We start from the raw sequence: 57671 nt of genomic DNA on the forward strand, positions 1-57671 counted from the left end.
GCCGCTCCTACCATATCCTCGTTATTCGGGCCGCGGCCCAGGCCGGTCTCCCGGCTCTCGTGGGGGGGCGGGTTGCCCCCCCCCCGCCCCCCCCGACTGCGCGCATCGGCCCCCAGGACATCGCTGCCACAGACACGGCGTCAGATCCGGACTCCGTCCCCAGCGGTAAGTACCCTGCACGCATGATCAACGGCGCTCACATCATCATCTACAGCCAGGACGCGGAGGCGGACCGCGCCTTCTTCAGGGATGTTCTGGGGTATCCGCACGTCGATGCCGGCGACGGTTGGCTCATCTTCAAGCTGCCTCCGGCCGAGGTGGCGGTCCATCCCTCCGACGCACCGTCACATGAGCTGTACCTGATGTGCGATGACGTCAATGCGACGGTCGATGAGCTCTCGGCGAAAGGGGTCACGTGCGCCCCGGTCACGAACGCCGGCTGGGGCCTCAAGACCGGGATCCGGCTGCCGGGCGGCGGCGAGCTGGGCCTCTACCAACCGCGCCACGAAACCGCCCTCAACCTCTGACGACCTCTCCAGGGCCGGATGGCCAGGCTGGACGGCCAGGGCTGGATGGGCTGCCCGTCAGGCCCGCGGAATGGCGCGTCCCGTGGGTCGGTACTCCATCACCAGCACCCTGCCGTCCAGGTCATGATGGCTCACCAGCTCCAGGTCGGCCGACCCCACACCCGCGAACAGCGGCTCGCGGCCCGACTCCCCCACGAGCAGCGGGAAGGTCGTCAGCCTCAGCCGGTCCACGAGGCCCGCTTCGAGGAGTTGCCGGACCACGGACAGACTGCCCATGGTCCGCAGGGGCACATGGCCCTCACTCTTGAGCCGGGTCACCTCGGCGATCAGGTCGTCATGGCACACGCGTGTGTCCTGCCAGGAGACCGTGTCCAGCGTCGACGAGAAGACGACCTTGTCCACACCGGGCATCGGGTCCGTGCCGGCGCCACCCGTCTCCCCGGAGAGACCCGCGAGGGCCTCGTAGGTGCGCCGCCCCATGAGCACCAGCTGCGGCCCGGCCATCTCCTCGTGGATCCACTCCTCGAGCATGGGCCCGTCGTAGCCGAAGTAGGCGGGCGATGTCGCGCTGCCGGCATACCCGTCAACCGAGACGAACACATCGACGGTGAGTGTCTGCATGGCCATACCTCCGAACGGCTCGCACCTTCCGTGCCACGTCCGCTCCCATCGGCCATGGCCTCCAGTTGAGACGTCGGAGCGGCATCGCGTGATTCGACCTGTTCAGCCAACCATGTCGCTCGCTCCTCCGGGTCGCTACGAGCCGCTGTCCGTGGGGCGGTGTGCGATCCAGAGCTGGCGCGTGGAGCGCACCACCAGGTCGTCGCGATGGCGTACGTCCGCCGGGCCCCCGTTCACCAGGGTGTCCAGCGCTTCCAGGTCGGCCGGGTCCAGGCGGCCGTCGAGGGCGCCGCGAATGCGGCTGAGCGTGCCGTGCGCGTAGAGCCCGGCACTGCCGCCCGACTGCGGGCGCAGTTCGAGACTCTCCGTGCGTTCGTCCTCAAGGGTGAATCCGGCCGATGCCAGCAGTGCGCCCCAGTCGGCTCCCATGTGGGGTACCTCTTCGTCGTGCAGCGTCGTGAGTGCCTCGCGGCAGCGCCCTTCCAGTCCGGGGCGCTCCGGTACCGCGTCGTCGGCGAGGAAACGTGGCATCCCGTCCAGTTCGGCGATGGCCAGGAGTCCGCCCGGGCGCAGCGCCTTGAAGATGACGTCGAGGGTCGCCGCGGGGTCGTCCATGTGGTGCATGGAGGCGGAGGCCCATACGAGGTCCGTGTCGGTGACGCCCGGAAGGCTCGTACCGGCGTCCGCTTCCAGCGGGTGGACGCGCGAGTCCAGGTTCTTGGCGGCAGCGGTTCGGGTCAGCTGTTCCAGCATGTGGGCGGAGCTGTCCACGGCCGTCACCTGGGCGGAGGGGAACTGCTTCAGCAGCGCGAACGTTCCGGTGCCGCTACCGGCGCCGAGGTCCACGATCCGCTTGACGTCGTCCCCGGCCACTTCGGCAATGGAACGCATCGAGGCAGCGAGGTAGGGCGCGAACAGTTCGGCATCGAGGTCGAGCAGTTCCGCGAGGCCGTCCTGCTCATGCTCATGCGCATGCGTGCCGTGGCTTTCATGCGCATGTGTGCCGTGACCATGGGAGTCGTGGGCGCCGTGGCCGATCTCATGGGACCCGTGCCCGTGCGGCTGGGAGTGTGCGGGGGAACCGTGCGGTGCGGGCGTGGGGTGCGTCATGACATCGACCGTACGCGCCATTTCGTTCAGCGCATAAGCCCTTGCCTATGACGCAAGAAGATCCCTCGCTCGACGGCCTCATGCGCAAGAGCTCACGGCCTTGTGCGCCTCACGCGGCCGGTCCCCGACGACCAGGCCTCCCCCAGCCACCGGACACACCACACTCCCCCCCCCCCTGGCTCCGGCCCGCTACCGGCCCCCTGACTCAGACCTGGTATCGGTCCGTCGCGAACAGCGCGATGTTCTCGGCCACCCACTGCGACGTCCGCTTCAGCCCGTCCTCCAGGGACACCTCAGGCTGCCAACCCGCCCACTCGCGCGCCCTCGCGTTGTCGGAGAGCAGCCGCTCCACTTCGCTGCCGGACGGGCGCAGGCGTGCCGGGTCCACGACCACCTTCGCGTCACGACCCGACGCGGCGATCAGCGCGGTCGCCAGGTCCCCGATGGAGATCTCCCGCCCGGTGCCGAGGTTGACGGACTCGCCGAGCGCCCGGTCGCAGTCCGCGAGCGCCAGGAAGCCGGCCGCCGTGTCGGTGACGTAGGTGAAGTCGCGGGTCGGGGTGAGCGAGCCGAGCCTGATCTCCGTTGCGCCCGCGTGCAGTTGGGACAGGATCGTCGGTATCACGGCGCGCGCGGACTGCCGCGGACCGTAGGTGTTGAACGGCCGCACCACGGTCACCGGCAGTTCGAAGGCGTGCCAGTGCGACAGCGCCATCATGTCCGCGCCGATCTTGGAGGCGGAGTACGGGGACTGCGGCTGCAGCGGGTGCGTCTCGCCGATGGGGGCGGTCAGCGCGGTCCCGTACACCTCGCTGGTGGAGGTGTGCAGCAGGCGGCGGACCGAGTGGCGGCGGCACGCCTCGGCGATATTCTCGGTGCCGACGACGTTCGTCTGGACGTAGGCGCCGGGCGAGTCGTAGCTGTACGGGATGCCGATGAGCGCTGCCAGGTGGAACACGGTGTCGCAGCCGGCCACGGCGTCCATCACGCGGCCCGCGTCGCGCACGTCGCCCGCGATCATCTCGACGGGGCTGTGCGGGTCGCTCAGGTAGCGCGCCAGACAGCCCTTCTCCGCGTACGGCTTGTAATGCACCATCGCTCGGACCTTCGCCCCTCGTTCCACAAGCATGTCGACGAGTGTCGAGCCGATGAATCCCTCGGCGCCGGTGACGAGGACGGTGCGGTTGTTCCAGTCGGTGCGGTTGTTCCAGTGACTGTGGTCGGTCATGAGGTGAACTCCATTTCGTGGACAGGCGAGTTGGGGGTCTTGGCGAGGCTGATCACCTTCGCGGCGAGCAGGTCCGCCGCGTGGGCGTGGTTTCCGGGGTCCGCGGCGCGGCCCATCGCGGCGAGCCGGGACGGGTCGGCGAGCAGCGGCTCGACGAGGGCCGCGAGCCGCTCGGCGGTCGTTTCGCCGTCGGGTACGAGGTGGGCGGCGCCCGCGTCGGACAGAACGCGGGCGTTGTGCGTCTGGTGGTCGCCGGGGGCATGCGGGTACGGCACGAGGACGGCGGGCACTTTGGTGGTGGCGAGTTCGGCGACGGTCGCCGAGCCGGCCCGGCAGACGACCAGGTCGGCGACGGCGTACGCCAGGTCCATGCGGTCGAGGTAGGGCACGGCCTGCGCGACCGGCGAGTCCCCGAGCCGCCGCCGGGTCTCGTCGAGCGCGGCGGGCCCTGTCTTGATCAGCAGATGGACGTCGGAGCGGTGCCGCCAGCGCGCGGCGAGCCCGACGGCCGCCTCCGTGAGCCGCACCGCGCCGAGGCTGCCGCCGTTGAACAGCACGACCCGCGCCCCGTCGGGTATCCCGAAGGCATGCCGTGCCTCGGCGCGCAGGGCGGTCCGGTCGAGAGTGGCGAGCTGTGCGGCGATGGGCATGCCGACGGTGTAGGCGTCCTTGCCGCCGGACAGGTGGACGCGGCTGCGGTCGAAGGCGACGGTGATGTGCGGGGTGAGCCGCGCGGCGAACTGGTTGGCGCGGCCCGGCACCGCGTTGGACTCGTGGATCACGCTCGGCACCCCGGCCATGCGCGCGCCGACGATCACGGGGGCGCTCGGATAGCCGCCCATGCCGACGGCCACCTGGGCACCTTGGGCGCGCAGAATGCCGCGGCACTGGGCCCCGGACCGGATCAGGGCCGCGGGCAGCAGGTAGCGCTTGGCGCCGAGGGCCGGGTCGAAGGGGATCATGTCGACGGTGTGCAGGCGGAATCCGGCGCCCGGGATCAGCCTGGTCTCCAGGCCCCGCTCGGTGCCGACGAAGGAGATCACCGCGTCCGGGTCGGCCCGGCGCAGCGCTTCGGCGAGCGCGAGCCCGGGGTAGATGTGGCCGCCGGTGCCGCCCGCACCGATCACGACGGAGAGTGGTGTGCTCATGGCAGCCACACTCGTGGAGCGGTTTAAGAGGGTTCTAAGAGTCCCGTTTGGCACTCTTTACGGCATGACCAAGATCCTCGTAGTCGATGACGAGCCGGAAGTGCGGGCGGCCGTCGAGGACGGACTGGCCGTCGAGGGATACGAGGTGCGCGGCGCGCGCGACGGCCTCGAAGCGCTCTCGGCGGTCTCGTCCTGGCAGCCCGACGCGCTCGTCCTCGACGTGATGATGCCGGTCCTTGACGGGCTCGGGGTGTGCCGTCAACTGCGGGCGATGGGCGACCGTACGCCCGTACTCGTCCTCACGGCGCTCGACTCGGTGAGCGAGCGCGTCGACGGCCTGGACGCGGGCGCCGACGACTACCTGGTGAAGCCGTTCGCGCTCGACGAACTGGTGGCGCGGGTACGGGCACTGCTGCGGCGGGCCGCACCGACCCCTACGGAGAGCGGGCTGGAGTACGCGGACCTGGTCCTCGACCCAGATACCCGTACGGGTCGGCGAGCCGGCCGCCCGCTGGAATTCAGCCGCACCGAAGCGGCACTCCTCGAACTGCTGATGCGCCACCCCGGACAGGTCCTGCCGCGCGAGCTCATCCTGGAACTCGTATGGGGCAGCGACTTCGGCCCCGACTCCAACTCCCTTGCTGTATACGTCGGTTACCTTCGCCGGAAGCTGGAGGCCGGCGGCGAACCGCGCCTCGTCCACACGGTCCACGGCATCGGATACCGGCTGGACGTGGCATGAGCGGCGTCCGCAGACTCGGGCGCCGCTGGCGGCGGCAGCGGCCGCTGCGCACCCGCCTCGCCGTGGCGACCTCGGCGGCGGTGGCGCTGGTCGCGGTCGGCGTGTGCACGGCGGCGTTCTTCGTGATCCGGTACGAGATGTTCCACCAGCTCGACCTGAACCTGACACAGTCGGCGACGCGGGTGATCCAGGAGAACCGGGACGGCGGACCGCAGGTCGTGGCGGGAGAGTGCCGCTACCTGTCGGCGCCGGCCTGCGCGCAGATCGTGCCGGCCCTGCCGGCCGAGGACCCTGCCCACCCCTATCTCCTGCCCGTCTCGGCGCCGGTCCGCGAGGTGGCCACGGGCGATCGCGCCCCCTACTTCAGCAACATCACGCTCTCCGACAAGCCCCTGCGGATGCTGACGACCCACCTCGGCGACGACAAGGCCCTTCAGGTCGCGCTCCGTTCGGACAGCGTCGAGAAGGGGGTGCGCCAGGCTGCCGGGCTGCTGGCCGTGATCGGTACGGCGGGCGTTCTGCTGGCGGCCGGGCTCGGCTACTGGGTGAGCAGGACCGGACTCGCGCCGGTGGCCAGGCTGACCGCGACCGCCGAACACATCGCGTCGACCCGCGACCCGCGCCACCGCATCGAACTCCCGCCGGGCCCACCGGACCGTGAGGACGAAGTGACCCGCCTCGCCGCGAGCTTCAACACGATGCTGGGCGAACTGGAGCAGTCGGTGACGGCCCAGCGCCGCCTGGTCGCGGACGCCTCGCACGAGCTGCGCACACCACTCACCGCGCTGCGCACGAACGCGGAACTCCTCGCCCGCGCCGACCGGTTGACCGACGTGCAGCGCGACCGGGCGGCGGGCGCACTGGCACGGCAGCTGCGCGAAGTGACGGGCCTGGTGAACGACTTGATCGAACTGGCCAGGGACGAGGAGCCCACGCCACTCCTCGAAGAGGTACGGATCGCCGCGCTTGCCGAACACGCGGTGGCGGCGGCCCGCACACACTGGCCCAGCACCCCCTTCACCCTGCACATCGCCCCGGACGCCGCCGAGACCGTACGACCGGGGGTTCCCGCCCGACTGACGAGGCTGCTGACGAACTTGCTGGACAACGCGGCGAAGTTCAGCCCGGAAGAGCTCCCGGTGGAGGTGGAACTCACCGCGTCCCGGCACGCGCGGTCGGGGTCGGGGTCGGGGTCGGGGTCGGGGTCGGGGTCGGGGTCGGGGTCGGGGTCGGGGTCGGGGTCGGGGGCGGGGTCGGGCGAGCGTCTCGAACTGACGGTCCGCGACCACGGCCCCGGGATCACCACGCAGGACCTGCCGTATGTCTTCGACCGCTTCTACCGCGCGGAAACCGCCCGCGCCCTGCCCGGTTCGGGCCTCGGTCTGGCCATGGCCCGCCAGATCGCCCGGGCCCACGGAGCGGAACTGACGGCGGAGCAGGCGCAGGGAGGCGGGGCGTCGTTCCGACTGACGTTCGAGTGAGGCCGTATATCCGCTGCGGCCGGCGCGGCGCGGCGCGTGACGACCGGGGCAAAAGGGAAGACTGACTGCCGGACACCGAACGCAGGCAGGCAGGCTGGAACACGGGGGAACTTCATGGCCGCGACGGCATCGGCAGGGAGGCTGCGGGCAGGGCGTTGGCATCATCGTCGGGTGGCGGGCATCGCCTTCGCCGCGATGGCTGCCTTGGCGTTGGGTGGCTGCGGCGGCACAGACAACGCCGACGACAGGCCTTCACCCAGTCGTCAGACCTCGAACCCCGCACCGGCGCCGCCCTCCTCCGCGCAGCCGCCCGTGTCGGCGGCGGACGGGCGTGATGTCCGCGCCTGCGCGGACGGCAACTGCGAGATCGCGGTGACCGGCCCGGTGACGTTCCGTTTCAAAGGCCCGGCCGGTCCGGCAACCCTGTCCGTCACAGAAGTCGGCCCGAACAAGGTGGAGTACACGGTGAAGTCGGGCAACGGCCGGTCCAAGGGCGGCGCGACCGGCCCGGGCCAAGGTTGCATCACGGTCCTCCGCAGCAACGGCGGAGGCAACTCCTGCGGTGGCCTGGGCGCGGCCACCCGACCGAGCCCTCAGCCCGATGCGGTGGTGATCCAGGCGGCCACCGGCGAGGACGGCACGGCAATCCTCCACATCGTGTCCGACTGACGACACGAAGCCTTGAGGCCGTTCAGCACCGAGTCGACCGAGGCACCCCTGCCGGCACCGGTGACCGTGGCCGCACGTAGGATGTCCGCCGGCTTCTGCACCTGGGCCCGCAGGCTGAATTCGGTCAGCTGGCCGAGATCGCCGGGATGACGGGGCGCATCGGCGAAATCGTGCCGGGCGCCTTCGCCGATCTGCTGGTGGTCGACGGCCCCGCTGGAGGACATAGCCCTGCTCACCGAACCCGAGGGCAGGCTGCTGCTCATCATGCGGAACGGCGCCGTCGCGAAGAACACCCTGTAGCCACTGATCGTCGTAGCCACTGATTGTCGGACCGACACCGGTCGGCAAGGGCGCACGGAACAAGGAGACCGTATGAGCATGGGCTTCGAGCTCCTGGGCGACGTGGTCATCCGCTCCGGCACATCCGAAATCGTCCCCGGTTCCCCTCGGCAAAGATATGACCTCACTCTCTTGCTCATCGACGTCAACCGTCCCCTGTCCCTGGACACGCATGACGGCGAACCTGACCCCCGACCGTCCCGACCAAATGACCGCACGAGGGGCCAACACCTCACGAAGGCAGAGAAATTGACCATCCAGACCGAGCACGTCGACCACGAACTCATCGAGGCCGCGGACCACGTCGCGCGCACGCGCTGCCGGGGCGACAACCACACCATGGCGGCCGCGGCCCGCGCCCAGGACGGCCGCATCGTCACCGCGGTGAACGCCTACCACTTCACGGGAGGCCCCTGTGCCGAGCTGGTCGTCATCGGTGCGGCAGCCGGCCAGGGCGCCTACGAACTGGACACGATCGTCGCCGTGGGCGACCGCGACCGCGGAGTCGTCCCCCCGTGCGGCCGGTGCCGCCAGGTCCTCCTCGACTACTTCCCGGACCTCAAGGTCATCGTCGGTGCGGGCGACCGCCTCCGGACCGTCCCCGTCGCCGACCTGCTCCCCGAAACCTACGTGTGGGCCGACCACCAGCTCGACACGGAGACCTAGTAGAACTGGGACAGGCAGAACTCGTGCCCCTCGGGATCGGCCATCACGACGACCACGCCCTCGTCGTACTCGTGCCGCTCGCCGGTGAACCGGCCGCCAAGGCCTATGACTTGGGCGATGCCCTGATCGATGTCGTCGACCGAGACGTCGAGGTGCAGGCGCACCTTTCCGGCCCTCGGCTCGGCCACGGGCTGGAAGACCAGGCGCGGTTGCGGATCGTCGCGATGGCCGAGATAGACCCAGCCGGGCTCGGACGGTCCCCGTGGGCGGTCCAGCAGCACGCTCCAGAACGCTGACACCCGTTCGACGTCAATGCAGTCGACCGTCACTCCCACCCACCGGTTTGCCATGGGTCGAGTATTCCCCGGGCTGCGGCGCGCGCTCAATGTCATCAGCGTCTTGAGAGCGACTCGCCTCGTAGTCGGGGGCAGCGGCGACCGAGGATGCCAGGGGCGCCGCCCGCAGGGTGAGGATCAGTACCGCCAGCCCCGCGAAGATGACCGCGGCGACGACGCCGGTGACGTGCACGCTGACGGTGAACGCCTCCCGCGCGGAGTGCAGCAGCTCCACTCCCTGGCCGTCGGGAAGGTGCCGGCTCGCGGCGACCGCACCGGCCAGCGAGTCCGACCTCCCGTCCATCCCGCTGCGGTAGACAACCGCGGCCACCACACCGAGCAGCGCGAAACCGAGTGAACCGCCGAAGTAGTTGCCGGTCTCCGACATCGACGCCGCCGACCCGGCCCGCTCCGGCGGCACCGACCCGACGACCAGGCCGGTGCCCAACGCGAACAGGGGGCCGGTGCCCAGTGCCAGTACGGCGATACCGGTCATCACCAGCGGCAGGGCACCGGCCCCGTCGACACCGGCGCCGACCAGCAGCAGGCTGCCGAGCGCCGACGTCACGAGCCCGCCGGCGATCGCGGTCGTCGGCTTCATCCGCCGGGCCAGCGCCGGTGCGGTCATGGTGCCTACGGCGACGCCCAGGCCCATGGGGGCGAACAGCACCGCCGACGCGACGGGCGAGTAGCCCAGCACGCTCTGCAGGTACTGGGTCACCAGCAGACCCGTACCGGCCATGGCGATGCCGGCGAAGACGAGACAGACGAGTACGGCCGTGAGCGGGCGGTTGCGGAGCAGCCTCAGGTCGAGCAGCGGCGTTTCCAGGCGCAGTTGCCGGCGGACGAAGAGGACTCCGCCGACCGCGCCGACGACGAGGCCTACGGCCGGCACGATCGGCGCGCTCCCGACGGCCAGTTGCTTGACGCCGTAGACCATCAGAAGCACCGACACGAGCGAGAGTCCGACGCTGGCCGGGTCCAGCCGGCCGGCCCTGTCGCTGCGGAACTCCGGCAGCAGGGCAGGCCCGGTGAGCAGCAGCAACGCCATCGCCGGCACAGCTACGAGGAACACCGATCCCCACCAGAAGTACTGGAGCAGGAACCCGGCGAGTACGGGGCCGAGCGCGCCGCCGGTGAACTGGCAGGTCGCCCAGATCGCGATGGCCTGCCCGCGCTGGCGTTCGTCACGGAACATGTTGGTGGTCAAGGCGAGAGTGGACGGCGCCAGGGTCGCTCCGGCGACGCCGAGCAATGCACGCGCGACGATCAGCATCAGCGGGCCGGTGGCGAAGGCGGCCACGACCGACAGCACCGCGAACGCCGCCGCGCCGGCCATGAGCAGCCGTCGGCGACCGATCCGGTCACCGAGCGTCCCCATCGTGATCACCAGGCCGGCCACCATGAGTCCGTAGCTGTCGCTGATCCACAGTTGCTGGACATTGGTGGCGCCCAGGTCGGCGCTGAGGCGCGGGAGCGCGAGCAGCAGGGCCGTCATGTCCATCGCGACGAGCAGGGTCGGCAGCATGAGGACGACCAGTCCCAGCCATGCCCGGTTGACTCGCATATCCGTAACTCCCTGTTCTCTGATCTCTGACTTCTCGACGTTTCGCCCGGTGGTCGGAGCGGCTGCGGGCTTCTTGACATCCGTACGGACGAAAATCTGCGAGATTTTCCCGGCTAGGGATGTCAAGACGACGGCGGCGGATCCGACCAACCGGTCGAAGGGGCCCAGCCGGGCTCCATGAACGACGAGGAGTACGAGATGAAGTTCCTGATCAGCCTGCACATCAACCCGGCTGCGCTTGAAGCGCTGACCGACGAGGAGAAGGCGGCGATCGGCAACGGTCACGCCAGGTTCATCGAGGCGCTCAAGAACTCCGGCGAGATGATCACGACGCAGGCGCTGGTCGATCCGTCGCAGGCCGCCGTGGTGACCGTGCGCAACGGCCAGCCGGTGGTGACCGACGGCCCCTTCCTGGAGGCCAAGGAGTTCCTGGGTGGCTTCTACCTGATCGACTGCGAGAACAAGGAGCGGGCCATCGAACTCGCGTCGCAGATCCCCGACGCCGCGATCGAGGGACTGGGGGTCGAGGTGCGGCAGGTGATGTTCGCCGACGGACAATTGGAGGCATGACAACCCCAGCCCTGGAGGACCTGCTGCGTGAACTCACGCCGCAGGTCCTCGGCACGTTGGTACGTCGGCACGGCCAGTTCGAGGGATGCGAGGACGCCGTGCAGGAGGCCGTCCTCGCCGCGAGCGTGCAGTGGCCGGCCGAGGGGGTCCCGGACAACCCGCGTGGCTGGCTGCTGACGGTCGCGTCCCGGCGGCTCATCGACCAGATGCGCAGCGATCACGCGCGCCGCGAGCGCGAGTCGGCGACGGCCACGGAAGTCGTGCCCGAGGACGTGCCGGACACCGACGACACGCTCGTCCTGCTGTTCCTGTGCTGCCATCCGACGCTGACCGCGGCCTCCCAGACCGCTCTGACGCTGCGCGCGGTCGGCGGCCTGACCACCGCGGAGATCGCCCGCGCGTTCCTGGTGCCGGAGGCCACGATGGCGGCCAGGATCAGCCGCGCCAAGCAGCGCATCAAGGCCTCCGGCAGCTCGTTCGTCCTGCCGGAGGGCGCGGAGCGCGAGGACCGGCTGCGGGTCGTCCTGCACGTCCTCTACCTGATCTTCAACGAGGGCTACACCGCCTCGTCGGGCAGTGAACTGCACCGTGCCGACCTCGCGCACGAGGCGATCCGGCTGACCCGGACGGTGCACGCGCAGCTCCCCGACGACGGCGAGGTGGCCGGTCTGCTGGCGCTGATGCTGCTGACGCACGCGCGCAGGGACGCCCGTACGACGGCGGCCGGGGACCTCGTACCGCTGGACGAGCAGGACCGGAAGCAGTGGGACCGCGAACTGATCGACGAGGGCCTGGAACTGGTCAAGGCGTCGCTGGCGGAGGCGGCGCTGGGGCCGTACCAGCTCCAGGCCGCCATCGCCGCCACCCACGCCGACGCCGATTCGTCCAAGGAGACCAACTGGCCGCAGGTACATGCCCTTTATCTGATCCTGGAACGGATCGCACCCAACCCGATGGTCACGCTCAACCGGGCGATCGCGCTCGCCGAGACCGAGGGCCCGTCGGCCGGACTCGCCCTGCTGTCCACCTTGGACAGCGACGAGCGTCTGGCCGGCCACCACCGACTTCTGTCGGTACGCGCCCACCTCCTGGAGAAGACCGGCGACACGGCCGGGGCGTATGAGCACTACCGCCGCGCCGCGAAGTCCACCGCCAGCGTCGCGGAGCAGCGCCACCTGGAGTCCCGGGCCGCCCGGATCCGACCGTAGATACAGCCGCGACCGGACGCCGCCCCACGGCCAACCCCCTTACCGAAACGAGGGGTTGCCCCCATGTGGCGCATCGGGCGGGAGCCGCAGAGTGCAGGCACGGCCTTCACCGGTTACACGAAAGATTCGTTGCGTGCGGCGCACTCGCCCTGGTGTGTGCTGCGACCGTATTGGCAGCGACAGGGCACGCCGACAGTCAGCACACCCCTCACCCGCCGACGCCGCCCAACAGCGTGCGGCACGCGGCTCGTTGCTCTCCACAACCCTCGTCGCGGACCTGGACGCCAAACAGGTCGAGGCCCGACTGGAGAAGGTCGGTGGCCAGAACCCCCGGAAAGGGCCCGCGAGTGGCGCTGCATGATGGGCTGCACGGCACCAAGGTGTACGCGAGCCCGAGTCTCTCTCCCCTGATGAACGTGCCGGGGAACGCGACTGAAGCGCGACAAGTCCCCCTCGTGACGACCGCGCGGCGCGCGTCATGTGCATGCTAGATCATCTTCATGCCCGCTCGCCGTGAACTCCATCTCCGGGAGCAACGTCTCGACGAGCGCCCGCAGCCCGCCCCAGCAGCCCGTACGGCTGACCCACCAGCCGTAGAGCCGTCCGCCGCTTGACCTTGTCGCAACGACAACGTTTCTACTGGTGCCATGCGAATCGGAGAGCTCGCCGACATGGCCGGCATCACCACCCGCGCCGTGCGGCACTACCACCGCATCGGGCTGCTGCCCGAGCCTCCACGACAGCCCAACGGGTACCGCGAGTACTCCCTGCGGCACGCCGTCGAGCTGGCGCGGATCCGTCGGCTGACCGAGCTCGGCCTGAGCCTCGACGAGGTCAAGGACGTGCTGGCCGACGACGTGGGCAAGGACCTCGTCGAGATCCTCACCGAGCTGGACGCCGACCTGGCTCGCCAGGAGGAGGCCATCCGCCTGCGCCGTGACCGCCTGCGACTGCTGCTCGAACAGGCCGCACACACCGGACAGTTGCCCGCCGAGGCCCCCGTCTCCCCCGAACTCGCCGCCCTCTTCGAGGACATGGCCCGCGCCTCGGCGCGCCTGCCCGGGCCGGAGCCCGCGATGGCAGCCAAGGAACGGCAACCGCTCGCCCTGCTGGAAACCGGTTCGCCAGGCGGAGACCGCAGCTGGCTCAACGCCATGGTGCACACCCTCAACGCCGACCCGGACGCCATGCGACGCGCCTACGAGGTCTACGCCCAGCTGGACGAGCTGGCCGAGGCCTCCGAGGACGACGCGCGGGTGGAGGAGGCGGCCCGGGCCATCGTCGACAGCATCCCCGAGGCGGCGGCACAAGCAATGAACATCCCTGCCGAGGGCGACGTGGGTGAGGGCGGCGGTTTCGCGGACGCCCTCTTCTCGGACTTCGCCCCCGCCCAGGCCGCCGCTGTACGCCGCGCCATCCAGCTGCTTCAGGAGCGTGCCCGATGAAGGCGCTGAGAAGGGCCGTGCGCTGGTCCTTCGCCACACTCGTACCGGGCGAGCTCGCACTCGTCCTGTGCCTGGCAGGCGGGGTGCGCCCGCCCCCGGCCGCCCGAACGGCCGTGGAACTGGCGGCGCTCGCGCTCATGGCAACAGCGACCGTCCTGCTCTGCCTCGACTACCTCCGGCACCACCGCACCAGTCTCGACCGCCGCGGCGCCTTCCTCTCCGCGGTCGCCGACTCCATACCGGCACCCGTGCGCAAGCTGACCGCCCACGAGATCTCCCTCTCCACCAGCATCGTGCGCTGGGTCGCCCGCCGCGGCCCGCACGGCGTGGGCGACGGCGACGTGCCCGTCCCCTACGCCCCCGGCCAGACATCCTTCATGTACGGCTTCCTCTTCGTCAGCATCGTCGAGACCATCGCCCTCGCGTTCCTCATCCCCTGGCCGTTGGTGCACGCCATCACGCTCGTACTCGACGTCTGGGGCTGCTACTTCGTCATCGCCCTGCACGCCTCGTGCGTGGTGCGCCCGCACGTTGTCGCGTCCGACGGCTCGCTGCACCTGAGTTACGGCGCACTGCTGGACATCCGCATCCCGGCCGACCGCATAGCCTCTGTCCGCCAAGACCGTAAGTTCCCTACGAGCAGGCTGGCCGCCGTGGATGAGAAGGGCGTCGCCGACCTGGCCGTCGGCGGCCAGACGACCGTCACCGTCGAGCTCACCGTGACCACCCGCATGACCGGTGAGGACCTGTGGCGGCAGACGGCCGGGACCGGACCGACCGGACAGGACCTCGTCCACGCCTGCGAGCGGCTTCTCGCCGCTCACGGACCCGTCACCTTGCCCACGGAGGACCTGGTCCACGGCGGCTTCCGCCCCGGCAACATCCTGTTCGACGCGGACCGCGTCAGTGGCGTCATCGACATCGAGGCCCTGGGCAGCGGCACCAGAGTCTTCGACTACGCGACGCTTCTGAGCGCCCACGACTTCACCGGATTGCTCCGAGGACGCCCCAGCCTTGAGGCCGGGGAGGAATCGGACTCCTGCGGAGCAGGGCAGGGGAAGCTGATTCGCCGGCAGGGCGGATCGCCGTCCACCCGCCGTGGTGGTGAGGCAGCCCCCGTTGGATCGGAGCTCTCAACTGTCAGTCCTCCCGGATAGGTTGTTGTTCATGACGACCGCGGCGCAGGAGACGGCAGGTGCCGGGCATGCCCGTTACACCTTCCGCCTTCGCGTGTCGTCCACTGCAACTGGCGCCCTCGAAGCGGAATGGGCGCGGTGCCGGTGGCTGTGGAATGAGTGCTGCGCCCGCTCGAAGAAGGCGCACGCCGAGAGTGAGAAGTGCGGTCCGGCCCGGCTGGACAAGATGCTGACCGAGGCGCGTGCCTGCATGGGCTGGCTGCGCGAAGGCTCGAGTGTTCCTCAGCAGCAGGTGATACGCGATTTCGCGAAGTCGCGGGCGAAGGCGCTGAAGGACATCAAGGCCGCTGTGCCGATGCGGCAGCGGGCCGGGATGCCCAAGTTCAAGAAGAAGCACCAGGACGACTTGTCGCTGAATTACACCCAGCGGGGTTTTCGGCTCAAGGACGGCCGCCTGCACCTGGCAGGCGGCATCGCCGTGACGGTCGTGTGGTCGCGTGCCCTTTCCAAGCCACCCTCCAGCGTCCGCGTCTACCGCGACAGCACCGGAGCTTGGTACGCGTCTTTCGTCGTGGCGAGCATGACCGAGACACTGCCGAAAACCGGCCGGGTGATCGGGATCGACTGGGGTGTGAAGGAGACCGCGACCACCACCAGCGACGACCACGACCTTGCTCACCCGCAGCACGGGAAGCGTGCCGCCCAGCGCTTGGCGCACTATCAGCGGATGATGTCCCGGCGTAAGCCGAAGCGTGGATGCGCCGGATCGAAGGGCTACCGCGAGGCGAAGCGGCAGACGGCGAAGCTGCACAAGAAGGTGGCCCGGCAGCGTCAGGACAGCGCCCGCAAGTGGGCCAAGAAGGTCGTCCGCGACCATGACGCCCTGGCCGTGGAGAACTTCCGGCCGAAGTTCCTCGCGAAGTCCACCATGGCGAAGAAGGCCGCTGACGCGGCGATCGGCGCGACGAAGACGGCCCTGGTGGAGATGGGCCGTAAGCACGGCCGGTCCGTGCACCTGGTGCACCCGGCGCACACCACGATGGACTGCGCAGACTGCGGAGCGAGAACCAAGCACGCGCTGCCTCTCTCAGAACGAACGTATACGTGCACCACGTGCGGGGTGTCCCGACCTCGGGACAAAAACTCAGCCCGTGTGATGCTCGTCCGGGCTGGTCTCTGTCCCGGCTAGTGCTGATCGTGTAAGACCTGCATCCCCGCCGGGGATCAGGCCACGTGAACTAGGAATCCCCCTTAGCCGGGGGAGGTTTCAATCCCGAGGCTCTTGAGATGCCGTGCGACGCCGGCGAGCAAGTGGCTGGACCCGGCGTTCTGGCCTACTGCTTCGCCCAGGTCGCGCTCGACCTCACGGTCTTCGTCCACCAGCGGAACCTTCAGCTGGGCATTCAGAACGTGGGCAAGCTCCTCCAGCGCACGCTGATGCTCCTCGATCGCGCGCAGGGACAGGGCTGAAGCCCCACCGCAGCAGACACCCCTCCCCTGGGGAAAACCACCAGCTCAAGACGAAGGTCAGCCGCGTTCCGGGGGGACGCGGGCGCGCCTTGCGTCGGGGGCATGAAGGTATCCACCTGGGAGCAGCCATGATCGAGGTCCGCAGTCTCACCAAACAGTACGGCCCCACCGTCGCCGTGGACGGCCTCGGCTTCGAGGTCCGCCCGGGCGCGGTGACCGGTTTCCTCGGGCCGAACGGGTCCGGGAAGTCCACCACCATGCGCATGATCACGGGTCTGGACCGCCCCGACGCGGGCAGCGCCCGTATCCACGGCACCCCGTACTGCGAGCTGCGCTGGCCGCTGCGCGGGGTCGGCGCGCTGCTCGAAGCCCGTACGTACCACCCGGGCCGCAGCGCGGCGAACCACCTGGCCGCGCTGGCCGCCGCCAATGGCATCCCCCGCTCCCGGGTCGGCTCCGTACTGGACACCGTCGGCCTCACCGACGTGGGACACAAGCGTGCGGGCGGATTCTCCCTGGGCATGTCGCAGCGGCTCGGCATCGCCGCCGCCCTGCTCGGCGATCCGGGAGTGCTGCTCTTCGACGAGCCCGTCAACGGGCTCGACCCGGAGGGCGTGCGCTGGATCCGCAACCTGATGAAGTCCCTTGCCGCCGAGGGGCGCACCGTGCTGCTGTCCAGCCACCTGATCAGCGAAATGGCGCTCACCGCCGACCACTTGATCGTGATCGGCCGGGCCGGCTGCTCGCCGACACCACCGTCGCGGAGCTGACCGCCGACGGCCGGTCGCTGGAGGAGGCGTTCTTCACCCTCACCGGGGACAGCGCCGAATACCGGGGCACCGCCCCCGCACAGCCCAGGAGGCAGTCGTGACCGCGCTGCAGTCGACACCGCCACTGCCCGCGGGGCGCTACGGGTTCGCCCGCGCCGCGCGGATGGAGTGGATCAAACTGCGCAGCCTGCGCTCCACTCTGTGGGCGCTGGTGGCCACCGTCGCCGGGATGCTCGTCATCGGCGTCGTGACCATGGCCAACACCCACGCCCCAAGCCCGGACAGGGCCGACACTTTTGACCCGGTGAACAACGTGCTGGCCGGGATCGCGCTCGGCCAGCTGATCGTCGGTGTACTCGGCGTGCTCGTCGTCACCGGCGAGTACTCCTCCGGCGCGATCCGCTCCACACTCACCGCGATCCCCGACCGGCCCCTGCTCCTCGCCGCCAAGGCGGGCGTCTTCGGCGCGGTGGCGTTGATCCTCGGCGAAGTGGTCGCGTTCGCCACCTTCTTCGCCGGGCGGGCAGCGCTCTCCGACGGCGTTCCGGCGCCCGGCCTCGGCGACCCGGGTGTGCTGCGCGCGGTGGTTCTCTCGGGCGCCTATGTCGCCATGGTCGGGCTGCTCGGGATCGCGCTGGGCGCCGTCGTCCGGCACACGGCCGCGGCCGTCGGGGCACTGGTCGGGCTGCTGTACGTGCTGCCCGCGGCGCTGTCGGGGCTCACCGGGGTCACGGTGGCGAAGTACTTCCCGACCATGATCGCCGGAAACTCGCTCGCCGTCTCCAAGCCGGTAGCCGACGTGCTCTCGCCATGGGTGGGATTCGGGGTGCGGTGCGCATACGTACTTGCAGCGCTCGGCGCAGGGGGCTGGCTGCTGACGCGCCGGGACGCCTGACCGCCCCGCGGCAGATGCCTACGCCGGTACCTGCACCAGGTGCGTGCACCAAAGACATACGGCAGGGACGTACAGCAGCGACGTACGACAGCGGCGTGCAGCAAAGACATACGCGCATAGGTACTTACGTACAGGAGACTTGAGCCATGTACGAGTCAGCCGGGGAGCGGCCGCCGGAGGGCGCGCGGGTCGAGCCTTCACGTCGGGTCTCCCTGGGCGCCGTCCTGCGCGCGCCGTTCACGGCTCATGCCTGGGCCGAGGCCGCGTACTGCCTGATCGGCTTTCCCCTGGCCGTCGTCGGCACCGTCCTCGTCCTTGTCCTGCTCGCCCTCGGCACCGGTCTCACCGCCTCCCTCGTCGGCGCCGTCCTCGGGCTTGCGCTCGTCGTCGCGGCGGTCGGCCTCGCGCGCGGCTGCGCCGCCGTGCATCGCCGGCTGGCCCAGGGGTTGCTGGGCGAGCGGGTGGAGGTGCCGCCCCGGCTGCGACCGACGGGTAAGGCGTTCGCACGGCTGGACGCCCGGCTGCGCGATGCGGCGGGGTGGCGTTCGGTGGCGTACGTCCTGGTGAAGCTGCCCGTCGCCGCCTTCGGCCTGTACGCCGTCGGCTGGTGGCTGATCGCCCTGCTCAATCTCTCCGCACCACTGCGCTGGGCGGCCTTCCACCAGCGCCCGGCTGCCGGCGAGGCGGGGATGCAGACGATCACGCCGATCCCCTTCGGCGGTGGCGCCCCGCACAGCACGGGTTTCGCCGGGACCTTCGTGGCGGCGGCGATCGGCGCGGTGACGCTGCTGGCGGCGCCCTGGTTCACGCGCGGTGTCGTCGCCGTGGACCGCTGGCTCATCCGGGCACTGCTCGGGCCGGGCCAACTCGCCGAACGTGTAAGGAGTTTGGAGGAGAGCCGCGCCCTCGCCGTCGACGACTCGGCCGCTCTGCTGCGCCGCCTGGAGCGTGATCTGCACGACGGGGCACAGGTCCGGCTGGTCGCGTTGGCGATGAGCCTCGACATGGCGAAGGAGCGGTTGGGCAGGGACGGAGAGCCGGTCGCGGACCCGGCTCGGGTCCGGCAACTCGTGGACACCGCGCACCGCAACGCCACCGAGGCCCTCGCCGAGCTGCGTGACCTGGCGCGCGGTATCCACCCTCCGGCCCTCGACGACGGCCTGTCCGACGCGCTGTCGACGCTGGCCGCGCGGAGCACCGTGCCGGTGGAGCTCTCGGTGGACGTGCCGCAGCGGCCGACGCCGGCGATCGAGACGATCGCGTATTTCTGTGCGGCGGAGCTGCTCACCAACGTCATCAAGCACAGCGGCGCGCGCCGGGTGGTGTTGCGGGTGGCGCAGGAGGACGGGTTGCTGCGGCTGCGGGTTACGGACGACGGCAGTGGCGGGGCAGCGCTCGGCGCCGGAAGCGGGTTGACGGGCCTTCGGCAGCGGGTGCGGACGGTGGACGGGCGCCTTGACGTGTCGAGCCCGAGCGGCGGGCCGACCGCGGTGACGGTGGAACTGCCGCTCCACGCATGAGTGACACCGTGACGGAAGCCATGGATGACGCGGTGAGTGACATCGCGGACGGGGCGCGCGCAGCGCGTCGGCGCCTGCCGTCCCCCGGTCGGACCCGTGAGAACATGCCTCCATGCGCATCGTGATCGCCGAAGATGCCGCCGTGTTGCGGGAGTTGCTTGTCCAGATGCTCACCGAGCGTGGTCACGAGGTGTGCGCGGCCGTGCCCGACGGCGACGCGCTCCTCGCCGCCGTCGCCGCGCACCGGCCCGATGTCACCGTCGTCGACATCCGGATGCCGCCGACACACACCGACGAGGGCCTGCGAGCCGCGATCGGCATCCGGCGCGAGCACCCGGGCACGGGTGTGCTGCTGTTCTCCCAGTACATCGAGACGAAGTACGCGACCAGGTTGCTCGCCGCGGGCTCCGCCGGGGTCGGCTACTTGCTCAAGGACCGGGTGGCGAACGTCGCCGAGTTCACCGACGCCCTGTCCCGTGTCGCCGCCGGTGGCACCGCTCTCGACCCGGAAGTGGTCACGCAGTTGGCCGGTGCGAGCCGTCGTGGAGACGATCTGGAGTCGCTGACGGCACGCGAGCGCGAGGTGCTGGCGTTGATGGCCGAGGGCAGGACGAACGCCGCGATCGCGCAGACGCTGGTGGTGTCGGCGGGCACGGTCGAGAAGCACGTCGCGGCCATCTTCGGCAAGCTGGGCCTGCCCGCGTCGGAGGACGCGAACCGCCGCGTGCTGGCCGTACTGCGCTGCCTGGAGTGGTAAGCGACGCCAGTCCGTTGGGGTTCAGGGCGGACCCGTAGGCCGTGGTCGACACCGGTCCGTTGGGGTTCAGGGCGGACCTTTGGGTCGTAACTGACGGTGTCTGGCCGGGAGTTCAGCGGTCCTTCGGGTCGAGCAGCCACAGCCCCAGGACCACCAGGAACGACAGGCACAGGAAGCCCGCGCCCCACCAGGCCGTGCCGGTCTCGCCCATCATCCACTCGTTGACGATCACGCTGAGGCCCCAGAGCTGGCCGATGACCACGGTCATCGCCAGGACGAGGCGGGCGGTGAGTTTCGAGGAGCGTTCCGGCTCCTGGTCTGTGCCTGCGCCGGGTCCCGGACCCGTGTGCCGGATCCGGGGGTCGCCGTAGCCGCTGGTTGGGCGGATCTGCGGGTAGCGCTCCTGGACGGGGCGGTTGAGGCGCGGCTGGGCGCTGCCGGGGGTGTAGTCGGGCATCGGGGGGAGGCCTTCGGGCTGTTCGGTGCTCATGTCCGCTGGCTCCTCTCCCCGTTGGCGCCGTTCGCGACGGGGCAGCCCATCTGTGCCCTCTCCTCAGGCCCCACGCCGGGGAACTCGCGGCACACCGCGTCCTGGGGGCTCTCTCCGGAGCGGGCTGTGGCGACCGCCCAGACGCTGCCGTCGGGCTGTTCCACGAGCAGCACCTTGGGCAGGGCGCGCGGTGGCGGGCCCGCGGTGACCTCGCCGGTGCGGGCGTCGAAGACGCCTTCGTGGCAGGGGCAGTACAACTCGCCCTCGCTGCCGCGGTCCTTGCGCCAGAGCACGCCGCAGGCCAGGTGCGTGCAGACGGCGGAGTAGCCGACGAGGCTGCCGTCCGTGAGGCGGACGGCGACGGCTCGGTCGTCCTCACCGGGGTAGCGGAAGGCGATGGACTCGCCGGGGGCGAGGCGGTCCGTGATCCGCTTGGCGTCCGGTGCGCCGTCGATGTCGCCGTGCCGGTGCAGCACTCCCCCGGCGACGGCGATGCCTCCGACGGCGAGGCCGCCGGAGACGGTGGTGACGATACGGAGGTAGTCGCGGCGTGTGGTGAGGGAGTCGGCGGAGATGCGGTCCTCGAGCGCTGCCTGGGCCGAGTTGTCGTCGGTGCCGTGCCCGGGGACCGGGGGCTGCTGGGTGACGCTCATCGGGTCACGTCCTTCCCGTTGACCTGGACGATCGGCAGCCCTCCGGGCACCGGCCACTGGACCTTGTCGGCGGGGACGACCATTGCCACGCCGGTGTTGACGACGACGTCGCCGAACGTGAAGGAGTCCGCGACCTGGACGCCCGGCCGCTCGGCCTGGAGATCCTCGAGCGTGCCGTAGAAGAGCGCGCCGGTGGGGCAGACCGTGGCACACATGGGGGCGAGACCGTAGGCGGTGCGGTCGTAGCAGAGGTTGCACTTCATCTGCAGTTTGGCCTGGAGGTCGATCTTCGGTACGCCGAAGGGGCAGGCGTTGACGCAGTTGGCGCAGCCGATGCAGCGGGTGGTGTCGGCCTGCTGCACCACACCGTCGGCGGTCACCAGAATCGCGTCGGCGGGACACACCTCGGCGCACGGGGCGACCGGGTCCTCACAGTGCATGCACACCGTGGGAAGGGACGCCACGGAGTGGCCTTCGTCGGGGTAGTCGAGGTGAATCATGGACTTGCCCCGGTGCGAGTCGCACTCCCGGCAGGCGGACACACACGCCTGGCAGCCGATGCACCGGCCCGGGTCGATGAAGATCGTTCTGCCCATCATGGCGTGACCTCAGCCTCTCTCGGCGGTGCCACGGCCCTGCGGGGCCGTGGGCGGCAGGGGGTCGGTGCGGGACACCTGGGCTTCCGGGTACGCGGCCTGGCCCGGCGCGGTCGGGGGCGCAGGCACCTCGTCGATCTGTTCGGCGGCCTCGATGCGGCAGGCGCAGACCTTGTACTCGGGGATCTTGGAACGGGGGTCGAGGGCGTCGATGGTGAGCGCGTTGGCGGCGGTGGGGTACGGCCAGTGGTAGGGAACGAAGACGGTGTCGGGGCGGATCGCCTCGGTGACCAGGGCGGGGAAGACCTCACTGCCCCGGCGCGTCACGACGCGTACCGGTTCACCGTTCTTGAAGCCGTGCGAGGGGTGTACTTCCGCCCATGGGCGCGGGGTCTGTTCGACGAGGCCGGCGAGCCGGCGCGTCTGGTTGCCGGACAGGAAGTGGGCGACGGTGCGGCCGGTGGTGAGCGACATGGGGTGGTCGTCGTCGTACGGGTCCATCGGCGGGTGCCACTCCACGGCCTGGAGGTGGATCTTGCCGTCGGGGTGGTACGACTTGCCGTCCTCGAAGAGGCGGGGGGTGCCGGGGTGGTCGGTGGAGGGGCACGGCCAGGCGATGCCGCCGGTCTCCTCGAGGCGGTCGTAGGTGATTCCGTAGTAGTCGATGACCGTACCGGCCGAGGCGATGCGCAGTTCCTCGAAGACCTCGCGGGAGCCGGGATAGTCGAACTTGTCGCCCACGCCCAGGCGTTGGGCGAGCTGGCACATCACCCAGGTGTCGGTGCGTACGCCCTCCGGCGGTTCCTGGGCCTTGTTGTGCTTGACGACCCGGGCCTCGGCGTTGGCCATCACGCCTTCGTCCTCGGCCCAGGTGGTGACGGGGAAGACGACGTGGGCGTTGTCCGCCGTCTCGGAGAGGAAGAAGTCGAACTGGGCGTGGAATTCGAGGGTGTCGTAACCGTCCTTGACCGTCTTGTAGTTGGGCAGGGAGACGAACGGGTTGTTGCAGATGCCGATCAGGCCGCGGATCTCCTGGCGCTGCATCTGCCAGACCATTTCCATCATCGATGTGCCGGCGGCGGGGAGTTCGGACTCCTCGATGCCCCAGATCTCGCAGATCTGCCGTCGGTGGTCGGGGTTCAGGATGGAGCGCCCGCCGGGCAGCAGGTCGGCCTTCTGGCCGTGTTCGCGGCCGCCCTGGCCGTTGCCCTGGCCGGTGATGGTGCCGTAGCCGGCGCCGGGCTTGCCGATGTTGCCGGTGGCCACGCAGAGGTTGATGACGGTGAGGCAGTTCTCGACGCCCTGCGAGTGGTGCTCGATGCCCCGGGCGTGCCAGGCCATGGCGTTGTTGGCGCCCGCGAAGGCCCTGGCGACCTGGACGACCTGGGCGGCGGGGATCCCGCAGATCTCGGCGGCCCGTTCCGGGGTGTACGTCGCGACGGTGGCCTTGACCTCGTCCCAGCCGGTGGTGTGGGCGGCCACGTACTCCTCGTCGACGAGGTTCTCGCGGATGACGACGTTCAGTACGGCGTTGAAGAATACGGAGTCGGTGCCCGGCTTGAGGGCGACGTGGATGTCGGCCGTGCGGGCGATGGACGTCTCGCGAGGGTCGATGACGATGAGGAGGGCGCCCCGGTCGCGGGCGCCCCACACGTACTGGGTCATCACCGGGAAGCACTCCCCCACGTTCGACCCGGCGATGAGCAGGCAGTCGGAGTGGAGGATGTCGGAGAAGGGGTTGCCGGCCCGGTCGATGCCGAAGGACAGCTTGTTGGCGCCGGCGGCGGAGACCATGCAGAGGCGGCCGTTGTAGTCGACGTGCTTCGTCTTGAGGGCGACGCGCCCGAACTTGCCGACCAGGTATGTCTTCTCGGAGAACAGGCTCGCCCCGCCGAGCAGCCCGAACGCGTCGTTGCCGTGGGCGGACTGGATGCGGCGGATCTCGGAAACGGTGAAGTCGAGGGCCTCCTCCCAGCTCGCCTCGCGGAAGGGTTCGTCGCGGGAGCGGCGCATGAGGGGGGTGGTCAGCCGGTCCGGGTGGTTGATCTGCTGGTAGGCGTTGATGCCCTTGGGGCAGAGCCGCATCCGGTTGATGTCGTGGTTGCGGGGCTCGACGCCGAACACCTTGCCGGCCTTGTCGACGCGTAGATACATCCCGCACTGCACACCGCAGAAGCAGCAGTGTGTGGGGACGAGGGTCTCGCCGGCCTGGTCGGCGTGCCACTGGTCGGCCGGAATGCCGCCCGCGTCACGGAAGTTGCGGGTGCCCGGCGGTGCGATGGAGGGGTCAAGCGGGATGTACTGCTTCGTCACTTGAAGCCCTTCTTCACGTCGCTGAGGTATGCGGTGCCGCGCAGCACCCGCTTACAGCGCGGGCAGTACTCGGTCCAGGTGTCGAAGTCGAGCTTGAGGTCGCGCATGGTGCCCTGGAGGTTCTCGACGTACGGGGCGGTGTCGATAGGCGTTCCGCAGCGCTTGCAGTGGAAGATCTGGTCGTCCTGGCGGGCCGTGTACTTGAACAGCTGCATGCCGACGGCGGCCGGCCGCTGCACGATGTGGAAGAACTTCCCGAACGGGATGTAGATGAGGGTGAAGACCACCGACACCATGTGCAGGATTGCCAGGAACTCGTAGCCGCCGCCGTGCAGGAAGATCGACGAGAAGGTGAGGAGCAGGCCCGTCACCGAGATGACGATCAGGGCGATCAGCGGGACCAGGTCGTAGGCGAATCGCTGGCCGGTCATGGCGCCGCGGTCCTTCATGCGCCGCCACAGGAAGTACGAGGCGCCGGGGATCACCAGGACGGCGGCGATGTCCAGGCCGTGGAACATCAGCCAGCCGAGGATGTTCAGCGAGTCGAAGCCGATGACCTTGATGCCCCAGATCCGCATCGCGTAGCCGGGGCCCGCGCCGGAAGGGGAGGTGAACGTGAACCACCCCCAGGTCAGCGGGAAGGTGATCAGGGCGGCCAGGATGCAGCCCCAGAAGATCAGCTGGTGGGCGGCCCAGCGGGCGTGCGAGCGGGCGCCGAGAAACTTCTGGAAGCCGAGGTAGGTGGCGATCATCCCCGGCAGTGCGGTGGGCGCCTTGCGGAAGTTGTCGGCCGAGAACAGGCTGCGCCAGCCCTGCTTGAACAGACGGCGCGCGCCCGGGGCGGAGATCCACATGGTGTAGCGGTAGGCGACACCGAAGGCCAGGAACACGGTCGCGACGGCGTACGGCAATAGCGCCGAGTCGAAGTCCTCGAGCATCCGGCTGCCGAACACGATGGCCAGGATCAGCAGTACGGACACGATGGTGCCGGCGAGCGTGGCCCGCCCTGCGACGGAACGCGGTCCGCGCCCGCCGGCCACGCCGGTGGGCGGTGGCGCGTCCAGGGCGGGGGCCGCGTTCGAGGCGGCGGCGGGGGGTGCGGGTGGCTCAGTCACCCGGCCCACGATAGGGAGTTTTATACGCGTTTTGCCCGTTATGGGAGGCGCACGAGTGACGTGTCGGTGGGTCGCGTGCCCCTACGGCCGTTCCACCCCGATGTTGCGCATGCGGCCGTACGCGTAGACGCAGCCGGCGAGAGCGAGGTCGGACAGCAGCATGAAGCCGATGGAGTACGAGTTCTCGGCGCTGTAGACAGCGCCCATGACCAGCGGTGGCACGAAGCCGCCGAGGCCACCCATCGCGCCGACGATGCCGGTGACGGAGCCGACCTGCGGTTGCGGAGTGACCTGGGAGACGAGCGCGAACACGCTGCCGCTGGCCGTACCGAGCCCGGCGGCCATCACCAGGAAGCAGATCGTGCCCACGGGGTTCAGCTTCGGGTCGAAGGCCTGGACGATCGCGAAGAGCGCGACGACGGCGAGGGCGCAGGCGGTGACGGTGGCCGGGTGGATACGGTCGGACAGCCAGCCGCCGATCGGCCGGAAGATGACAGTGACCAGGGCGAACCCGGCCGCCTTGGTGCCCGCGTCGGTGGGGTCGAGCTCGTACCAGGTCTTCAGATACGTGGGCAGGTAGACGCCGAACGCGACGATGCCGCCGAAGCCGATCGCGTAGAGGAACGACAGCTCCCACGTCACCCTCAGACGTCCCGCCTGCCCGAGCCTCGCGGCGAGCGAGCTGGTGGGGACCGGCCGGTCGGGTCGGTCGGTGATGAGGAACAGAGCGAGCAGCGCGAACGCGGCCAGCGCGACGGCCACGACGAGGAACGGCAGGTTCTCACCGTGCTTGGAGATGCGCGGCGTGAAGTAGCCGGACAGGGCCACACCGCCCATACCCATGCCGAAGATACCGAGCGCGACCCCCCGGTGGGCGGGCGGGAACCACGAGTTCACGAGCGGGATGCCGATGGCGAACGTGGTGCCGCCGATACCGAGCAGGAAACCGACACCGAGCATCGCGACGAAGGAGTCCCTGGCGGGGATGATCAGAAGCACCGGGATGATCGTCAGGGCGGCGACCAGCGGGAACATCAGCTTGGCGCCGTAGCGGTCGGTCAGCGCGCCGACCGGTACGCGACCGAGGGAGCCCACGATGACGGGCACCGCGACGAGGAGCGACTGGCTGAACGAACTCAGGTCCAGACGCTCCTTGAAGTCGCTGCCGAGCGGCGCGATGAGGGCCCAGGCCCAAAAGGTGAGAGTGAAGCCAACGGTGGCCACGGCCAGGTTGCGGTAGGCCGCGGCAGGCGGCCGGGTGGTCGTCTGCTCCGGTGCTAGGTGTTCCACATGCCGATGCTAGGAAGGCCTGGGCGTCCCGGCCTGATCTGGTGCTCCGATCGATGCGCACGCCAGGCTCGCGTCAGCATATGTTGACACCGGTCGAGCGTCAGCATATGCTGACGGCCATGGAGAGCGCACTCGAAATCGCCGAGGGCGCCGCCAGCAGCGACCCGGACACCGGGCTCCGCGCGGTGGCCGCCCTACGAGAACTCACCGAACGACTGGAGATCCTCCAGGTGGAGAACGCCCGCAAGCTGGGATGGTCCTGGCAGGACATCGCGGAGCGGCTCGGCGTCACCAAACAGACCGTGCACCGCAAGTACGGCCGCCTGATGGGGAGTCGATGATGTTCGAACGCTTCAGCCCGGACGCCCGCACCGTGGTGGTCCACACCCAGGAACACGCCCGCCGGCTCGGCCACAGCTACATCGGCCCGGAGCATCTCCTGCTCGCCCTCGTCTCCATGGACCAGCCCGCGAGCGCCGTACTGCGTGAGCACGGCGTCACGCCGGAGGGCGTGGAGGGGGAGATCGTGCGTCTGGCCGGACTCGGGGCCGGATCCCGCCTGTTCGGCACACTCAACCGGGATGCGCTGGCCTCCGTGGGGATCGACATCGACGCCGTACGCGCCAAGATCGAGGAGTCCTTCGGACCGGAAGCCTTCGCGCGCGCCGACAGCACGGTCCACAGCGGGCGCCGCCCTTCGAGGCGCGGACCGCGTCGCGCAGTGCCCACAGCCCTCGCCCGCCGCTGGCGCCGGCGGCGCGCCGCCCGACGCCCCGTCCTCACGGCGGCCGCCGCCCCCACTGGCCTGTACCAAGCCGCCGGCGCTCGCCCCGGCGGGCACATCCGGTTCTCTCCTCGCGCCAAGGAGAGCCTTGCGAACACCGTCCGCGAGGCACAGGCCCGGCACGACAGTTGCATCGGCGTCGAGCACCTCGGCCTCAGCCTCGTCGCCATGACCAGCGGCCTCGTTCCTTCGGTGCTGTCGGCGCTCGGCGCCTCGGCCCCCGCGTTGCGTACCGCGATCACCGACCGGTACCGGCGGGCGAGCTGATCCCCTTCCCCCCGGCCAAGGGGCTACGGCGCCGTCGCCGTGGTCCGGTCGGGGGCGGGCGGGGAGGCCGGGTCGACGGTGAGGGCGAGGAACGTCGCGACGAGCGCGCTGGCCCCCGCGAGGCCCGCCGCAAGACGCCGGCGGGCCGTGAGGGTGGGGAGGGGCGTGGGGCCTGCGGGCTTGCGGTGGCGTCCCATGGCGGGTCTCTCCGTTTCGGTCCGGGCCGGGCCGGGCCGGGTCAGAACGTGAAGCACTCTGCGTGGATGTGGTCCTCGGGCACCCCGGCCCGTACCAGCGCCGTCGTGGCCGCGGCTGTCATGCCGGGCGGCCCGCACACGTACACGTCGTGCTCCGCGAGTTCGGGTACGAGATTGCGCAGGGCCTGCGGTGCGAGCGGGTCGAACGAGGCGTCCGACGAGCCGAGCAGATAGTGCAGGGCCGCCTTCCTGCTGCGGGCGATGGCCTCCAACTCCCCACTCAGGACAAGCTGTTCGACCGTGCTCGCGCGGTAGAGGAGAGTGAGGTCGCCCGGCACTCCCGGCAGCGTCTCGAACAGGGCCCGCAGGGGTGTGATGCCGACGCCGCCCGCGAGGAGCAGCACCTTGCTGCGGGTGCGGCGGTGTGCGGTGAGCGCGCCGAAGGGACCGGTGGCCAGGACGCGCGTACCCGGCGCGATCCTGCGGACGCGGCGCGTGTGCCGGCCGAGCGCCTTGACGGTGATACGCAGTTCGTCGCCGCGCACCGGCGCCGAGAGGGAGAACGGGAGCGACGTGTGCCAGAGCCCGCCCCTGAGGAATCGCCAGCGGAAGAACTGGCCGGGCTCGGCACGCAGTCCGTCGAGCCCGATGCCCTGCATGACGACGGAGAAGACACCGGGCCCTTCGCCGTGGACGGCGACCACGCGCAGGCTGTGCCGTAGCGCCTGGTGGATGGGCACAACCAGCCGGTACCAGACGAGCAGTACGGCGACGGTCGCGTGCAGGAGGGCCCACAGCCACCGCGTGACGAAGTCGCTTGCCACGTCCGGGCCCGCGAGTTGATGCACGAAGCCCAGTGCGGCGCCCAGGTAGGTGAGCAGATGCAGTGTCCGCCACGTCTCGTGGGTGACGCGGCGGCGCACCGCACGAGCGCTGCTCACGCCGACGGCGACGAGCAGGCCCGTACCGGCGGACGCGGCCGCGATGGCCGGGTAGCCGAGGAGGTCCACGACGGTGGAGACGAGGTCCGTGCCGGTGTGGGTGGCGTATCCGCAGACCGCGAGGACCAGATGGGCCGCGCACAGCTCCAGGACGTGGCGGCCCCCGGTGGCGTGACGTCGGGCGAGGCGGTCCGCGCCGACTCCGTGCTCGACCGCGGGGATGCGCGCCATGAGGAAGAGCATGACGAGGATGCCGTAGCCGGCGAGCAGTCCGGTGAGGTGTGCGCCGGTCGCGAAGAGCACGTCGAGGCGCGCCGACGGTTCGGCCTGCGCGGCCCAGAGGGCGCTGACGCCGATGCCGCCCGTGACGATGCCGGCGCGCAGCGCGCGGGGCAAGATGCGAAGGGGCGCGGCGGGGCGGCCGATGCGGGGCCGGCGGGTGGGCCGCGGGGGTATGGGCGGGAGTTCCGCGCCTGGGCCCTCGACGTGGCGCAGGTACGCGTTCAGTGCGGGGTGCCTGGAGAGTTCGGATGCGCGGGCGGCCTCGGTCGTCACGCAGCCACAGTAGGGGTGGGGAGGGGAGAAAAGAGCCAGGTCAGAGCCCCCGCGCTGATCCTTAAGGCGGGCTTGAGGATCGCCTCACGAGTGGTTAAGCCAGGCCGCCCCCAACCGGGACGGAGGGCGGCCGCACGACCGCGCCGGAAACGCTGCTCCACGTTGCCGGCTTCTTCGCCAGGAGGTCACCGTCCGGGACAACAGTGACTCCCGTATCGCACAAAGGACTTCGACTTCTTGTACACAATGTCGGACAGGCCGGGGAACCGACGCCCCTGTGGAGCGGGATACGAACCACTGGCCCCCTGGTACAAAGAACAGGTCTTCGGCTCCTCCCGACCGTGCCTCACTCATCGGACACGGCTCACGAGACAGATGTGCCGGCCAGACCGGCCCGCGCCGAAGCCCCCGCACCGAGCCTCGACCAGGCATGCCGGGCGCACTGATCAACAGGCGGCTCAGAGCAGCCCCACCCGTGCAGAAAGGCCGACGGTTTGAACCCGCAGACATTTCAGGACGAGGCACCTCCCCACATACCCGCGCCGGGTCAGCGCATCGTGATCATCGAGGACGACGAGGCGCTGGGGCGCTCCGCCGCCGCCCACATCGGCCGCTGGTACGGCACAGTGCACCGCCTGCCGCGGCCCGACGACGACACGCTGCGCGAGCACCTCGAGCAGTCCGTCGACGCCGTCGCCGTCGTTTCCCGTGATGACATCGTCGCCCTGCGCTATGCCTTGCTGGCCGAACATCTCAAGCCGGGCATCCGGTTGGTCGTGACCCTCTTCGACCGCACGGTCGCCGACGAGGTCTCCCGTACGGTCCCCAACTGCACCGTCCTGAGCATGACCGATGCCATCGTGCCGAGCCTCCTGGCGGAGTGCCTCGCTCCGAGCTACGCCATGCTCCGGCCCGACGGCGGAGGCGTCATCGCGGTCCGGCGGGAGGACGGGACCACTTCCGTCGAGCACCTGCACGGACGTGCTCTCGCGGCCCACGCACCCGTTCACCCCCGGGCGTCCTTCCGTGCGTGGCTGCGCTCCCTCGGGACCTCGGCCAAGGCGCTCATCGCGAGTCTGGCCGCTCTGTCGGTGGCCTTCTCGGTGGACATCGCGCTCGGCGTCCTCGTCCTGCACGAGCACTGGACCGACTCCGTGTGGAACGCCGCCCGCGCCCTCACCACGATCGGCTCCTCGCCGGCGGCCGAGCACGGGCCCGGCTGGTACAAGGTCCTGTCCGCCGTCTCCATGCTCGCCGTCCTGGTGCTGGCGGCCATCTTCACCGCGAGCGTCGTCGACCGGTTCACCGGGCACCGCATGACGAGCATCCTGGGCGCCCGCTCCATACCGCGCACCGGCCACGTCATCGTCGTCGGTCTCGGGCAGGTTGGCCTGCGGCTGTCCGCGCGGCTGAAGGACCTCGGCATCAAGGTCGTCGCCGTGGAACGCAACCCCCAGGCGGCGTGCCTCCCCCTGGCCCGCTCCCTGAACATCCCCGTCGTCCTCGGCCGGGGCGGTGACCGCTTCCTGCTCGAACGCCTCTCCGTCCTGCGGGCCCGCGGTCTTGCCGCGGTCGGCTCGGACAGTCTGGCGAACATGGCTGTCGCGGTCGCGGCCCGGGCCGTCGCCCCCGACCAGCGGATCATCCTGCGCGCCGGAAGCGACGAGGTCACGACGGACTCGCAGTCCCTGTTCCGGATCGGCGCGGTCTGCGACTTCCCGCGCATCGTCGGCGCGTTCGTCGCCGCGTCGGTACTGGGCGCCGAACCGTCCAGCGTCTTCGTCGCAGAGGACCGCACCTGCGCCCTGTTCCCGGACGGCCAGGTGGTCGACCTCGCCACGTGGGACACACGCCCCACCGATCCCCGGCAGGGCGCGGACGGGAGCGAGGCCGACCGCACTGCGTCGGACGTCGAGGCATCAGCGGCCACGAACTGAGGGGGCCTCCATCGGCCACACTCTGAACTCGAGGACCTGGAGTTCAGAGTGTGAGCACGGCGTTGACGGGTCCTCAGGCGCGCGGCGGACGCCGCCACAGCACGTCTTGTCGTAAAGAACGTTGATGCTCCGCAGCTCTCATTGCCCGCCGAGCCGGACCGCAACAATCACGTACAGGCTCGCGGACGTCGTCAGAAGCAGAAAGGCGAGAACCGTGTGGACGACGAGCCCTCGTCGCGGGGCAAGGCCGAGGTATGCCCGAGCCGCTCGGCTCACCCGGGGGCGGGGCACTCCTCGCGCAGCGTTCGCGTCGGCCTTCTCGATCGCTCGGCGCAGCTTCCCGCGGGATCTCTTCGTCGTGATGCCCAGGCGCACACCATGGGCGTCGCACACCACCAGGGTGCGGTGCGGGCCGCCGTACGAAAAGGTCGTGAGCAGGCGAACGGTGGCGATCCCGTTCAGGTCGAGGGAGCGTTCGCCGGTCAGGGTGCGCGCGGTCAGGTGGGACGACGAGTGCCGGAACGGGGCTCGTTCCTCGCACAGTTCGGTGAGGAGGACGGGGCCGATGATCCCGCACAGCAGGGCGAGCACGATCGGTGTGCCTTCGGGGACTGCCCCGGTACGGGCGAGTCCGTAGCCGGCGAGGGGCAGCAGAAGGACAGCCACCGCCAGTCCCGTTCCCACGCGCGCACGCGCCACGCTGCGGGTTGTGCTTGCTTCCACTGACTCCCCCGTCTCTGCCGAAGGGCAACAGCATGCCTTCACGGTGAGTCCTGCCGCACTGCCTGTGTCCGGCAATCTTCGGCGCGGGAACCGTCGGCGGCAGGGGCCGTACGTGAACCTGGCACCTACGCCTGATCGTCCATCAGGTCGAAGTCGTTCCACGCCTGCTGGACCTGCCCGGAGGCGCGACCCGTTTCGGTGTCGGTGAGTTCGCCGATGATCGCCTGGGTGGCGGCGACCACGCCCATCGAGGGAGACAGTGCCCCCGACTCCCTCGATGGGCGTGACGATCACATGGTCGGCGTCCTCGGCCCGGAGGTTCTCCGCCGTCCATCTCCGTCCTGACGAAGCCTCGGGAACATCTGCGCCACGTCATCAAGGCGGGCACGCCCATGTGACGTACGCGCACACCCGCAGCAAGCTTCGACCGATGCCGCGGGAGCGTTGCTTGGCGCGTCTCCACCGCTTGAAGGAGTGCTCGTCCGTGGAGAGCGAGAAAGGCCCGTAGAGAACAAGAAAGGCAAGGAGGTCTTCCCACTCCTTGCCACTCTTAACTTATAGCGCACTGGGGGGCTTGCGGCAAGGCCCCCACCATCCCGCACAATCGCTGACCGAGGCCCGAATCTGCGGAAATGGGAGATCAACGAAGTGCATGTGTTGTTGTCGGTTGATGGGTCGTGCGGTGGCGTCGAGCCGGTGGTGAGACTCGCGTCGCCGGTGTGGACGCCCGGTGCCGAGGTGCGCGTGTGCGCACCGTCGGACTTCGCAGGCGTGACCTCGGATCGGAGCTGATGACATTGACCTCCACGACCACCAGTGCATTCGAACTCCCCGAGCGTCTCTCCTCCAAGGCTGACGCGACCCTGATCGCCGGCGACGAGGCGCACTTCGCGGCCATCGCGAGCAGCCTCGACCAGACGATCACCGAACTCTCCGACCGTCTCGACGCCCTGCGCAGGGCCCCCGGCGGCATCGGCCGCGAGGCGATGGACCGGGACTCGGAGATCCACCGGCTGACCGGCCGCCTGCGCGCCCTGCGCCGCTTCGGCCTGGATCTGTGCCTGGGCCGTGTCGTCGGCACGGACGACGCCGAGCCCCTGTACATCGGCCGGCTCGGCCTCACCGACAGCGAGGGGCGCCGGCTGCTTGTCGACTGGCGCTCCCCCGCCGCCGGGCCGTTCTTCGGGGCGACCCACGCCAACCCGATGGGCCTGGCGAGCCGCCGCCGGTACCGCTGGACCGGCGGCCGGATCAGCGACTACTGGGACGAGGTGTTCACCGCCGACGGCCTGGAGCAACGCGCCGCGCTCGACGACCAGTCCGCGTTCATCGCCAGCCTGGGCAGCAACCGGTCGGCCCGTATGCGCGACGTCCTCGGCACCATCCAGGCCGACCAGGACGCCATCATCCGCGCCGGTTCGCGCGGCGCCCTCGTCGTCGACGGCGGCCCCGGCACTGGCAAGACCGTCGTCGCCCTGCACCGCTCCGCGTACCTCCTCTACTCCGACCCGCGCCTCAGCCACCGCCGGGGCGGTGTGCTGTTCGTCGGTCCGCACCGGCCCTACCTGGACTACGTGGCCGATGTCCTGCCCAGCCTCGGAGAGGACGGCGTACAGACCTGCATCCTGCAGGACCTCGTCACCGAGGGCGCCGCGGCGACCGTGGAGACCGACCCGCTCGTGGCCCGTCTGAAGTCGTCCGCGGACATGGTGCGAGCGATCGAGAAGGCCGTCAGGTTCTACGAGGAGCCGCCGGCCAAGGGCATGACCGCCACGACGGCCTGGTCCGACATCTGGGTGAGCGCCGATGACTGGGCCGAGGCCTTCAAGGCGCCGGGGCCGGGCGCTCCGCACAACGAGGCGCGCGAGCAGGTCTGGGAGGAACTGGCCTCGATCCTCATGGACAAGCAGGGCATGGACGAGGACGAGTACGGCGTCTCGCCCGAGTTGTTCCTGCGGTCGCTGCGGCAGGACCGGGATCTGGTCGCGGCCCTCAACAGCGCGTGGCCGCTGCTCGAGGCCGCCGACCTGGTCTCCGACCTGTGGACGGTCCCCGCCTACCTGCGCATGTGTGCCCCCTGGCTCGACCGCGACGACGTGGCGAAGTTGCAGCGCAAGGATGCCCCCCAGGCCTGGACGGTGTCCGATCTGCCGCTCCTGGACGCGGCTCGCCAGCGGCTCGGTGACCCGGAGGCTGCGCGGTGCAAGCGACAGCACGACGCCGCGGTCGCCGCCGAGCGCGAGCGCATGGCCCTCGTCATCGACGACATCATCTCGGCGGCCGACTTCAACTCGGCCGGCGACGACAGCGAGGGCGCGGTGCGGATGCTGCGCGGGAAGGACCTCCAGGACAGCCTGATCGACGAGAGCGCACTGCCCACTGCCGCCCCGGACCGGCTCGCGGGACCGTTCGCGCACATCGTCGTGGACGAGGCGCAGGAACTGACCGACGCGGAGTGGCAGATGCTGCTCCTTCGCTGTCCGTCCCGGAGCTTCACCATCGTCGGTGATCGCGCCCAGGCGAGGCACGGGTTCACGGAGTCGTGGGAGGAACGCCTGGAGCGGGCCGGGCTCGACCGGATCAAGCCGGCGTCTCTGAGCATCAACTACCGCACTCCGGAAGAGGTCATGACGGAAGCCGAGCCCGTCATCCGGGCCGAGCTCCCCGACGCCAACGTGCCGACGTCCATCCGCAGCAGCGGCATCCCTGTCGTCCACGGACCGGTTGCGGACCTGGACTCGATCCTCGACACGTGGCTCGCCGCACACGACGACGGGATCGCCTGCGTCATCGGCGACCCCGCGTTCCGGGCGACGTCACGCGTCCGGTGCCTGACCCCGGAGCTGTCGAAGGGCCTCGAGTTCGACCTGGTCGTCCTCGTCGACCCGGAGGAGTTCGGCGACGGTATCGAGGGGGCGGTCGACCGCTATGTGGCGATGACCCGGGCGACGCAGCAGCTCGTCATTCTGACGAGTTCCTGAGCTGGGAGTGGCCGGTGTGATCTCCGGCGAAGGGCGCGTGCCCGAGCCTGCCGCGTACGTGGCGGGCTCGGGCACGCCGTCGTACCGGTCGGCGTGCCTCAGGTGCGGTCGGCGACGAGGTGGACCGGCTCCTCCTGGCCCGCCAGGGCGCGCGGCATCGGCAGTCCGCCGTCGGACTGCAGAGTCATCAGGTGCGCGGCGACGGCCGCCCGGCCTACGAGGAGACTGTAGGCCGTGCGATCAAGGCCGGCGGCATCCCGCGCGGGGACCTGTTCGTCACCACCAAGCTGTGGATCTCCAGCGCCGGCGAGGAGAACGCCAGGCGCGCCTTCCACACCTCGCTGCGAAAGCTGGGCCTCGACCACGTCGACCTGTACCTGATCCCCCAGCCCTGCGGCGACGGGAGGAAACTCTCCGCCTCGGCAGCACAATGCCTCAGTGCTCACACTCACCGACATCGCCGGGGACCCACTGGTCCTGACCAGCCGCCTGCGCCTGCGCGACGGTTCGAAGGCCGTACTGCGCCCTCTCGTCCACGCCGACGCGGAGAGCCTGGCCGGCTTCCTCGAGGGGCTCTCGCCGGAGTCGAGACGGCTGAGCACCTTCGACGGTTACGACCTCGCGGCGGCCCGGGAGCTGTGTGACGCGATCGCGCGCTTCGACAAATTGCGGCTGGTGCTGGAGGGCGAGTCCTCGCCACGCATCGTCGGGCTGTTCGAGCTCAGCCTCGCGCTCACCGCCGGCGACATCGCGCGCTACCGGGCCGCCGGGATCCACCTCTCCGAGCAGACCGACTGCCGCTTCGGCCCCACGCTGGCCGACGACTACCAGGGCAGTGGGGTGGGCTCGCTCGTCCTGCCGCTCGTCATGGAGGCCGTACGACGGCTCGGCAGGACGCGGGTCATCCTCTGGGGCGGCGTCCTCGCCGACAATGCACGGGCGCTGCGCTTCTACGAGAGGAACGGGTTCCAGCTCGTTGGTCCCTTCACCGGGCCGGACGGCACACCGTCGCTGGACATGATCCTTCCACTCGCCTAATCCTGGCGCCACAGCCCGCCTGACCTGCGCAGACACTGAGGTCGTTCACGGGCCCGGCGCCGGATGCGGACTCGTCCTCAGGTCCCTGCCTCCACCCCCCTCCTGCACCCATCGCTCTACAAAAGGGGTCCGCCGGTCATACCGGGGGATGACCGGCGGCCACGTCCGACTACCGCAGGCGTGGGCCGGAGTCCGTCCCGGAGTCTGACATCCGGGCTCCGGAATGCGGCGACGATAGAGGGAGAAATCCTGCTGACTTCCCTGACGTGCCACGGGCACCGCCGGGCGGTCGCGCCTGCCTCCGCCTCCACCCGACGGGAGTCTCTTTCGCCGTGGCTACCTTCCTTTACAAACTAGGGCGCCTCTCCTTCACGCGGCGCCGCTATGTGGCACTGCTGTGGGTGCTGCTCCTGGGCGGCATCGGATACGCGTCCTCGGCCGCGCCCGCGCCGCCCGCCGACTCGTTCTCCATGCCGGGCACGGACTCCCAGAAGGCCTTCGACCTGCTCGACGAGCGCTTCCCCGCCGCCAGCGCGGAGGGCGCGACGGCCCGCGTCGTCATCCGCGCGCCGGAGGGCGAGAAGATAACCGACCCCGCCGCGAAGGCGGAAGTCAACCAGCTCGTCGCAGCGCTCGGCAAGGGTGCGCAGGTCGCGGGCGTGGCCGACCCGTACAAGGCGAACGCCGTCAGCAAGGACGGCACCACCGCGTACGCGTCCGTCACCTACAAGGTGATCTCGACGGAGCTCACGGACAAGACGCGTGACGCGCTGACGGACGCCACCGACGAGACCCGCGCCGAGGGCTTCACGGTCGAGACGGGCGGTGACGCCGTCCAGGCCGAGCAGGAGATGGGCGGCTCCGCCGAACTCATCGGCATCGCCGTCTCCGCGGTCGTCCTCGTCATCACCTTCGGCTCGCTGATCGCCGCCGGACTTCCGCTGCTGACCGCCATCATCGGCGTCGGCATCGGTGTCTCAGGCATCGCCGCCCTGGGCAGCGTCCTCAACCTCTCTGGCACGACCTCGACGCTGGCCATGATGATCGGGCTCGCGGTCGGAATCGACTACGCCCTCTTCATCGTCTCCCGCTACCGCGCCGAGATCGCCGAGGGCCGAGAACCGGAGGAAGCGGCGGGCCGGGCCACCGGAACCGCGGGCTCCGCCGTGGTCTTCGCCGGACTGACCGTGATCGTGGCTCTCGCGGGTCTGTCGGTCGTCAACATCCCCATGCTCACCAAGATGGGCCTCGCGGCCGCGGCCACCGTGGCCATCGCCGTACTCATCGCGCTCACCATGATCCCCGCGCTGCTCGGCTTCGCGGGCAAGCGCGCCCTGCGCCGCAAGGACCGCAAGAACCTCACGAGCCGCACGGACAGCAAGGACAGGGGCCTCACGAAGCCGGGCGCCACGCACAGCGCCACGGTCGCCCAGAACACCAAGCCCAACCTCGGCACCCGATGGGCGCGCCTCGTGCTGCGCCGCCCCGTCACCGTGCTGCTGATCGGTGTACTCGGCCTGGGCGCCGTCGCCATCCCGGCGACGAGCCTGGAACTCGGGCTTCCCGACGAGGGGACGTCGGCGCCGGACACCACGCAGCGCAAGGCGTACGACCTGCTGTCCGAGTCGTTCGGGGCGGGCTTCAACGGCCCGCTGATGGTCACCGTCGACACGGGCGGAACGAAGGGCGCCGCTGCCGCCGCCAAGACGGTGGGCACGTCCCTCGCCAAGGTCGACGGCGTCGCGGCTGTCACGCCCGCCTCGGTGAACCCGGCCGGTGACACGGCGATCATCACCGTCGTCCCGACCACAGGCCCGAGCGACCACAAGACCGAGGAACTCGTCAAGACGATCCGCTCGAAGGCGAGCGGCCTGGAGGCGGACACCAAGTCCGATGTCCTGGTCACCGGGCAGACGGCGATGACCATCGACTTCTCGCAGACCCTCGACGACGCCCTCCTGCCCTACCTGGGTCTCGTCGTCGGGCTCGCCTTCCTGCTGCTGATGCTGGTGTTCCGCTCGGTTCTCGTCCCGCTGAAGGCGGCCCTGGGCTTCCTGTTGTCGGTCGCCGCGGCACTCGGCGCCGTCGTCGCCGTGTTCCAGTGGGGCTGGCTCGCGGACATCGTCGGCGTCGACCAGCCGGGCCCCATCATGTCGATGATGCCGATCTTCATGATCGGCGTGGTGTTCGGCCTGGCGATGGACTACGAGGTGTTCCTCGTGACCCGGATGCGTGAGGCGTACGTCCATGGGGCCCGCCCAGCCGAGGCGGTCGTCACCGGCTTCAAGCACGGCGGACGGGTCGTCGGCGCGGCCGCGGTGATCATGATCAGTGTCTTCTCCGGCTTCATCATGGAGAACGACGACATGATCAAGATGATGGGCTTCGGGCTCGCCATCGCGGTGTTCTTCGACGCCTTCGTCGTCCGCATGGCCATCGTCCCGGCGGTCCTCGCCCTGCTCGGCAAGTCGGCCTGGTGGCTGCCGCGTTGGCTCGACAAGCTCCTGCCCAACATGGACGTCGAGGGCGAGAAACTGCGCAAGACGCTCACGCCGTCGTCGTCACCGGCAGCCGAGGGCGAGGACAGGGACAACGACGAGGAGGAGCGGGAACTGGAGCCCGCACGCGGCTGATCCCACGCGGTCCGGCCCCGTCCGGGGCCCCTCCCCGCCACAAGCCCGCCGCCCCGTTGATCACGGTCACCGGGGCGGCGGGCTTGTCTCAGCTGCGGATCATCGACATCAACTGCCCATGGGTCTCGGCATCGGCGGCCACCACAAGTCCCCGCCCCCCAGCCCCGGTCGGGACGCCGTCGATCCCGGTGACGACGCAGCCGGCGGCCCGGCACAGTGCGATGCCGGCGGCGAAGTGCACACTCCCGATGAGGTCGGCGCCGTCGGTGACGTACGCGGCGCGCTTGCCGGCCGCGACCCAGGCCAGCGCCAACGTCGTCGACACGACCCGCGGCCGGAACCGCTCGACGAACGCGGAGTGGGCGAGCAGGTCAACAGCCCGGAAGCCGGGCCGGTTGATGAACGGCGGGTCCAGGTTGACGTCCACGAGCGAGGTGGCGGATGTCGGGGCCAGCGGCTCGTCCACCCCGTCGCGCCGCACCCACGCGCTCGTCCCGTCCGTGAAGAACACCTCGCCGCTGAACGGGTCGGCCACCGCCGCCGCCCCGTCGCGCAGCGCCACGTTGACGGCAACGAGCATGCTGCCGACGGCGTAGTTCAGAGTGCCGCACAACGGGTCCACCAGCCATTGGCGCGCGGCATCGGCCGTGCCCTGCTGCCCGCCTTCCTCACCGACCACCGCGTCGTCGGGGCGGGCGGCGCGGATGACGTCGACAATGGCCTTCTCGGCCTCCACGTCGGCGGCGGTGGCAAAGTCCCCCGCGCCCTTGTCGATACGGGTGAGGCGTCGCCCGTACAGGCTGCGCACCACGTCGGCACCGGCACTCGCCGCGGCTATCGCGACCGCGGAATCGTCAGAACTCGCAGATGAGTTGATCACGCGGTGCAGAGTATCGGGCGGCGCCGGAGACGGCGGCGGCAAGCCCACCACCGGCTCCGGCACCTGCGCGTCGCGTGGTGGACGGGTCGTTACGACGCCACTCGCCCGGCCCCGGCTTCCACAGCGCTCGGCTCCTTCAGGCCCAGGTGGTCGCGCAGGGTGCTGCCCTCGTACTCCGTGCGGAACACCCCGCGCTCCTGGAGCAACGGGACGACCGTGTCGGCGAAGACGTCGAGGCCGCCGGGGGTGATGTGCGGGACGAGGATGAAGCCGTCGGCCGCGTCCGCCTGGACGAAGTCGTCGATGGTCTCGGCCACCGTGGCCGGGGAGCCGACGAAGGACTGGCGGTTGCCGGTCTCGATGACGAGATCGCGGATCGACCACTTGTTGGCGGCCGCGCGCTCCCGCCACTCACGGGCCGTGGCCAGCGGGTCGCGGTACATGCGGACCTGGGCGCGGCCGCGTGCGATGGTGTGCTCGCCGAGGTCGGGGTCGATGTCGGGGAGCGGGCCGTCCGGGTCGTAGCCGGACAGGTCACGGTTCCAGACGAACTCCAGGTGCTTGATCGCGGTGGCACCGCTGACCTGCTGGCGGCGTACCTCGCGGGCCAGTTCCGCCGCCTCGGCGTCGCTCTCGCCGAGTACGAACGTCGCGGCGGGCAGGATCAGGAGCTGGTCGTGCGTACGGCCGTGGCGGGCCAGTCTGTCCTTGACGTCCGTGTAGAACGCCTGCCCTTCCTTCAGGGTGCTGTACCGGCTGAAGATCGCGTCGGCGCTCGAAGCGGCGAACTCGCGCCCTTCGTCGGAGTCACCGGCCTGGAAGATCACCGGGCGGCCCTGCGGGCTGCGGGGGACGTTGAACTGCCCTCTGATGTCGAAGTGCTGTCCCTGGTGGACGAAGGCTCCGGCCTGGGCGTCGCGCAGGAAGGTGCCGCTCGCCCGGTCGGCGACGATCTCGTCCCCGTGCCAGGAGTCGAACAGCTCGCTCGCGGTGGTCAGGAACTCCTTGGCGCGCGAGTACCGCTCGTCCTGCGGCAGGAACCCGCCGCGCCGGAAGTTCTCGCCGGTGAACGCGTCCCAGGAGGTGACGACGTTCCACGCGGCACGCCCGTCCGAGAGGTGGTCGAGGCTGGCGAACTGGCGGGCGACCTCGTAGGGCTCGTTGAAGGTGGAGTTGATGGTGCCGGTCAGCCCGAGGCGCTCGGTGACCGCGGCGAGCGCGGTGAGGATCGTGAACGTGTCGGGCCGTCCCACGACGTCCAAGTCGTAGATCTCACCGCCCTGTTCGCGCAGGCGCAGACCCTCGGCCAGGAACAGGAAGTCGAACTTGGCCCGCTCGGCGGTCTGCGCGAAGTGCGCGAAGGAACTGAACTCGACGTGGCTGCCGGCCTTCGGGTCGCTCCATACGGTGGTGTTGTTGACGCCCGGGAAGTGGGCCGCGAGGTGGATCTGCTTGCGAGGCATGGTGTCGGTGGTCCCTCCGGCTCAGACGGTGGCGGTGGCGGCGTAGCGGTTGGCGGGGCGCGTGAGCCCGAGGAGTCCGCGCAGGGTGTCTGCCTCGTACGCGCTCCGGAACGCTCCGCGCCGCTGCAGCTCGGGGACGAGTCCCTGGGTGATCGCGGGCAGATCGTGGCCGACGACTCCGGGACGCAGCCGGAATCCGGTGAGGCCAGCCTGCTGCAACTCCTGGAGCAGGTCGGCCAGTTGAGCGGGGGTACCCGTGAAGATCCGGGCCTCACTGGTGTACGTGTAGCCCGCCAGGCCGTCGAGCCGTTCGCGCCGTGCCGCCGCCGCGGCCGGGTCGTCGTCCAGGAAGACCACCAGGTCACCGAAGACGTGGACGGACTCGTCCGCCCGTCCGACCGCGGCCTGTGCCGTACGGATCTCGTCGACGACGGCACGCGCCTGGTCCGCGTCGTGCGGGGTCACGAATCCGATGTCGGTGGAACGCGCGACGAGCTGGAACGGCACGCTCTGGTGGGCCAGGGCGCTGACCACCGGCTGCCCCTGGGGCGGCCTGGGGGTGATCGAGGGACCCTTGACACTGAACTGCCTGCCCTCGAAGTCGATGTAGTGCAGCTTGTCACGGTCGATGAAGCGGCCGGTGGCCACGTCCCTGATCTCCGCGTCGTCCTCCCAGCTGTCCCACAGGCGCCGCACCACTTCGATGTGGTCGGCGGCCTCGTCGAAGAGGTCGCCCGTCAGCTCCTTCACCTCCGGGCTGTCCAGGTCCTCGATGCGGAGGGCGGGGAACGTACGGCGTCCGAAGTGCGCGGCCTCGTTGCGGCGGGCCGAGACCTGTACGCGCAGTCCCGCGCGCCCGGAGCTCACATAGTCGAGCGTGGCGATCGCCTTGGATATGTGGAACGGCTCCGTGTGTGTAGCCACCACGGTCGGCACGAGACCTATGTGCCGGGTCAGCGGGGCGACGCGGGCGGCGATGAGGACGGCGTCGAGGCGCCCGCGGACCTGGTCGGTGCGGGCGTCGGGCTCCGTGAAGTGCGAGGACTGGGGCCCCAGTCCGTCCTCGATGGTCACGAAGTCGAGCAGCCCGCGCTCGGCCTCCTGGACGAGGTCGGCCCAGTAGCGGGCGGTGAACAGCTCCCGGGGCCGGGACACCTGCTCACGCCAGGCAGCCGGGTGCCAGCCGGCGCCGTCGAGGGCAACGGCGAGGTGCAGCACGGGGGTTGAAGAGGGCAGCAAAGAAGACGAGGACACGAAAGGGTGCCTTCCTGATCGACCGTACGAGATGAGCGACCCTCAGGCGGAGGGTGCGACGGCGAAGAATCCGATCAGGAACAACAGAGCGCGCCGGCGACGCGCTGGAGGTCGATATGGGCGCGGGTGTACAGGTGCACCGGGCGGTACGGGGCGAGGACCAGGGCGCACAGTCGGGACACCTGGGTCATGACCGCCCTCCCCTCATCGCCAGTACACACTGCATTGTCAGCAAGAACGGTCCGCCCCCGCCGTCTGTTCCCGCTTCCAGCCTGAATCTCGCACGGAACCCATCGTGTTGGTACCGGGGAGGGCTACGACTCCCCGAGCCGGGTCAGTCCTCGGCGCGATGAAGCCGGATCTCACGGTTCACGAAGAGGTGCACGTATCCGCACTTCCAGCAGATCAGGCCCGTCGCCGTCTCGTCCGCCCACGCCAGCTTCATGAACTCCATGCCGGTGCTGTTGAGCTTGATGCCCCGCTCACGGAAGAGTTCGCTGCGGCAGACCTGGCAGGTGATCCACATCTCTCCCAGCGAGGCGCGTACCGGCTTGGCCATGTTCGTACTCCCCCGAGTCCGTCCGCCCACCCCGAACGAGGCAGCATGATCACCCTACCGCCCGGTAGTGCCCGACACCCCCGACAGGGTCAATCTGTCCGACTGCGGGATTCCGTCAGTGAGTTGACATGCGACATCAGGTGCGCTGCGCCAGGGAACCGACCCAGTCCTCGACGGTGACGACTTCCGCCCACTGCGGGAACAGCTTCTCGATGAGGGGCCGGTGCACCTCTGGGTCGAGGTCGAGGCAGGCGTCCGACAGGACGGTGAGGCCGAAGTCCAGGTCATTGGCCTGGCACAGGGTGTGCAGCACCACGCCGCTGGTCGCGATGCCCGCCAGGACAAGGCTGTTGATGTCGCGCGCCCTGAGCACCAAGTCGAGGTCGCTGCCCGAGAACGCGCTCGCCCGCCTCTTGGCGACTACGACGTCGCCCGGCCGGGGCGCCACGTCGTCGTGGATCTCGGTGCCGGGAGCCCCCTCGGTGAACAGGCCCGCCCGCAGAACGGTGGCGAGCGTCCTGTTGCGCGGGCTGACTTCGGGCTGACCCGGCCGGAGCCGCATGACCACGTAGATCACGGGGACACCCGCCGCGCGGGCGCCCGCGATCGCCCCTTGCAGGCGGGCCGGATAACCGGATCCGTCGTCGGCGATGCGGACGACGTCCCGCTGGACGTCCATCACGAGCAGAGCGCTGTTCGCCTTCACCATGCTTGCCGGTCCCTTCCCTCACAGAGGCCATCGAGCGGGGTCTCCATGCAATCAGAAGAGCGCGAGAAGCAGGGTCCAGTGCGATGAAGAGTTCACCGCGTACCGGATCCGGTGTCCGAGCCACGCTGTGCCGCCAGGTGGCGCCAGGGCCGTGAACCGGCGTCTGCCGGTGTGCCGTCCAGGATGCGGGCCGTGCTCGTGGCCGGCTCGAGGATGACCGTGGCCAGGCTCGCCCACCGCTGCCCCTCGGGAAGGTTCATGTCGGGCAGGCAGGTGAGCGCCGCCTCGCCCTCACCCGATACGAGGAGACCGACCAGGTCGTCGGGCGACTGCGGCAGAGCGGTGGGCGTCAGGCGCTTGCGGATCAGGTCGTAGCGCTCGCCGGAATCGGGCTGGTAGAGCCACGTCTTCTCCCCGGCCGCAAGGGCCGGTGTGAGGAAGTGGTTGGTGCGCACGAGCGTGCCCCGGTCGGATTCCACCGCGAACACACCCTCGGGACTCAGATCGAGGAGTACGGCCTCAGAGGTGTCGAAGAGGGCGAACGATCCCGACGAGGCGATCGCAGCGCCGCGCACGATCTCCACGGCTTCCGCCACGCTCCCCGCTTCCTGCAGGACGACGGCGGCCAGGACGTGCATGGGGACGCCGCCGATGCCGTCCCGGCGGTGGCCGAGGATGTTGAAGTGCAGTGCGAGGCCTGCGCTGTTGATGCCGATCTTGCCGAGGATGCCGTGCTCGGTGAGGCCGACCACGTCGTGGGTGCCGCCGCGGGATTCCAGGGTGTGCCAGTAGGGGTTCAGCTCGACATGCCAGTCCCAGGTCTGGATTCCGAAGGTGTCGACGGTGCAGGCTTCGCCACCCGTGCGGCGGACGATCGTCGAGCATTCGCCGGGAGGGACGGTGGCGCTTCGGGCGAGTATCTCGGTGCGTGCGTTGAGCGCCGCGATGCGCCAGACGTCGACTCCGGCGCCGTGCGCGATGCCCTCGATCTCCGCCCGCGCACGAGGGCGGAACGCGTCGATGGTGTCGAGAGCACGCTCGGCGTCGTCGCGGACCTGCTGCGAGCCGATGCCACCGAGACGGAAAAGGCGGTCGTACCCGGCGATCCCTCCGGGAAGGGTGTCGCACAGTCGCTCACCGCGGGCGGCTCCGCGCGCGAACGGGTCGGACGACGCGACCTGGACGTGGAGGCGTTCGGCGGGACGGGCGATCATGACTGCGTTCTCCTCGGAGGGTGTGGGGATGTCGGGACGTGGGGACGCAACTGCCGCGCGTCGGTCACGCGCCCGCTTCACGGGTCACCGCGCGGCGCCGGGTGCGCCCCAACGCCCCGTACACGACGGCGGAGACCACGAGTCCCGCGACGAGGGACAGGTTCGCGCCGCCGAGCAACGACGAGACGGGGCCGGTCCAGAAGCTCGTACTCACGCTCAGGACTCCGGCGAGAGCACCGGCGAGGAAACCCGCCACTCCCGCCCGGTGCACGCCCGCGTCGTACCAGAACGGGCTGCCGCGCCGCTCGTCGAGGAGCTGCGGGCCGTCGTAACGGTTGCGGCAGATCCAGATGTCGGCGACATACACGCCGACGGCGGGTCCAGTGACCACGACCACGAGTTCGAGCATGGTGTTCACGCTGGTCAGGAAGTCGAAGACGAGGAGGGCGTACAGCGTCATCGCCGTGGCCAGGATGCCGATGATCAGCACGGCTCGGATCCGGCCGAGACGCACGCCGATGGACTGGAGGGTGAGACCCGCGCTGTACGCGGTCAGGCCGTTGTTGGCGACCGTGTTGAGGACGACCGCGATGACGAACACCGGGATGAACCAGCTCGGGAGGATCCCCTCGAGCGCCGCCTCCGGGTCGCTCATGTCGAGCGTGGTCGCGGCCAGGGCACCGACGCCGGTGAAGACCACGCTCGGCAGGAAGGCCCCGAGCGCCGTCCACCCCGCCACCGCCATCGGCTTGCTGTCGCGCGGCAGATATCGTGCCAGGTCAGGGCTGTTGCTGTACGAGAGCGGGGTGGACGCGATGATCGCGAAGCCGCCGACGAGCGTCACCCAGAGCTGGGCGCCGTGCAGTGACTCGGCGGGCCGGTAGGACCAGTCGGTGTGCCCCAGTACGTAGCCGCTCACGACGACGAACACGACGGTGAGGGCGACGCTCAGCACGGAGTACAGCCGCACGATCGTGGCGTGGCCGTAGACGCTGACCACGAGGGTGGCCGCGGCGATGCCGCAGATGATGACGCCGTCGAGCACGGGGCTGTCGGGAGCGCCGAGCCGCCGGGCGAGCCCGAACGCGGCGACCGAGGCTGCGGACCAGTTCAGCGCCAGATAGGCGGCGGAGATCAGCCAGCCCGTGAGCGCGATGACGGCCTTGTTCCCGAGGACTCCGTACATGGCACGGGAGACGACCGAGCCCGTCGTGCCCGCGGCCGGCCCGCTGACGGCCAGGACTCCGGTGAGCGCCCACAGCAGGTTGCCGGCGACGATCACCGCCAGCGCCTGTCCGAGGGTGAGGCCCATCAGGACCAGCGCCGCACCCACGACGAGGCTCAGGTAGCTCACGTTGGGCGCCGCCCACACCGCGAACAGCTCCCGGGGTCGGCCGTGCCGCTCCTCCTCCGGGATGTAGTCGATCCCGTGCGCTTCCAGCTGTCCGGCCTGTTCCACGGTCGTAGCCGCGTCACTGCCGACGGTGGCTGTCAGGTCCCTGGTCGCCATCGCGTCCTCCCTTTGAGCGTCACGGCATGACCGATCGGCTCTATTGGCCGCATGCCCAATAGGGGAGATCTAATAGCGGAGGGTTGCTGGACGTCAAGGGGTCACCGGAAATGCGTTCGCGGTACAACGGCAGCCGCATCGTCGTTACGCCATGTTCAGGAGGCGGCCGCACCCCGACGGGCACCTCGGCCCTGACGCCCGCCAGGACGACGGTCACCTCACGGACCGCGACGACGGAGGCGCCCGCGAGAGCTGCCGGAGCGGCCCGACCTGCCCGAGCCACCGGAGCCACCAGGCAGGAATCGAGCCGCCGTCTGCCGCTCGGCGTGCGACAGCTCGTCCCTGACCTGGCGGCCCCGTGCGTGGGGTGGGGTTACGCGGCCGGCTTCCCCGGCTGGTCGTGGGTCGAGCAGTGGATTCCGCCGCCGCCACCCGCGATCGTGTCGATCTTCACGGGCACGATGTCGCGCGTCGGGAAATGGTCCTGGAGGATCCCCTTCGCGCGGTCGTCGGCCCGGGTGTCACCGAAGCGCGGCATGAACACCGCGCCATTGGCGACGTAGAAGTTCGCGTACGTCGACACGAAGTCGTCGCCGGTGCCGGTGATCCTGTCGAGGTCCGGCTGGGGCAGGTCGATGACTTCCAGGCGCTTGCCGCGGGCGTCCGTGGCTTTCTTGAGGACCGACCTGGCCTGGTCCGCCGAGCGCGACCAGACATCCGGCGGGCTGCCGGGGAACGCCTGGTCCACGAGAACGACCCCCGGCGCGGTGAACCTGACGAGGCTGTCGACATGCGCGTCGGTGATGTCCTGGCCGCGCACTCCGGCCAGCCAGAGCACCTTCTCGACGCCCAGAGTGCTCTTGAGCTCGGCCTCGATCCGGTCACGGCTCTTTCCGGGATTGCGGTTCTTGTTGACCACCGAGCTCTCGGTCACGAGCAGGGTGCCCTCGCCGTCGGTCTCGAAGGAGCCGCCCTCGGCGACGAGCGGGGCCTTCGAGCGGGCGATGTCGTACTTCGCCAGCAGGAGCCGGCCGACCTGCGCGTCGTTGCGGTGCTCCTGCTTGTCGCCCCAGCCGTTGAAGTTGAAGTCGACACCCAGCAGACGGCCGTCGGGCTCCTCGACGAACACCGGGACGATGTCGCGCGCCCACAGGTCGTCCACCTCGAGGGGGATGACCTCGACCTGGGAACCGCAGGCCCGCTGGGCGGCGTCGACCTGTTCCGGCCGCGCCATGAGTACCACCGCCTCGTACTCCGCCACGGCCCGCGCCACGCGAGCGATGTCCGCGCGCACGGCGGGCAGATCCTCGAACCACACCGATTCCAGTGCGGGCCAGGACATGAACGTGCGGGTGTGGCTGTCCCACTCCGCTCCGAACCTGCGGCCCGACGGCCTCGCACCACTCCCGGAGGACGAGGACGGGGAGGAGGCCAGTTCGTCGCCGGGACCGCAGGCCGCGGCTCCGAGGGCGAGCGCGCCCAGGCCGGCGAAGGAACGCAGCGCGCTGCGACGGGACATGGGGGGATGGGGCACTGAGAACTCCGGAATTCAGCTGACGGGCCACTTCAGGATTACTGGATCCTGAATCATGGAGCCCTGGGGACAGAAAATATCCGACGCCGGTTGCCTTTTCGGCTGCCTGGGCGTGTTTTCAGGTATCTGCGCTTCTTTAGATATCTGGATGCGTTTTCAGTTACCTGCGTGCATGTGGGGCCTACGGCACGGGTTCGTGCATGGTGGAGCAGTGGATGCCGCCGCCTCCGCCCATGAGGCGGTCGACGTCGAGCTGGATCACCTCGCGCCCCGGGAACGCGTCGGAGAGGGCCTGGCGGGCGGCGTGATCCTTCGCCCGGTCCCCGAACTGCGCTGTGATGACAGCCCCGTTGACGACATGGAAGTTGAGGTACGAGTCGACGAACTGAGAGCTGCGCGAGCGGACGGTGTCGGGGCCATCGACCTGGATGACCTGGAGTCTCCTCCCCCGGGCGTCGGTCGCACCGGACATGATCGCGAACTGTTCGCGCGCGTCGCGGGCCCAGACGTCCCCCCTGTCGTCGGGCGGCATCTGCACCATGACGACGCCGGGACGGATGAAGCGGGACGTGACGTCGATGTGGTTGTCGGTGATGTCCCGGCCGCGGACACCGGGGACCCAGATCATCTTTTCCGCGCCGTACGCGTGCAGTACGGCCTCCTCGATTTCCGTCCGGCTCATTCCGCGGTTGCGGTTCTTGTTGACGAGGCTGCTCTCGGTGGCCATCACCGTCCCGTCACCGTCGGTCTCGATCGATCCGCCTTCGCCGACGAAGTCCGCCCATGCGAAGTCGAGTTCATTGAATTCGGCGACCCACTCGGCCACGGCGGCGTCGTCTCGATGGGTCTGCTTGTGACCCCATCCGTTGAAGTTGAGGCCTACGGCGTCACGGTTTCCCCGGCCGTCGCGCCGGAAGACGGCGCAGGTGTCGCGCATCCAGAGGTCGTCGGTGGGGATCGAGGTGATGACGGTCACGTCCCGCCCGCAGGCAGCCCGGGCGTCCTCTGCGGTGTCCTCGTCCGGGGCACACATGATGACGGGCTCGTAGGCGGCGACCGTGCGGGCGATGAGGGCGATGTCCTGCTGGACTCCGGACAGCTGGCGGCCCCAGATGGATCTGCTCGCCGGCCAGGACATCCAGGTCCGCACGTGCGGAACATCGTCCGCCGGTACGTGCCATCCGTCATCGGCCGTGTTGTCGTAGCCGGCCTGACGCGAGGGGCTCGCCCCGAAGACCGCGTCGAGCAGACGCCTGCCCAGGGGAGGTTCGTTCATGGGGGCTCCACATCAAGTGCTGTGTAGTGAGCGGCTGTTGAGGCTCAGGAATCGCCAGGGAGCGGCGGTCGGCGACAGGGAACCTGCCTGGGCCTGGCATGGAACGGGCCGGATGCCTCTACGGCGATCACCGTTCGCCCACGCCCTGACGGGAGCCGTCGGCCTGCGGCGCCTACGCGGCTGCCGCACTCACCCGTACCGCCGGGTCGCAGGACGCGACCCGGGCAGGGAGCGAGCCGAGCGGCCCGGTGTCACCATGCCCTCATTGTGACACTGACTGGATTTTCAGTCAAAGAGCCACGCCGGGCTCTGCGCATCCAGCGACCGGGGAGGCTCGACGCTTCGTACGGTCCAGTGGATCAGCTCTGCGGATCAGCCCCGCGGATCGGGCAGCAGCTCGCGCTCCAGAGCGGCGGCCACATGTGACCTGGCCTCGGCGGTGGTGAGCAGGCCGGCGAGCCAGCGCCCGCTCAGCCCTTCCACCAGCGAGGTCAGCCGGACCGCGGCGGCGCGCGAGTCCACCGAGGCCGGGATGTCACCCTCGTCCTGACCGTCCTCGATCACCTCCGCCAGCTCGACGAGCCAGCGTTCGGTCAGCGTCGCCAGGACCGGCCGCAGTCCCTCGTCGAAGGTGGCCGCCGCTCGCACCTCGCCCCATACCGCGGAGTTCTCCCGCACTGCGCGGTCGTCCTGGAACTCCCCGACCAGCAGCCGGAGCAGCAGCTCACGGACGGGGGCGTCATCGTCGTCGGAGACGCCCGCATACCCTTCGGCCCGGTCGTTGACGTACTCCAGCGCGCTCGTGACCAGGCCCGACCGGTCGCGGAAGTGGTAGTAGATCAGGGTCTTGGACACACCCGCCTCGGCGGCGACCTCCTCGACCCGCAGTCCTCTCACTCCCCGCAGGGCGATCACTCGGCAGGTGGCTTCCAGCAGTTTGGCGCGTCGAGTACTCACGCCCGTACTGTAACCAGCAGGTCAGGGCGCCGGCCCTGCGCACACCGCCGGGGCGGGCAACGCCTACCTGCGCTCCAGCCGCCCCAGTTCGGCGTCGACGGCGTCCAGCATCAGCTCGCGGGCGTGCTCCAGCGGGAGGATGCCGCTGAGCCAGCGCATGCTGATGCCCTCCACCAGAAGCGTCAGCCGCTCGGCGGAGGTCGCGAGGGTGGTGACGGTGGCCATCGGCCGTACCTGGCCGAGCAGTTCGGAGATTTCCTGCACCCAGACCAACGTCGCCCTGGCCAGGTCTTCCCTCAGGTCGGGGTCGAAGATGGCGCTGGCGCGCAGCTCGCCCCACGCGGTGCTGTTCTCGCGTACGACCGGATCGTCCTGGAGCTCCAGGAGAAGGGTGCGCTCCAGCTCCTGACGCGGGGTCAGGGGCTCGGCGTCCGCGTCGCGCTCCGTGGTGTAGCGCTCGGCGCGGTCATTGATGAACTCCAGGGTCCGGCGCAGGATCCCGGCGCGGTCCTTGAAGTGGTAGTAGATGAGCGCGGTGGACACCCCGGCCTCGGCGGCCAGCTCCTCCACCCGCAGCCCGCGCACTCCGCGGCGGGCGATGACCCGCGCGGCTGCCTCCATGATCGCTGTTCTACGGTCGCCCACGATTCCTACCCTAACCGCTTTCGCCGGCTGAACCTCACCTCATATTGACTGAAACTTCAGTCACGGGCACCATGCAGTCCAATCCCCTCCCCTATCCCGCGCGTGCCGCACGCAACCCCCCTGTCCGTCACACCCCGAGAGAGCCACCGCATGACCTCCGACCGACGCGCCGCGCCACCCGCCTTCGAGGCCCTGTCCGCGGACGATCCGCACGAGATCGGCGGCTACCGGCTGTGCGCCCGGCTCGGCTCGGGCGGCATGGGCCATGTCTACCTGGCCTTCACACCCGGAGGCCGGCCGGTCGCCCTCAAGGCAGTACGCCCGGAGCTTGCCGGGGACACGGCCTTCCGCCACCGGTTCGCCCAGGAAGTGACGAACACGCAGCGCGTCCACGGCCTGTACACGGCCCCGGTGATCGACTCCGGCACCGACGCCGCGACACCTTGGCTGGCCACCGCCTACGTGCCGGGCCCGTCGCTGCACGAGGTGGTCCACCGGTACGGTCCGCTGCCCGTTCCGACGGTGCTGCTGCTGATGGCCGGCATCGCCGAAGCGCTCCAGGCGATCCACGCCGCCGGCGTGGTCCACCGCGACCTCAAGCCCGCCAACGTACTGCTGGCCTCCGACGGCCCACGGGTGATCGACTTCGGCATCGCCAGAGCCGCCGACGCCGTCGCGCTCACCAGCGCGGGCCTGCAGATCGGCACACCTGCCTTCATGGCCCCCGAGCAGGCCCTGGGCAGAGCCGCCACCCCCGCAACGGACGTCTTCGCGCTCGGGGCGCTCGCGGTGTACGCGGTCTGCGGCGCGCCACCCTTCGGCGGCGGCCCCGAGTCCGCGGCCCTGTACCGAGTGGTGCACGAACAGCCCGACCTCACACACGTACCGCCCGAACTGCAGAACCTGCTGTGGCAGTGCCTGGCGAAGAACCCCGAGGATCGGCCCACCGCCGGCGCCCTGATCGAGGCCGTGCGCCACCATCCGGCCGCGGGCGCGCAGCTGCGGTTCACCGACGGCTGGCTGCCGCACTCGATCCGTGCCGACATAGCCGGCCGCAGCGATCTGCCCGAACCTCTGCAGCCGTCACATGCGCAGCCCACGATGACGGCCACTCCCACGGCCCCGGCCCGCACGGACACCGCCGTCACCGCACAGCCCGCACCACCACCCGCGCCACCCCGGCGCAGGAGGCGCCGGCGCTGGGTCGTACCGACGGTGACAGCGGCCGTCCTGGTGGCCGGAGCGACGGCCTACCGCCTGAGCGACTCGAACGGGGACCCGTCGGAGGCGAACGGCCCCAGCGGGCGCGACCGGGGCTCGGCCCCACCGTTGCGGCCGCACTCTTCGCCGCCCTCGAAGTCGGCCGCCTCGCCAGGTGCCGGATACCGGCAGGTGTACGCCGAGACCGAGCTGACCTCACCCGACCCGAGCTACGAGTTCGACCTCCGCAACGGCACGGTCGCCCCCGAGTCCACCGCCGCCTGGTACCTGGCACGCACTGCCGACGAATTCGAGTTCCCCGACGACAGCGACGCCTACATCGCCTACGACGACACGCTCTCCCCCGGCGGCTGCGAGGAGGGAGTCGACAGCGAGCCGGTGACCACGCTGAAGTTCGATGACCTGGAGGAATGGCGTCCGTTCTGCATCCGCGACGCGAACGGCAAGGACATCGCGATCGTGCATCTCATCGATGCCCCGACGACGAGCGAGTCCGTGACGGTCTCCGTCCGTTACTACCGCAAGACCGCCTGACGAACGGCCGCCGGAGCGTCCGGCGGCCCCGCCGGGCGAATGCTCGTAGAAGTCACGTCACACATCTTGACTGAATTTTCAGTCAGTGGCATCTTCAGGTCAGCACCAGATGAACCGCCACAGAGAGCGACACACCACCATGCACTTCGACGACGCCACCGCCCACGAGCCCGCCCAGGGCAGATCCGCGGAGCCGCCGGTATGCGGCTGACCCCGACGGAGCGCGACCGGCTGCTGCTCTTCGGCGCCGCCGAACTGGCCCGCACCCGACGCGCCCGCGGCCTGCGCCTGAACGTGCCCGAGGCGACCGCGCTCATCGCCGACACGGTGTGCGAGGCCGCCCGTGACGGCGCCCGCCTCGCGGAGGCCGTCACCGCCGCGCGCAAGGCCCTCGGGCCCGATGACGTCCTGCCCGGCGTGCCCGATGTGGTCACCGAGATCCATGTCGAGGCGGTGTTCGACGACGGGACCAGGCTGGCCGTGGTCAGCGATCCGTTCGGCGGCGGCAGCCTGGGGGCGCAGGCGCCCGGCGCCGTCCTGCCCGCGGCGGAGGCACCGGCCGGGCAGCCCGTTCCGGTCCGGACGGTCACCGTCCGCAACACCGCCTCCGTACCGATCAGCGTCACCTCACACTTCCACTTCTTCGAAGCCAACCCCCGCCTGGACTTCGACCGGGCCGCCGCCTTCGGGATGCGTCTGGCCATGCCGGCCGGAGCGTCCACCCGGTTCGCGCCTGGCTCCCGGAGCGAGGTCGGGCTCATCCCCATCGGCGGCGACCGCGTCGTGATCGGGTTCGCCGGTCTGGTCGACGGACCGCTGGACGCGCCGGGCGCCCGCCGCGACGCGCTGATCCGCGCGGCCGCCTGCGGCTATCTCGGCGCCAGGCCGGACGACGACCAGGAGGCTTCATCGTGAGCACCACCATCGATCCGCAGGAGTACGCCGCCGTGCACGGCCCACGCGCCGGCGACCGGGTCCGCCTCGGCGACACCGGACTCGTCGTACGGGTCGAGTCCGACTCGCAGGCCCCGGGGGACGAGTTCCTGGCAGGCTTCGGCAAGACCGCCCGCGACGGACTGCACCTGAAGGCCGCCGCCGTCCGCGAGACCTGCGATGTCGTCATCAGCAACGTGCTCGTGATCGACGCGGCGCAGGGCATCCGCAAGACGTCGATCGGCATCCGGGAGGGGCGCATCGCCTCCGTCGGCCGCGCGGGCAACCCGGACACCCTGGCCGACGTGGATGTCGTGGTCGGCACCGGGACGACGATCGTCTCCGGAGAGGGCATGATCGCCACGGCGGGTGCGATCGACACGCACGTACATCTGCTGTCGCCGCGCATCATGGAGGCATCGCTCGCCTCCGGCGTCACCACGATCATCGGGCAGGAGATCGGGCCCAGTTGGGGTGTCGGGGTCAACTCGCCCTGGGCACTGCGGCACGCGTTCAACGCCTTCGACGCCTGGCCGGTCAACATCGGCTTCCTGGGCCGGGGTTCGTCCTCCGACCCGGCGCCCCTGGTGGAGGCGCTCGCCGAGGGCGGCGCCTGCGGCTTCAAGGTGCACGAGGACCTCGGCGCGCACACCAGGGCGCTCGACACCGCGCTCCGGGTCGCCGAGGAGCACGACGTCCAGGTCGCCCTGCACACCGACGGTCTGAACGAGTGCCTCTCGGTCGAGGACACCCTCGCCGTCCTCGAAGGGCGCACCATTCACGCCTTCCACATCGAGGGATGCGGCGGTGGTCATGTGCCCAACGTGCTGAAGATGGCAGGCGTACGGAATGTCATCGGCTCCTCGACCAATCCGACCCTCCCCTTCGGGCGGGACGCGGTCGCCGAGCACTACGGGATGATCTTCAGCGCGCATGCCCTGCAGCCGGATCTCCCGGGCGACGCCGCCATGGCGCGGGACCGGATCCGGGCGGGAACCATGGGCGCCGAGGACGTACTGCACGACCTCGGGGTCATCGGCATCACCTCGTCCGACGCCCAGGGCATGGGCCGGGCCGGGGAGACCGTGCGCCGCACCTTCGCCGTGGCAGGGAAGATGAAGGCCGAGCTCGGCCCGATGGAGGGCGACGGACACGACGACGACAACGCGCGCGTGCTGCGCTACATCGCCAAACTGACCATCAATCCGGCGATCGCCCATGGCCTGTCCCACGAGGTCGGCTCGATCGAGAGCGGAAAGCTCGCGGACATCGTGCTGTGGTGGCCCGACTCGTTCGGCGCCAAACCGCAGATGGTCCTCAAGGCGGGCTTCCCCGCCTACGGGGTGACCGGCGATCCCAATGCGGCCGACGACCGATGCGAACCGCTCGTCCTAGGCCCGCTGTTCGGCGGACACGGGGCGACCGCGGCGGATCTGTCGGTGGCGTTCGTCAGCCGGGCCGCTGCCGAGTCCGGCTCCTTCGGCCGGCCGTACGACGCGCTGGCGACCCGGCGCCGGCGGGTGGCCGTGCGCGGCACCCGCGGGATCGGCCCGGCCGACATGGTGAACAACGCGCGCCTGGGCGAGGTCCAGGTCGACGCCGACACCGGCCTCGTCACGCTGGACGGGTCGCCGGTCCGCTCGGATCCGGCGTCCGAAATGCCTCTCAACCGCCTGTACTTCCTGTGACGCACCGAGACCAACGGGTGCAAAACCGCCGAGATTTTCGGCTCCCATGAACTGACTGAAATTTCAGTCATACTCTACTGCTGCGAACCCGGATGAATCCGGATAGGGAGAACACTGATGACCTTCCGCATGCCCGCCGAGTGGACCGAGCACGAGCGCTGCCTGATGGCCTGGCCGACCCGCCCCGACCTGTGGGGCGACGTCCTGGAGACCGTCAAGGGTGAGTACGCCGAAGTGGCCCGCGCCATCGCCGAGTTCGAGCCCGTGACCATGGCCGCTCCGCCGGGCCACGGAGCCGAGGCCCGCGAACGGTGCGGCGACGACGTCGAGGTGATCGAACTGCCCACGGACGACTCGTGGTTCCGTGACTCCGCGCCGCTGTTCGTGCTCGACCCCGACGGCCGCCGGGCCGGCGTGGACTTCCGCTTCAACGCCTGGGGCGGCAAGCACCACCCGTACGACGCCGACGACCGGATCAGCGCTCTGCTGCTCGAACGGCTGGGTGTTCCGGCCGACCGCTCGGAGATGATCCTGGAGGGCGGGGCGATCACCGTGGACGGTGAGGGCACGTTGATCACCACCGAGCAGTGTCTGCTCCACCCCAACCGCAACCCGGGCCTGACCAGGGCGGAGATCGAGGCGGAGCTCAAGGCTCGGCTCGGTGTCACCAAGGTGATCTGGCTGCCGTACGGCGGGCTCCTGGACACCGAGACCGACGGTCACGTGGACGGCGTCTGCGCGTTCGTCGCCCCCGGCAAGGTCGTCGTGCAGCTCCCCGATGATCCCGAGCACCCCGACTACGCGCGGATGCGCGCCAACCGGGCGGTCCTCGAGGCCACGCCCGATGCGATGGGCCGGACGCTGGAGATCGTCGATCTGCCGCAGAGCGCGTTCGTCGAGGTCGAGGGACAGCCGGTCGAGGTCGGTTACCTCAACTTCTACGTGGCCAACGGCGGCGTGGTCGTCCCGGTCGCCGGGCTGCCTCAGGACGCGCAGGCCCTGGAAGTCATCGCGGAGGCCTGTCCCGGACGCAAGGTCGTCGGCGTGAACGCGCGCGTGATCGCCCACGGCGGCGGCGGTGTCCACTGCATCACCCAGCAGGTCCCCGCCGCGCGTCCGCGCGCCTGAGCAGTTCCTCACCCTCGGCGACGTACGTACGGAGAGGAACCGCGCCGATGCACACCACACCACCCAGGCCGGGAAGACGCAGGGCCGGCCGTCCGGCCCTGCTGGCCGCCACCCTGTCCGCCGTCCTCCTCGTGCCCGCGTGCGCGGGACCGCCGGGCACCGGCGCCTCGGGCGCGGGTACCGACTTCCGGCTGTCCGCGAGCACGCCACGGGCGAAGGGCCAGATCGACTCGTTCACATGGGCGCTCTATGCGGAACCCCCGACGCTCGACTACATCTCCGCGTTCGACTACCCGCAGAACATGATCCTCTCCAATGTGTGCGAGAGCCTGATGCGGTGGACGCCCGACCTGAAACTGGCGCCGGGCCTTGCCAGGAAGGCGTCCCATCCCGACCCGCTGACCTGGGTGTACGACCTGCGCGACGGCGTGCGCTTCCACGACGGGCGCGTCATGACCGCCGACGACGTCCTGTTCAGCCTCGGCCGGCAGATGAACCCGCACAACGGGGCGGCGTGGGCGCAGGTCTTCGAGAACGTCGCCTCGCTCGACAGGACCGGGCCGCTCCAGGTCACCGTCAAGCTGAAGCGGCCCGACTCGCAGTTCCCCCAGTACATGGCGACCGCCGCCGGAGTGGTGGCGAGCCGGTCCGGGGTCAAGGCCGCGGGCCGGGACTACGGCACCTCTGACGGGCTCGCCTGCACGGGACCGTACGAACTCGGCAAGTGGGACAAGGGGCAGTCGATCGAGCTGCGGCGATTCGACCGCTACTGGGGGACGAAGGCCAAGTCCGCGAAAGCGGTGTTCCGCTTCCTCAGTGACTCCTCCGCGCGCACCAAGGCCATGCTCAGCGGTGAGGTGGACGGCGGATACCTGATCCCCACCGAGAGCTACGGCGCGCTGCGCTCCAGCGGTGTAGGGACCCTCTACTTCGGCGAGGGGCTCAGCACCGTCAACGTCAACGTCACCAACATGCGCGGCCCCCTCGGCGACGTCCGGGTCCGGCGCGCGCTGTCCCTCGCCCTGGACCGCCGGGGCTTCCTCAAGACGGGCCTGAGCGGCGCGGGCACCGTCACCAACTCCCTGACGACCAAGGCTGCTTGGGCCGCCGCCCCCGAGTCGGTACGGAAGGCCGCCTTCGACGGACTCCCGTCGGCCGAGCCGAACCTCAACAAGGCCAAGAAACTCATCAAGGAAGCCGGCGCCACCGGCAAGACACTCACCGTCGCCACCAGCTCGATCGGGCAGGACGTGTCACTGCTCGCCACGGCCGTCCAGGCGGCGGGCAGCGAGATCGGGCTCGACATCAAGCTCAAGACCGTCGCCCCCAACGCCTTCACCGCACTGTTCACGGACCCGCAGGCGCGCAAGGGCATCGACATGTTCCCCGAGACGTACTACGACTCGATCACCGATCCGCTGGACCTGCTCGGCAACTTCCGGACGGGCG

At 70.1% G+C, this 57671-nt stretch carries 53 protein-coding genes and 3 pseudogenes (1 of these 56 cut by a window edge); 27 read left to right on the top strand and 29 right to left on the bottom strand.

The genetic code is table 11. From position 1 onward, the window contains the following. The first annotated feature begins 182 nt into the window (after positions 1-182). Complete coding sequence (locus ACWFR4_RS31950) at positions 183-527, top strand: VOC family protein (protein ID WP_453655640.1); 345 nt, start codon at positions 183-185, stop codon at positions 525-527. A 57-nt stretch (positions 528-584) separates the two neighbouring features. Here the strand turns inward: ACWFR4_RS31950 and ACWFR4_RS31955 are convergent, their stop codons facing one another. From ACWFR4_RS31955 to ACWFR4_RS31970, 4 genes are all read right to left on the bottom strand, one after another. Then, complete coding sequence (locus ACWFR4_RS31955) at positions 585-1148, bottom strand: dihydrofolate reductase family protein (RefSeq protein WP_453655641.1); 564 nt, start codon at positions 1146-1148, stop codon at positions 585-587. Positions 1149-1283: 135 nt separating this feature from the next. Then, positions 1284-2258 (bottom strand): class I SAM-dependent methyltransferase, encoded by a 975-nt coding sequence (locus ACWFR4_RS31960; RefSeq protein WP_453655642.1) that lies wholly within the window; start codon positions 2256-2258, stop codon positions 1284-1286. Positions 2259-2463: 205 nt separating this feature from the next. Further along, on the bottom strand, positions 2464-3486 hold the full coding sequence (locus ACWFR4_RS31965) for a GDP-mannose 4,6-dehydratase (RefSeq protein WP_453468930.1): 1023 nt from the start codon (positions 3484-3486) through the stop codon (positions 2464-2466). After that, positions 3483-4634 (bottom strand): UDP-N-acetylglucosamine--N-acetylmuramyl-(pentapeptide) pyrophosphoryl-undecaprenol N-acetylglucosamine transferase, encoded by a 1152-nt coding sequence (locus ACWFR4_RS31970; protein WP_453468929.1) that lies wholly within the window; start codon positions 4632-4634, stop codon positions 3483-3485. Before ACWFR4_RS31970 ends, ACWFR4_RS31965 begins: the two co-directional genes overlap by 4 nt. A gap of 64 nt (positions 4635-4698) precedes the next feature. Between ACWFR4_RS31970 and ACWFR4_RS31975 the strand changes: the two genes are divergently transcribed. From ACWFR4_RS31975 to ACWFR4_RS31985, 3 genes are all read left to right on the top strand, one after another. Further along, the gene (locus tag ACWFR4_RS31975) at positions 4699-5376 is read left to right on the top strand and encodes a response regulator transcription factor (protein ID WP_453655643.1); all 678 of its coding nucleotides are present in this window, start codon (positions 4699-4701) and stop codon (positions 5374-5376) included. Further along, the gene (locus ACWFR4_RS31980) at positions 5373-6857 is read left to right on the top strand and encodes an ATP-binding protein (protein WP_453655644.1); all 1485 of its coding nucleotides are present in this window, start codon (positions 5373-5375) and stop codon (positions 6855-6857) included. The genes ACWFR4_RS31975 and ACWFR4_RS31980 overlap by 4 nt, the downstream gene beginning before the upstream one ends. Positions 6858-7028: 171 nt before the next feature. Continuing rightward, on the top strand, positions 7029-7526 hold the full coding sequence (locus tag ACWFR4_RS31985; RefSeq protein ID WP_453469376.1) for a hypothetical protein: 498 nt from the start codon (positions 7029-7031) through the stop codon (positions 7524-7526). Here ACWFR4_RS31985 and ACWFR4_RS31990 read toward each other — a convergent pair. Continuing rightward, the gene (locus ACWFR4_RS31990) at positions 7451-7819 is read right to left on the bottom strand and encodes a hypothetical protein (protein ID WP_453469377.1); all 369 of its coding nucleotides are present in this window, start codon (positions 7817-7819) and stop codon (positions 7451-7453) included. The two genes, ACWFR4_RS31985 and ACWFR4_RS31990, sit on opposite strands and share 76 nt — an antisense overlap. Before the next feature lie 295 nt (positions 7820-8114). Here ACWFR4_RS31990 and ACWFR4_RS31995 point away from each other — a divergent pair, with 295 nt between their 5' ends. Next, positions 8115-8531: a cytidine deaminase family protein gene (locus ACWFR4_RS31995; protein ID WP_453655645.1), complete on the top strand. Its 417-nt coding sequence runs from the start codon at positions 8115-8117 to the stop codon at positions 8529-8531. Here ACWFR4_RS31995 and ACWFR4_RS32000 read toward each other — a convergent pair. After that, positions 8528-8881, bottom strand: a complete 354-nt coding sequence (locus ACWFR4_RS32000) for a VOC family protein (protein ID WP_453469722.1) — start codon at positions 8879-8881, stop codon at positions 8528-8530. The genes ACWFR4_RS31995 and ACWFR4_RS32000 overlap by 4 nt on opposite strands. Then, a complete protein-coding gene (locus ACWFR4_RS32005) occupies positions 8841-10433 on the bottom strand; it encodes an MFS transporter (RefSeq protein WP_453655646.1) in 1593 nt (530 codons plus the stop codon). The genes ACWFR4_RS32000 and ACWFR4_RS32005 overlap by 41 nt, the downstream gene beginning before the upstream one ends. Positions 10434-10610: 177 nt before the next feature. Here ACWFR4_RS32005 and ACWFR4_RS32010 point away from each other — a divergent pair, with 177 nt between their 5' ends. The 10 genes and pseudogenes from ACWFR4_RS32010 (at position 10611) to ACWFR4_RS32055 (ending at position 20204) form a co-directional block, all read left to right on the top strand. Continuing rightward, a complete protein-coding gene (locus tag ACWFR4_RS32010; RefSeq protein ID WP_453655647.1) occupies positions 10611-11003 on the top strand; it encodes a YciI family protein in 393 nt (130 codons plus the stop codon). Then, a complete protein-coding gene (locus tag ACWFR4_RS32015; protein ID WP_453655648.1) occupies positions 11000-12211 on the top strand; it encodes an RNA polymerase sigma factor in 1212 nt (403 codons plus the stop codon). Before ACWFR4_RS32010 ends, ACWFR4_RS32015 begins: the two co-directional genes overlap by 4 nt. A gap of 647 nt (positions 12212-12858) precedes the next feature. After that, positions 12859-13656 (top strand): MerR family transcriptional regulator, encoded by a 798-nt coding sequence (locus tag ACWFR4_RS32020; RefSeq protein ID WP_453655649.1) that lies wholly within the window; start codon positions 12859-12861, stop codon positions 13654-13656. Beyond that, positions 13653-14813, top strand: a complete 1161-nt coding sequence (locus ACWFR4_RS32025) for a phosphotransferase (protein ID WP_453655650.1) — start codon at positions 13653-13655, stop codon at positions 14811-14813. The genes ACWFR4_RS32020 and ACWFR4_RS32025 overlap by 4 nt, the downstream gene beginning before the upstream one ends. A 10-nt stretch (positions 14814-14823) precedes the next feature. Beyond that, positions 14824-16078, top strand: a pseudogene (locus tag ACWFR4_RS32030) (RNA-guided endonuclease InsQ/TnpB family protein). 1 nt (position 16079) lies between these two features. Then, positions 16080-16262: a hypothetical protein gene (locus ACWFR4_RS32035; RefSeq protein ID WP_453468858.1), complete on the top strand. Its 183-nt coding sequence runs from the start codon at positions 16080-16082 to the stop codon at positions 16260-16262. Between the two features lie 128 nt (positions 16263-16390). Then, a pseudogene (locus ACWFR4_RS32040) lies at positions 16391-17028 on the top strand (ABC transporter ATP-binding protein); the annotation flags it as partial. 101 nt (positions 17029-17129) lie between these two features. Then, the gene (locus tag ACWFR4_RS32045) at positions 17130-17927 is read left to right on the top strand and encodes an ABC transporter permease (protein ID WP_453466172.1); all 798 of its coding nucleotides are present in this window, start codon (positions 17130-17132) and stop codon (positions 17925-17927) included. Positions 17928-18073: 146 nt separating this feature from the next. After that, positions 18074-19447 (top strand): sensor histidine kinase, encoded by a 1374-nt coding sequence (locus ACWFR4_RS32050; RefSeq protein WP_453655651.1) that lies wholly within the window; start codon positions 18074-18076, stop codon positions 19445-19447. A 112-nt stretch (positions 19448-19559) separates the two neighbouring features. Beyond that, the gene (locus ACWFR4_RS32055) at positions 19560-20204 is read left to right on the top strand and encodes a response regulator transcription factor (RefSeq protein ID WP_453466178.1); all 645 of its coding nucleotides are present in this window, start codon (positions 19560-19562) and stop codon (positions 20202-20204) included. 112 nt (positions 20205-20316) lie between these two features. Here ACWFR4_RS32055 and ACWFR4_RS32060 read toward each other — a convergent pair whose 3' ends face one another. The 6 genes from ACWFR4_RS32060 to ACWFR4_RS32085 form a co-directional block, all read right to left on the bottom strand. Then, positions 20317-20694 carry a hypothetical protein gene (locus ACWFR4_RS32060; RefSeq protein ID WP_453466180.1) on the bottom strand — a complete coding sequence of 126 codons (378 nt, stop codon included), beginning with the start codon at positions 20692-20694 and terminating at the stop codon, positions 20317-20319. Continuing rightward, positions 20691-21347: a QcrA and Rieske domain-containing protein gene (locus ACWFR4_RS32065; protein WP_453466181.1), complete on the bottom strand. Its 657-nt coding sequence runs from the start codon at positions 21345-21347 to the stop codon at positions 20691-20693. Before ACWFR4_RS32065 ends, ACWFR4_RS32060 begins: the two co-directional genes overlap by 4 nt. Continuing rightward, positions 21344-21946: a 4Fe-4S dicluster domain-containing protein gene (locus ACWFR4_RS32070; protein ID WP_100594407.1), complete on the bottom strand. Its 603-nt coding sequence runs from the start codon at positions 21944-21946 to the stop codon at positions 21344-21346. The genes ACWFR4_RS32065 and ACWFR4_RS32070 overlap by 4 nt, the downstream gene beginning before the upstream one ends. A gap of 9 nt (positions 21947-21955) precedes the next feature. Beyond that, the gene (locus ACWFR4_RS32075) at positions 21956-24256 is read right to left on the bottom strand and encodes a molybdopterin oxidoreductase family protein (protein WP_453655652.1); all 2301 of its coding nucleotides are present in this window, start codon (positions 24254-24256) and stop codon (positions 21956-21958) included. Continuing rightward, positions 24253-25371, bottom strand: coding sequence for an MFS transporter (locus ACWFR4_RS32080; protein WP_453655653.1), 1119 nt, complete (start codon positions 25369-25371; stop codon positions 24253-24255). Before ACWFR4_RS32080 ends, ACWFR4_RS32075 begins: the two co-directional genes overlap by 4 nt. Before the next feature lie 81 nt (positions 25372-25452). Continuing rightward, positions 25453-26661: a nitrate/nitrite transporter gene (locus tag ACWFR4_RS32085; protein WP_453655654.1), complete on the bottom strand. Its 1209-nt coding sequence runs from the start codon at positions 26659-26661 to the stop codon at positions 25453-25455. A gap of 119 nt (positions 26662-26780) precedes the next feature. On the opposite strand from ACWFR4_RS32085, the gene ACWFR4_RS32090 reads away from it, so the two are divergent. Both ACWFR4_RS32090 and ACWFR4_RS32095 read left to right on the top strand, forming a co-directional pair. Continuing rightward, complete coding sequence (locus tag ACWFR4_RS32090; protein WP_453655655.1) at positions 26781-27002, top strand: helix-turn-helix domain-containing protein; 222 nt, start codon at positions 26781-26783, stop codon at positions 27000-27002. Next, on the top strand, positions 26999-27712 hold the full coding sequence (locus ACWFR4_RS32095; protein ID WP_453655656.1) for a Clp protease N-terminal domain-containing protein: 714 nt from the start codon (positions 26999-27001) through the stop codon (positions 27710-27712). The genes ACWFR4_RS32090 and ACWFR4_RS32095 overlap by 4 nt, the downstream gene beginning before the upstream one ends. A 23-nt stretch (positions 27713-27735) precedes the next feature. Here the strand turns inward: ACWFR4_RS32095 and ACWFR4_RS32100 are convergent, their stop codons facing one another. Further along, entirely contained in the window at positions 27736-27909 is a 174-nt protein-coding gene (locus tag ACWFR4_RS32100; RefSeq protein ID WP_453655657.1) for a hypothetical protein, read from the bottom strand. A gap of 41 nt (positions 27910-27950) precedes the next feature. After that, complete coding sequence (locus ACWFR4_RS32105) at positions 27951-29405, bottom strand: ferredoxin reductase family protein (protein ID WP_453655658.1); 1455 nt, start codon at positions 29403-29405, stop codon at positions 27951-27953. A gap of 494 nt (positions 29406-29899) precedes the next feature. On the opposite strand from ACWFR4_RS32105, the gene ACWFR4_RS32110 reads away from it, so the two are divergent. Continuing rightward, a complete protein-coding gene (locus ACWFR4_RS32110) occupies positions 29900-31342 on the top strand; it encodes an NAD-binding protein (RefSeq protein ID WP_453655659.1) in 1443 nt (480 codons plus the stop codon). Positions 31343-31480: 138 nt separating this feature from the next. Here the strand turns inward: ACWFR4_RS32110 and ACWFR4_RS32115 are convergent, their stop codons facing one another. Both ACWFR4_RS32115 and ACWFR4_RS32120 read right to left on the bottom strand, forming a co-directional pair. Further along, positions 31481-32008 carry a hypothetical protein gene (locus ACWFR4_RS32115; RefSeq protein ID WP_453466197.1) on the bottom strand — a complete coding sequence of 176 codons (528 nt, stop codon included), beginning with the start codon at positions 32006-32008 and terminating at the stop codon, positions 31481-31483. Positions 32009-32190: 182 nt separating this feature from the next. Further along, on the bottom strand, positions 32191-32313 hold the full coding sequence (locus ACWFR4_RS32120) for a hypothetical protein (RefSeq protein WP_453466199.1): 123 nt from the start codon (positions 32311-32313) through the stop codon (positions 32191-32193). A 549-nt stretch (positions 32314-32862) separates the two neighbouring features. On the opposite strand from ACWFR4_RS32120, the gene helR reads away from it, so the two are divergent. The 4 genes and pseudogenes from helR to ACWFR4_RS32140 all read left to right on the top strand — a co-directional run bounded on the left by helR (position 32863) and on the right by ACWFR4_RS32140 (position 38717). Then, positions 32863-35046: an RNA polymerase recycling motor ATPase HelR gene (helR, locus tag ACWFR4_RS32125; RefSeq protein ID WP_453655740.1), complete on the top strand. Its 2184-nt coding sequence runs from the start codon at positions 32863-32865 to the stop codon at positions 35044-35046. A gap of 218 nt (positions 35047-35264) precedes the next feature. Beyond that, a pseudogene (locus tag ACWFR4_RS32130) lies at positions 35265-35447 on the top strand (aldo/keto reductase); the annotation flags it as partial. 37 nt (positions 35448-35484) lie between these two features. After that, positions 35485-36084, top strand: a complete 600-nt coding sequence (locus ACWFR4_RS32135; RefSeq protein WP_453655660.1) for a GNAT family N-acetyltransferase — start codon at positions 35485-35487, stop codon at positions 36082-36084. A gap of 332 nt (positions 36085-36416) precedes the next feature. Next, positions 36417-38717: an MMPL family transporter gene (locus tag ACWFR4_RS32140; RefSeq protein WP_453655661.1), complete on the top strand. Its 2301-nt coding sequence runs from the start codon at positions 36417-36419 to the stop codon at positions 38715-38717. 88 nt (positions 38718-38805) lie between these two features. Here ACWFR4_RS32140 and ACWFR4_RS32145 read toward each other — a convergent pair whose 3' ends face one another. The 12 genes from ACWFR4_RS32145 to ACWFR4_RS32200 form a co-directional block, all read right to left on the bottom strand. Further along, positions 38806-39597, bottom strand: coding sequence for an inositol monophosphatase family protein (locus tag ACWFR4_RS32145; RefSeq protein WP_453655662.1), 792 nt, complete (start codon positions 39595-39597; stop codon positions 38806-38808). A gap of 89 nt (positions 39598-39686) precedes the next feature. Beyond that, positions 39687-41060: an NtaA/DmoA family FMN-dependent monooxygenase gene (locus ACWFR4_RS32150; protein WP_453655663.1), complete on the bottom strand. Its 1374-nt coding sequence runs from the start codon at positions 41058-41060 to the stop codon at positions 39687-39689. Between the two features lie 21 nt (positions 41061-41081). Beyond that, entirely contained in the window at positions 41082-42314 is a 1233-nt protein-coding gene (locus ACWFR4_RS32155; protein ID WP_453655664.1) for an LLM class flavin-dependent oxidoreductase, read from the bottom strand. A gap of 74 nt (positions 42315-42388) precedes the next feature. Then, positions 42389-42505, bottom strand: a complete 117-nt coding sequence (locus ACWFR4_RS32160; protein ID WP_323136385.1) for a putative leader peptide — start codon at positions 42503-42505, stop codon at positions 42389-42391. A gap of 143 nt (positions 42506-42648) precedes the next feature. Then, complete coding sequence (locus ACWFR4_RS32165) at positions 42649-42873, bottom strand: hypothetical protein (protein ID WP_100594425.1); 225 nt, start codon at positions 42871-42873, stop codon at positions 42649-42651. A gap of 136 nt (positions 42874-43009) precedes the next feature. Continuing rightward, on the bottom strand, positions 43010-43582 hold the full coding sequence (locus ACWFR4_RS32170) for a cysteine hydrolase family protein (RefSeq protein WP_453655665.1): 573 nt from the start codon (positions 43580-43582) through the stop codon (positions 43010-43012). A gap of 92 nt (positions 43583-43674) precedes the next feature. Next, entirely contained in the window at positions 43675-44796 is a 1122-nt protein-coding gene (locus ACWFR4_RS32175) for a C45 family autoproteolytic acyltransferase/hydolase (RefSeq protein ID WP_453655666.1), read from the bottom strand. Positions 44797-44860: 64 nt separating this feature from the next. Continuing rightward, positions 44861-46306, bottom strand: coding sequence for a purine-cytosine permease family protein (locus ACWFR4_RS32180; RefSeq protein WP_453655667.1), 1446 nt, complete (start codon positions 46304-46306; stop codon positions 44861-44863). Between the two features lie 373 nt (positions 46307-46679). After that, a complete protein-coding gene (locus ACWFR4_RS32185; RefSeq protein WP_453655668.1) occupies positions 46680-47825 on the bottom strand; it encodes an agmatine deiminase family protein in 1146 nt (381 codons plus the stop codon). 196 nt (positions 47826-48021) lie between these two features. Then, positions 48022-49116, bottom strand: coding sequence for an agmatine deiminase family protein (locus tag ACWFR4_RS32190; RefSeq protein ID WP_453655669.1), 1095 nt, complete (start codon positions 49114-49116; stop codon positions 48022-48024). Positions 49117-49488: 372 nt separating this feature from the next. Then, a complete protein-coding gene (locus ACWFR4_RS32195) occupies positions 49489-50073 on the bottom strand; it encodes a TetR/AcrR family transcriptional regulator (protein ID WP_453655670.1) in 585 nt (194 codons plus the stop codon). Between the two features lie 63 nt (positions 50074-50136). Then, complete coding sequence (locus ACWFR4_RS32200) at positions 50137-50694, bottom strand: TetR/AcrR family transcriptional regulator (RefSeq protein WP_227300213.1); 558 nt, start codon at positions 50692-50694, stop codon at positions 50137-50139. Positions 50695-50868: 174 nt separating this feature from the next. On the opposite strand from ACWFR4_RS32200, the gene ACWFR4_RS32205 reads away from it, so the two are divergent. The 5 genes from ACWFR4_RS32205 to ACWFR4_RS32225 form a co-directional block, all read left to right on the top strand. Continuing rightward, the gene (locus ACWFR4_RS32205; RefSeq protein ID WP_453655671.1) at positions 50869-52473 is read left to right on the top strand and encodes a serine/threonine-protein kinase; all 1605 of its coding nucleotides are present in this window, start codon (positions 50869-50871) and stop codon (positions 52471-52473) included. Positions 52474-52674: 201 nt separating this feature from the next. Continuing rightward, on the top strand, positions 52675-53388 hold the full coding sequence (gene ureA, locus ACWFR4_RS32210) for an urease subunit gamma (protein WP_453655672.1): 714 nt from the start codon (positions 52675-52677) through the stop codon (positions 53386-53388). Then, positions 53385-55094, top strand: a complete 1710-nt coding sequence (locus ACWFR4_RS32215) for an urease subunit alpha (RefSeq protein ID WP_453655673.1) — start codon at positions 53385-53387, stop codon at positions 55092-55094. The genes ureA and ACWFR4_RS32215 overlap by 4 nt, the downstream gene beginning before the upstream one ends. Positions 55095-55211: 117 nt before the next feature. After that, entirely contained in the window at positions 55212-56222 is a 1011-nt protein-coding gene (locus ACWFR4_RS32220; protein ID WP_453655674.1) for an agmatine deiminase family protein, read from the top strand. 47 nt (positions 56223-56269) lie between these two features. Further along, on the top strand, positions 56270-57671 hold the 5' portion of the coding sequence (locus ACWFR4_RS32225) for an ABC transporter substrate-binding protein (protein WP_453655675.1). Its footprint extends 254 nt past the window's final position; the window shows 1402 of its 1656 coding nt (coding positions 1-1402); the start codon lies at positions 56270-56272; the stop codon falls past the right edge of the window.

This window comes from Streptomyces sp. NPDC055140 (assembly GCF_053607285.1).

Coding starts and splice junctions, on each gene's coding strand:
- ACWFR4_RS31950 (WP_453655640.1), top strand. CDS start 183: ATGATCAACGGCGCTCACATCATCATCTACAGCCAGGACGCGGAGGCG.
- ACWFR4_RS31955 (WP_453655641.1), bottom strand. CDS start 1,148: ATGCAGACACTCACCGTCGATGTGTTCGTCTCGGTTGACGGGTATGCC.
- ACWFR4_RS31960 (WP_453655642.1), bottom strand. CDS start 2,258: ATGACGCACCCCACGCCCGCACCGCACGGTTCCCCCGCACACTCCCAG.
- ACWFR4_RS31965 (WP_453468930.1), bottom strand. CDS start 3,486: ATGACCGACCACAGTCACTGGAACAACCGCACCGACTGGAACAACCGC.
- ACWFR4_RS31970 (WP_453468929.1), bottom strand. CDS start 4,634: ATGAGCACACCACTCTCCGTCGTGATCGGTGCGGGCGGCACCGGCGGC.
- ACWFR4_RS31975 (WP_453655643.1), top strand. CDS start 4,699: ATGACCAAGATCCTCGTAGTCGATGACGAGCCGGAAGTGCGGGCGGCC.
- ACWFR4_RS31980 (WP_453655644.1), top strand. CDS start 5,373: ATGAGCGGCGTCCGCAGACTCGGGCGCCGCTGGCGGCGGCAGCGGCCG.
- ACWFR4_RS32000 (WP_453469722.1), bottom strand. CDS start 8,881: ATGGCAAACCGGTGGGTGGGAGTGACGGTCGACTGCATTGACGTCGAA.
- ACWFR4_RS32005 (WP_453655646.1), bottom strand. CDS start 10,433: ATGCGAGTCAACCGGGCATGGCTGGGACTGGTCGTCCTCATGCTGCCG.
- ACWFR4_RS32010 (WP_453655647.1), top strand. CDS start 10,611: ATGAACGACGAGGAGTACGAGATGAAGTTCCTGATCAGCCTGCACATC.
- ACWFR4_RS32015 (WP_453655648.1), top strand. CDS start 11,000: ATGACAACCCCAGCCCTGGAGGACCTGCTGCGTGAACTCACGCCGCAG.
- ACWFR4_RS32020 (WP_453655649.1), top strand. CDS start 12,859: ATGCGAATCGGAGAGCTCGCCGACATGGCCGGCATCACCACCCGCGCC.
- ACWFR4_RS32025 (WP_453655650.1), top strand. CDS start 13,653: ATGAAGGCGCTGAGAAGGGCCGTGCGCTGGTCCTTCGCCACACTCGTA.
- ACWFR4_RS32035 (WP_453468858.1), top strand. CDS start 16,080: ATGCCGTGCGACGCCGGCGAGCAAGTGGCTGGACCCGGCGTTCTGGCC.
- ACWFR4_RS32050 (WP_453655651.1), top strand. CDS start 18,074: ATGTACGAGTCAGCCGGGGAGCGGCCGCCGGAGGGCGCGCGGGTCGAG.
- ACWFR4_RS32055 (WP_453466178.1), top strand. CDS start 19,560: ATGCGCATCGTGATCGCCGAAGATGCCGCCGTGTTGCGGGAGTTGCTT.
- ACWFR4_RS32060 (WP_453466180.1), bottom strand. CDS start 20,694: ATGAGCACCGAACAGCCCGAAGGCCTCCCCCCGATGCCCGACTACACC.
- ACWFR4_RS32065 (WP_453466181.1), bottom strand. CDS start 21,347: ATGAGCGTCACCCAGCAGCCCCCGGTCCCCGGGCACGGCACCGACGAC.
- ACWFR4_RS32070 (WP_100594407.1), bottom strand. CDS start 21,946: ATGATGGGCAGAACGATCTTCATCGACCCGGGCCGGTGCATCGGCTGC.
- ACWFR4_RS32090 (WP_453655655.1), top strand. CDS start 26,781: ATGGAGAGCGCACTCGAAATCGCCGAGGGCGCCGCCAGCAGCGACCCG.
- ACWFR4_RS32095 (WP_453655656.1), top strand. CDS start 26,999: ATGATGTTCGAACGCTTCAGCCCGGACGCCCGCACCGTGGTGGTCCAC.
- ACWFR4_RS32100 (WP_453655657.1), bottom strand. CDS start 27,909: ATGGGACGCCACCGCAAGCCCGCAGGCCCCACGCCCCTCCCCACCCTC.
- ACWFR4_RS32120 (WP_453466199.1), bottom strand. CDS start 32,313: ATGGGCGTGGTCGCCGCCACCCAGGCGATCATCGGCGAACTCACCGAC.
- ACWFR4_RS32150 (WP_453655663.1), bottom strand. CDS start 41,060: ATGCCTCGCAAGCAGATCCACCTCGCGGCCCACTTCCCGGGCGTCAAC.
- ACWFR4_RS32160 (WP_323136385.1), bottom strand. CDS start 42,505: ATGACCCAGGTGTCCCGACTGTGCGCCCTGGTCCTCGCCCCGTACCGC.
- ACWFR4_RS32165 (WP_100594425.1), bottom strand. CDS start 42,873: ATGGCCAAGCCGGTACGCGCCTCGCTGGGAGAGATGTGGATCACCTGC.
- ACWFR4_RS32170 (WP_453655665.1), bottom strand. CDS start 43,582: ATGGTGAAGGCGAACAGCGCTCTGCTCGTGATGGACGTCCAGCGGGAC.
- ACWFR4_RS32175 (WP_453655666.1), bottom strand. CDS start 44,796: ATGATCGCCCGTCCCGCCGAACGCCTCCACGTCCAGGTCGCGTCGTCC.
- ACWFR4_RS32180 (WP_453655667.1), bottom strand. CDS start 46,306: ATGGCGACCAGGGACCTGACAGCCACCGTCGGCAGTGACGCGGCTACG.
- ACWFR4_RS32185 (WP_453655668.1), bottom strand. CDS start 47,825: ATGTCCCGTCGCAGCGCGCTGCGTTCCTTCGCCGGCCTGGGCGCGCTC.
- ACWFR4_RS32190 (WP_453655669.1), bottom strand. CDS start 49,116: ATGAACGAACCTCCCCTGGGCAGGCGTCTGCTCGACGCGGTCTTCGGG.
- ACWFR4_RS32200 (WP_227300213.1), bottom strand. CDS start 50,694: ATGGAGGCAGCCGCGCGGGTCATCGCCCGCCGCGGAGTGCGCGGGCTG.
- ACWFR4_RS32205 (WP_453655671.1), top strand. CDS start 50,869: ATGACCTCCGACCGACGCGCCGCGCCACCCGCCTTCGAGGCCCTGTCC.
- ureA (WP_453655672.1), top strand. CDS start 52,675: ATGCGGCTGACCCCGACGGAGCGCGACCGGCTGCTGCTCTTCGGCGCC.
- ACWFR4_RS32220 (WP_453655674.1), top strand. CDS start 55,212: ATGACCTTCCGCATGCCCGCCGAGTGGACCGAGCACGAGCGCTGCCTG.